Raw genomic sequence first — 57,108 nt, forward strand, 5'->3', positions numbered from 1 at the left:
CCGCTGCATCGACATGGAGAGCGCCTACAAGTCCATCCACTGGCCGACCCTGATCCTGATCGTCGGCATGCTGCCCTTCGCCCTGGCACTGCAGAAGACCGGTGGGGTGGATCTCATCGTCGGTGGCCTGATGGCCGCGGTGGGGGACATGGGCCCTAGGGTGATGCTGGCCAGCCTGTTCGTGCTCTGTGCGGTGATCGGGCTCTTCATCTCCAACACCGCCACCGCGGTGCTGATGGCGCCCATCGCGCTTGGCACGGCCCACCAGATGGGGATCTCGCCCTATCCCTTCGCCATGACCATCGCCATCGCCGCCTCGGCGGCCTTCATGACGCCGGTCTCGTCACCGGTCAACACCCTGGTGCTGGGCCCCGGCAACTACAGGTTCGTGGACTTCGTGCGAATAGGGGTGCCCTTCACCCTGCTGGTGATGGTGGTGAGCGTCATCGCCATTCCCTGGTTCTTCCCGTTCTGAGCGGGGAGAAGAGACAAGCGGCCTGCGGGCCGCTTTTTTGTGGCCAGCCATCCTGGCCTGGCGGGATGAGTCCGGATCAGACAAGATGGTGAGCAGGGAGAGAAGGCGGGCAAGAGAGGAGAAAGGGTAAATCGCGGGCACAAAAAAACCAGCCTGAGCTGGTCTGTTTGGTACTGCTATTAATGGTGCGGAAGGAGAGACTCGAACTCTCACGCCTAGGGCGCCAGAACCTAAATCTGGTGCGTCTACCAATTTCGCCACTTCCGCAATATTAATGGTGGCTATGACGGGATTCGAACCTGTGACCCTCGCATTATGAGTGCGATGCTCTAACCAACTGAGCTACATAGCCGTCTTGTATGCGACAGAGTCGTGTACAAGTAAAAATGGCTGGGGTACTAGGATTCGAACCTAGGGATGGCGAGATCAAAACCCGCTGCCTTACCGCTTGGCGATACCCCAACAGTGCCCTTCAACAACACGAGTGCTGGCAAAGAACGTTCAAAAATGGCTGGGGTACTAGGATTTGTACCTAGGCACATTGACGAGATCAAAATCTCTCAATGCTTTCCTCAGCTTGCTACCGACAGATGAACATCGATAACCAAAAATAATGGCTGGGGTACTAGGATTCGAACCTAGGGATGGCGAGATCAAAACCCGCTGCCTTACCGCTTGGCGATACCCCAACTGAACAATATATGGTGGCTATGACGGGATTCGAACCTGTGACCCTCGCATTATGAGTGCGATGCTCTAACCAACTGAGCTACATAGCCAACCTTGCTTCCAGTGAGTCGTTGCCTCGTCACTGTGCGGCCGGAATTATGCGTATCTGGCTCTGGGGCGTCAACCCTTTTTTTGCCAGAAAAACCGAATTTGGGTGCGTTTGGCGAGTTATTGGACGCTGTCGTGCAAAAGCCCAACAATCTGGTTTTTTTTACGACATTTGCCAGCAGATCTGCAACAGATACCCAGCAGAAAGAGGCCAGCAAATGCTGGCCTCTCATGGGGTTAGACGTTGAACAGGAAGTTCATGATATCGCCATCTTTGACGATGTAGTCTTTCCCTTCGGCGCGCATCTTGCCCGCTTCCTTGGCACCTTGCTCACCCTTGTAGGTGATAAAGTCATCGAAGGCGATGGTCTGTGCGCGAATAAAGCCTTTTTCGAAGTCGGTGTGGATCTTGCCGGCCGCCTGCGGGGCGGTGGCACCGACCGGAATGGTCCAGGCGCGCACTTCCTTCACCCCGGCGGTGAAGTAGGTCTGCAGGTTCAGCAGCTCGTAACCGGAGCGGATCACCCGGTTCAGGCCCGGCTCTTCGATGCCCAGATCGGCCATGAACTCGGCGCGGTCGGCGTCGTCCAGCTCGGCGATGTCCGCCTCGATGGCGCAGCAGACCACGACCACCACGGCGTTCTCGGCGGTGGCGATTTCACGCACCTTGTCGAGGAAGGGGTTGTTGTCGAAGCCGTCTTCCGCCACGTTGGCGATGTACATGGTGGGCTTGAGGGTCAGGAAGTTGAGGTGGGCCACGGCGGCCAGCTCTTCCTTGTCCAGCTTAATGCCGCGGATCATCTGACCCTCTTCCAGCACAACCCGAATTTTTTCCAGGGTCTCCACTTCCAGCTTGGCATCCTTGTCGCCGCCCTTGGCACGCTTGGACTGGCGGTGGATGGCGCGCTCGCAGGCGTCCAGATCCGACAGCGCCAGCTCGGTGTTGATCACCTCGATGTCGTCGGCCGGGGAGACCTTGCCCGCCACGTGGATGATGTTGTCATCCTCGAAGCAGCGCACCACGTGGCCGATGGCCTCGGTCTCGCGGATGTTGGCCAGGAACTGGTTGCCCAGGCCCTCACCCTTGGAGGCGCCTGCCACCAGGCCGGCGATGTCGACGAATTCCATGGTGGTCGGCACCACGCGCTGCGGATTGATGATGGCAGCGAGCTGGTCGAGACGCGGATCCGGCATGGGGACCACACCCGTGTTCGGCTCAATGGTGCAGAACGGGAAGTTGGCGGCTTCGATGCCGGCCTTGGTCAGCGCATTGAACAGGGTGGATTTGCCTACATTGGGCAGGCCCACGATACCGCATTTAAAACCCATGGATTGTTACCTTACTTGATGGATGCTGTGAGGGACGCCCTTGGGCGACCCATGTCATGCTTGCTCGGGCCCTGAGGCGGCAACACCGCTCATGACCCGGGTCATCTCTTGTGTGAGCCGGTGCCGACTGCGCACCGATGCTCTCTATACCTTCTCGGCCTTGAAGCTGTGCAAGCGGTTCATGGCCTTGGTCATGTCTTGCTTGAACAGGATGTCGGTGGCGCGCAGGGATTCATCCAATGCGGCCTCGATCAGGCACTGTTCACTGCTGGGCGCCTTGGTCAGCACGAAGCCGGCGACCAGCTCCTTGGCGCCGGGATGGCCGATGCCGAGGCGCAGCCGGAAGAAGTTATTGTTGTTGCCCATCCTGGCGATGATGTCCTTGAGGCCATTGTGACCACCGTGACCGCCGCCCTGCTTGAACTTGGCAATGCCGGGGGGCAGGTCCAGTTCGTCGTGGGCCACCAGCATCTCTTCCGGCGCTATCTGGTAAAACCGGGCGAGCGCCGCCACGGCCTTGCCGGAGAGGTTCATGTAGGTGTTCGGGATTAGCAGCCGCACATCCTGCCCCTCGACCAGGAAGCGGGCGGTGTGGCCGAAGAATTTGGGCTCTTCACGCAGGCTGACATTGTGCCAGCGGGCCAGTTGCTCCACATACCAGGCGCCCGCATTGTGACGGGTCTTGGCATATTCGGGGCCGGGATTACCCAGCCCGACAATCAGTTTGATTTGACTTGTCACGCTTGATGTCTTCACTCGCTGCTTGCCGTGGACAGATGGCCCAGGGCAATGGGACGCAATATTCTAGCCGCCGACTGGCGATCACTCAACCAAAGCTCGGCAACCGGAGGGAATAACCCGGTAACGGGTCGCCAACGGCCGCAAAAAACGGGCCTCGCCCCGGCCCGTTTTTGCCCTGTGTCGTGGCCGGTGCCTGCTTATTTGGCCCGCAGCAGGGTGACGACGGGCTCACTCAGGGCGGTCAGGGTCGGGCGCTGCTCCTTTATGTACTGCACGAAGGAGGCCGCATCTGTGCCGCAGTTGACGGTCTCGGCCTGGCAGTCGAGCGCTTGGCCCGGTGCGTAACGGGCGCTCAGCTGATTGCCCTGTTGCACCACCTGCAGGACCGGGAAGGCGGTCAGCTGGTCCGCCACCCAGGCGAGATCCACCCGCTCGGCCCGCAGCTGCTGGGCACGGGCCAGTGCCTGCCAGCCGTCGTTGCCGTTGGCGCTGTAGGCATTCATCACCACCCGGTAGCGCCGCTCATCGACCAGATCCTGCCACTGCCCCTCGGCCGTCTGCCATTGCAACCGGGTCAGGGAGCCGCTCTTGCCCGGCACTGTTTCGGTGAAGGTGTAACGCAGCTGGCCACCATAGGGGAACTTGCCGGCGTGGGCGCCGGCGGGCAGGGTGGCGGTGATGGTCTCGGTCAGCAGGGCACGCACCTCGGCGCCGCTCAGGGTCAGCACGGCGAGCTGATTCTTGAACGGCAGCAGGCTGAGGGCCGGCTCCCCTTCGCGCAGCTCACCGGCGGGCAGATCGGCGCGCACGCCTCCCACCGCCAGCAGGGCGAAGTCGACCGGGCCGCCGGTCAGGGCCTGCACCGCCGGGCGGTTGGCCCAATAGTACTGGCCCTCGGCCACCAGGGGGGCAACGGCGGAGCCGTGGCTGTCGCTGCCGTTGTCACCGGGGCGACGGGCATTTTGCAGCGGCGCCGGCAGGGTGGCGATGACGGGGCCGAACGCCTGCTCCAGCGCCGGTTTGAAGTGGCTGTCGATGATGCCGCGCAGCCGTGGATCTTCATCCACCGTCACCAGGTTGGGCTGGGCGTCGATGAACTTGCCCGCCTGCTGGCTGCGGGTCTTGTCCAGCCTCTGCTGGCGGGCCGGATCGGCGAAGAAGTCGCGGCTGGCCAGCAGCCGGTTCTGGCCGTTGCAGGCGATGACGCGGCCTTGCGCGTCGAAGCTGAGGCGGGCGAGGCCGATGGCCTGGGCGTAGGCGCCGGCCTGTACCACGCAGGTCAGGCCGACACCGTCCGGGTTGGTGACCAGCGCCGCGTATTCCCCGCCGTTGCCCCAGCCGATGTTGCCAAAGTCGCCGAGCAGGCTGTGGGAGTGGCCGCCGACGATGGCGTCCAGCCCGTTCACCTCGGCCGCCAGCGCCAGATCGCGCTGGTTGCCGATGTGGGTCAGGGCGATGATGTGGTTGATCCCTCTCTGCTGCAGCAGGTCGACCGTGGCCTGGGCCGCGTCGACCTCCTTGCGAAAGCGCAGCTTGCCGACGTTGGGGGAGATGTTGGCCATGTCTTCCAGCACCAGTCCCATGACGGCGACCAGCGGTTTGTCTGCGGGCAGGTGACTGAGATCGGTGAGCGGGATCTTCTGGTTGCCATCGAAGGCATAGACCACGAACGGCTTGAGGTTGCGGGCCTGGCTCAGATCCGGATCCGCACTGGCATCCAGGTTGGCGGCCAGCACCGGGAAGTTCACCCCCTCGATGAAGCGGGCCAGCTTCTGGCTGTCGAGATCGAACTCGTGATTGCCGAGCGCCATGGCATCGAAGCCGAACTGGCTCAGCAGCTCGGCGTTGGCCATCCCCTCGTTGAGCTTGAAGTAACCGCTGCCCTGCCAGGCGTCGCCCCCGTGCAGCAGCAACAGCGGCTGATTCTTGGTGAGCGCCTCCGCCTGGTAGGCCTTCGCCATGGTCAGCAACCGGGGGTAGCCGCCGAAGCGGCTGTAGAGGGTATCCGTACTCTCCTTGCCAAAGATGGCTCCCTTCAGCTCGGCATTGACCGGGTCGAATTGGGAGTGGGTGTCGTTCATGTGCGCCAGGGTCAGCGTGAAGGGGGCGCTCTCTTTGCCGGGCAGGCAGGCGGCGAGCAGAGTGCAGAGGGGGAGGAGTAGCAGGAGACGCGAGCACTTCATGGGGGATCCTTAACCTGTCGGGGCAGGGCAATACCGTACTGGGCTAGAAAAACAAAAACCGCCAGTCGGCGGTTTTTGTTACAACAGGGTCTATCAATGCTCAAACATGGCAGAGATGGACTCTTCGTTGCTGATCCGGCGGATGGCTTCGGCCAGCACGGTGGACAGGGTCAGCTGCTTGACCTTGCCGATCGCCTTCATCTCCGCGGTGAGCGGGATGGAGTCGGTGATGATCAGCTCGTCGATGACCGAGTTCTTGATGTTTTCCACGGCAGTGCCGGAGAAGACAGGGTGAGTCGCATAGGCGAACACACGCTTGGCGCCACGCTCTTTCAGCGCTTCGGCCGCCTTGCACAGGGTGCCGCCGGTATCGATCATGTCGTCGACGATGACGCAGTCACGGCCAGCCACGTCGCCGATCAGGTGCATGACCTGGGAGACGTTCGGGCGGGGACGACGCTTGTCGATGATGGCGATGTCGGTGTCGTCCAGCAGCTTGGCGATGGCACGGGCACGCACCACGCCGCCGATGTCCGGCGATACAACCACGGGGGATTCGAGGTTCTTGGACAGCATGTCTTCCAGCAGCACAGGGCTGCCGAACACGTTATCCACCGGAACGTCGAAGAAGCCCTGGATCTGCTCGGCATGCAGGTCAACGGTCAGCACACGGTCCACACCCACGCTGGAGAGGAAGTCGGCGACGACCTTGGCGGTGATGGGCACACGGGCGGAGCGGACGCGGCGGTCCTGACGGGCATAACCAAAGTAGGGGATAACGGCAGTAATACGGCCAGCTGAAGCACGACGCAGTGCATCCACCATGACGATCAATTCCATCAAATTGTCGTTGGTCGGGGCACAGGTGGATTGAATGATGAAGATATCGCCACCACGTACATTCTCATTGATCTGTACGCTGATCTCGCCGTCGCTAAAGCGACCTACGGCAGCATTGCCGAGTTTGATAAACAGGCGATCTGCGATCTTCTGGGCTAGTTCCGGCGTTGCGTTACCAGCAAACAGCTTCATGTCAGGCACGGTTTGAAACCTCGGGGTTGCATCCAGTATGTGGAGGGTCTGATTTAGACCCGTATCGTCTTTGGGCAAACGATTATCGCGTTGACGGGTCGGGCCACCCTAGGTTGCCACCGGCCAGGTGATGTCACAAGTCGACAGTTGCTGCATTTGCAGTTTCTTGTCTGTGGTGTCTTGCTGAGGTATCGAGGAATGAACCCGGACACAGGAATGAGATAGCCTCTTCACTGCTCCCCGGACCGTCATCGATATGCCCATCTCAATCACCAAGAGAATGGCTGGGGTACTAGGATTCGAACCTAGGAATGGCGAGATCAAAACCCGCTGCCTTACCGCTTGGCGATACCCCAATCACTGACTTGTTGCAATGTGACGAAGAGTGGTGATATGTTCTCGCCCTTGGCGATAAACCCATCCCAGCCTTCCGGCACCCTTGCCAACACCTTCCGAGCAGCCACTTCGTCTTCAAATTGAGCAAAGACGCAGGCTCCAGTGCCCGTCATTCTTGACGGCGCGTATTCTAGCAACCAGCCGAGCGCATTGGCAACCTCGGGGTGGCGCTTTTTCACCAGCAATTCGCAATCGTTTTTCCACTTCCCCTCCAGCAGCCACTTTTTATCCAGCAAATCGGGCAATGCCATCTTGGGCGTGGCTCTGGGCAGGTCCGGATCCTGGAACACGGCGGCCGTCGCCACGTGACAATCGGGCTTGAGCACCAGATACCAGGCGCTCGGCAGCTCGACCGGTTGCAGTCGCTCACCCACCCCCTCGGCGAAGGCGGCCCGCCCGCGCACGAACACCGGCACGTCGGCCCCGAGCTGCACCCCGAGATCCGCCAGTTCGTCTTCACTCAGACCCGCCTGCCAGAGGTGATTGAGCGCCACCAGGGTGGTGGCCGCATCCGAGGAGCCGCCGCCGATGCCGCCGCCCATGGGCAGGTTTTTTTCCAGCCGGATGTGGGCCCCCTGCGGGCTGGCCAATTTGTTTTGTAATAGCCGCGCTGCCCGGATGATGAGGTTCTGTTCATCGGGCACGCCGGGGATGGCCGGGCTCAGGGTGAGCAAGTCGGTGTCCGGCAGGGGATCGAACTCCAGCCAGTCGCCGTGACTGAGGAAGATGAACAGGGTCTGCAGCTCGTGATAGCCGTCCGGGCGACGGCCATTGATGTGCAGGAACAGGTTGAGCTTGGCCGGCGCGGGCCAGCGGATCGCCGTCATCGACGGGCGCTTGTCAGCGGCGGCCATCAGGGGGTCAGGGTCCATTGGTTGATCTGCAACTTGAGGCGACTGCCCTGGCCCGTCATGGTCAGCAGATGGGGCAGGCGATAGCCGGCCTGATCCCGGTAGTCGCCATAGACGATCTGCCACTGGCCATCCCGCACCGAGGCCAGGCTAGCGTCGGGATTGAGCTCGAACTCGGCCTTGCCCGGCAGCCCCTTGATCCATTCGGGCAGCCCCTGCACCGGGATGTTCCAGCCGGTGAGTTGATAGATGAGCGCCTCGGCGTCCTGGCTCTGGTGCTGCTTGCCGTCGTTGTCTATCAGGGTCACCTCGCCCTTGCTGCGGGAGAGCTCCAGGATGTGGGTGCCGACTATGCTGCTCAGATTGAGGCGATAGTCGTCGCCATCCTGTTGCCAGTTGAGGCGGGCGCTGCCCTTCTGTTGGGCGGTGATGATGGCCATCTTGCCCGACAGCTGCCAGTGAGTCAGCTGCTCGAGACGGGCGCGTTCCTGCTGCCAGTTGACCTGATCCCGCTGGGGTGAGGTGGTGGTACAGCCGGCCAGCAACAGCAGGCAGGCGAGGGAGAAAATACGCAAGAACAAGGTCGTGCTCCGGATAAGAGGTTTGCCACAGTATAAGGGGCGGCCGTATCGCTTTTAAAGACTTACCCTTTCTCGTACAATTGACGGCCTTTACACCCTGTGCACGAAATGATCACCACCCACTCATGAGTCTGCTTGCCCTCGGAATCAACCACAACACCGCCAGTGTCGCCTTGCGGGAACGGGTCGCGTTTGGCCCGGACTGCATCGATCGCGCCTTGCGTGAGCTGGTGGAGCAGCCCGGTGTCAGCGAGGCGGTGATCGTCTCCACCTGCAACCGTACCGAGCTGTACTGCAGCCTGGAGCGCGGCGAGGGGGAGCAGGTGCTGCACTGGCTGCAGGCCTTCCACAAGCTGGATGCGGCCGAGGTGGTCTCCGCCATTTATCAGCATCGGGACGAAGAGGCGGTGCGCCACCTGATGCGGGTCGCCTGCGGCCTCGACTCCCTGGTGTTGGGGGAGCCGCAAATCCTGGGGCAGATCAAGCAGTCCTACGCCCATGCCCAGCAATCCGAGGCGCTGAAGGGATCCCTCGAGCGCCTGTTCCAGAAATCCTTCTCGGTGGCGAAACGGGTGCGTACCGATACCGAGATCGGCGCCAGTGCCGTGTCGGTGGCCTTCGCCGCCGTGAGCCTGGCCCGCCGCATCTTCTCCGATCTCTCCCAGACCAAGGTGCTGCTGATCGGCGCCGGCGAGACCATAGAGCTGGTGGCCCGTCACCTGCGCGAGCAGAACGTCACCCGGATGATGGTGGCCAACCGCACCCTGCAGCGGGCCCAGCTGCTGGCCGAGGAGTTCGGTGCCCAGGTGATGACCCTGGAAGAGATCCCGGACTACCTGCATGAGGCGGACATCGTCATCAGCTCGACCGCCAGCCCCCTGCCCATCCTCGGCAAGGGCATGGTGGAGCGCGCCCTCAAGGCCCGCCGCAGCCGACCCATGTTCCTGGTGGACATCGCCGTGCCGCGGGACATTGAGGCCGAGGTGGATGAGCTGTCCGATGCCTATCTCTACACGGTGGACGATCTGCAGGGCATCATCGAGCAGAACCTCGAGACCCGCAAGAAGGCCGCGGCCGAGGCGGAGCTCATAGTGCAGGAAGAGCGCGACGACTTCATGGGCTGGTATCGCAGCCAGCACTCGGTGGATCTCATTCGCGATTACCGGCACCAATCCCAGCAGGTCGCCGACGAGGAGCTGCAGCGCGCCTTGCTGGCCTTGCAGCAGGGCGAGAGCGCCGAGCAGGCGCTCAAGGCCATGGCCCATCGCCTCACCAACAAGTTGATCCACGCACCGACCCAGGCCTTGCGCCAGGCGGCAGCTCAGGGCGATGCCCACAAGCTGTCACAACTGCGGCAGGTGCTGGGGTTGTCACAAGAGTCATAGTGCCGGGGTGGCCAGCCGGCCGTCCCTACCTCCATCGAGAACACAAGATTTATGAATCCGTCACTGATCAGAAAGCTGGAAGGCCTCATCGAGCGCCACGAAGAAGTTCAGGCCCTGCTCGGCGAGCCCGGCGTGGCCTCGGATCAGGATCGCTACCGCGCCCTGACCCGGGAATATGCCCAGCTGGAAGATATCGTTCACGCCTTCCAGCGCTTCCGCCAGGCCGAAGACGATCTGGAGACCACCAAGCTGATGCTGGAGGACGCCGACAGCGACTTGCGCGAGATGGCGCAGGAGGAGCTGCCGCTGGTCAAGGCCGCGCTGGAGGAGCAGGAGCAGGCGCTGCAGGTGATGCTGCTGCCGCGCGACCCCAAGGATGACAACAACTGCTACCTGGAGATCCGCGCCGGGGCCGGCGGTGACGAGGCGGCGATCTTCGCCGGCGATCTGTTCCGCATGTATTCCCGTTACGCCGAGCGCCAGGGCTGGCGCGTCTCCATCGTCAGCTGCAACGACGGCGAGCACGGTGGCTACAAGGAGGTGATCGCCAAGGTGGACGGCGAGCGCGTCTACGGTCGCCTCAAGTTCGAGTCCGGCGGCCATCGCGTGCAGCGGGTGCCGGAGACCGAATCCCAGGGCCGGGTGCACACCTCCGCCTGCACCGTGGCCGTGCTGCCGGAAGTGCCGGAAGCCGAGCAGATCGAGATCAATACGAACGACCTGAAGATAGACACCTTCCGCGCCTCCGGGGCCGGTGGTCAGCACGTCAACAAGACGGATTCCGCCATCCGCATCACCCACCTGCCGACCGGGCTGGTGGTGGAGTGCCAGGATGAGCGCTCTCAGCACAAGAACCGCGCCAAGGCGATGTCGGTGCTCTCCGCCCGCCTGCAGGCGGCCGAGGACGAGCGCCACCGCGCCGCCGAGCAGAGCACCCGCCGTAACCTGGTGGGCTCTGGCGATCGCTCCGAGCGCATCCGCACCTACAACTACCCCCAGGGGCGCCTGTCCGAGCACCGAATCAACCTCACCCTCTACCGGCTGGGGGAGATCCTGGAAGGGGATCTCGACTGCGTGATCACCCCGCTGGTGCAGGAATACCAGGCCGATCAGCTCGCCTCCCTGGCGGAAAACAGCTAGTGCTGAACCGACGGCCGTGCGCTCCTGGCACGATAGCCCTGGCGGAGAACGGTTGATGCAGATCCAACAGGCCCGCGCGCACATCATGGCGACCCTGGCCTCCGGGGAATCCCCCCGTGCCGACGCCGATGCGCTGCTCTGCCATCTGCTGGGCTGCCGGCGCAGCTACCTGATGACCTGGCCGGAGCGCGAGCTCGATGGCGCCCAGCAGGCGACCCTGGCCGGCTGGCTCGTCCGCCGGCTGGCCGGCGAGCCCATCGCTCACCTGGTGGGGGAGCGTGAATTCTGGTCGCTGCCCCTCAAGGTGAGCCCGGCCACCCTGATCCCGCGCCCCGACACCGAGGTGCTGGTGGAGCAGGCGCTGGCCCGACTCCCAGCCGGCCCCTGCAGCCTGCTGGATCTCGGCACCGGCACCGGCGCCATCGCGCTCGCGCTCAAATCCGAACGGCCCGATGCGACTGTGTGGGCGGTGGACAGAATGCCCGAGGCGGCCGCCCTGGCCCGCCACAACAGCGCGGCGCTGGCGCTGCCCATAGAGGTGCGGGACGGCAGCTGGTTCGAGCCACTGGCGCAGGCCCCGCGCTTTGATCTGATCGTCTCCAATCCGCCCTATATCGACGGGGCTGATCCCCATCTGGATGAGGGTGACGTGCGCTTCGAGCCCCGCTCCGCCCTGGTGGCGGACGAGCAGGGGCTGGCGGATATCCGCCTCATAGTGGCGCAGGCGCCGGCCCATCTGGTGCCCGGCGGCTGGCTGCTGCTGGAGCACGGCTGGGATCAAGGGGAAGCGGTGCGTCAACTTCTGCTGCAGCATGGCTACCAGCAGGTGGCAACCGTGCGCGATTATGGCGATAACGAGCGGGTGACCCTGGGGTGCCTGGCTCAATCCTGAGTGAGGGCAGGCCCGGGCCTGCCCTATTTGTGCAAGGACAGGTTATGTATGTTGTTCTCAAGCATCTGCATCTGATGCTGATAGCATCGGCGGTGCTGATGTTTATACTGCGCTTTTACTGGGTTCAGACCAGCGGCACCGGCCGCGCTTACAGCCGCGGGGTCATGCAGCTGAGCGGCTGGCTCAACGGGCTGGTGGTGCTCTCCGGCGTGCTGCTGTGCATGGTGCTGGATCTTAACCCGCTCAACAACGGCACCCCCTGGCTCAGCGAGAAGCTGACCGCCATCCTGGTGGTGGCATTCTTAGGCATGATGGCGCTGCGCTTGGCTCGCAGCAATACCATCCGCTGGTTTGCCTTCCTGGGAGCCCTGGGGTGGCTGTTCTTTATTGCCAAGCTCGCGGTGCTGAAGCAGGCCAGTCTGTTCGGTTAGGAATGATGACGATGATACGTGTGGACGAATGGACCGACTTCGAGGCCCATGATCTGGCCGAGCTGGCGCTCTCCGTCAGCGACGAGATCCTGGGTCGAACCGGCTCTGGCGAGGCCGAGCTGGCCCACCTCGATAGCTGGCTGGACGAGACGATTACCGAGGGCAACTGTGACGAGGTGCGCCGCCAGCTGCTGCAGGGCTTCTACCAGTCCCTGGGCTTTCGGGGCGACTGGCAGGATTACTTCTCGGCCGTCAACTGCGATCTGGCCCAGGTGCTGGCGCGCAGGCAGGGCATCCCGGTGAGCCTCGGCATTCTCATCATCCAGCTGGGCCGCAAGATAGGCCTGGATGTGGAGGGGATCTGCTTCCCCGGCCACTTCCTGGTGAGCTTCGCCGGCAGCGAGGGGGAGGTCTATGTGGACCCCTTCAACGGCGATGAGCTGAGCCGGCACCACATCGAGCTGCTGCTGCGCGGCGCCCTCGGCAATCTGGCGACCCTGAGCGATGACCATCTGCAGCCCTGCGGGCAGTGGGAGATCATCGAGCGGCTGCTCAATGTCAGCAAGGGAGCCCTGCTGCGGGAGGATCGCATGACAGAGGCGCTGCGCTGCAGCGAGCTGCTGCTGCGCATGAAGCCAGGCGATCCGCTGGAGACGCGGGATCGGGGCTTCATCTACGAGCAGCTCGACTGCCCCCGCTTCGCCGCCGACGACTTTGAATACTTCATTGAACAATGCCCGGACGATCCGGTGGCCGACGTGCTGAAGACTCAGCTGGCCGCGCTGGATCTTAGCCCCAAGCCCCTCCATTAAGGATGCCTGAGATGGAACAGAAAAATATCAAGATCAACGACATCGATGTGGCCAACGACAAGCCGTTCGTGCTGTTTGGCGGCATGAACGTGCTGGAATCCCGCGACATGGCGATGGCGGTGTGCGAGAAGTACGTGGAAGTGACCAGCAAGCTTGGCATCCCGTTCGTGTTCAAGGCGAGCTGGGACAAGGCCAACCGCTCCTCCATCCACTCCTACCGGGGCCCGGGTCTGGAAGAGGGGATGAAGATCTTCCAGGAGCTCAAGGCGACCTTCGGCATGCCGGTCATCTCGGATCTGCATGAGGTGCATCAGGCCAAGCCGGTCGCCGAGGTGGTGGACGTGATCCAGCTGCCCGCCTTCCTGGCGCGCCAGACCGATCTGGTGGAGGCCATGGCCCGCACCGGCAACGTCATCAACATCAAGAAGCCGCAGTTCCTGAGCCCGAGCCAGATGAAGAACATCACCGACAAGTTCGAGGAGTGCGGCAACGATCGCCTGATCCTGTGCGAACGCGGCGCCAACTTCGGTTATGACAACCTGGTGGTGGACATGCTGGGCCTGGGCGTGATGAAGAAGAGCACCGGCGGTTATCCGGTGATCTTCGATGTGACCCACTCCCTGCAGTGCCGCGATCCGCTGGGGGCCGCCTCCGGTGGCCGCCGCGAGCAGGTGGCCGAGCTGGCCCGCGCCGGCATGGCGGTTGGCCTGGCCGGCCTGTTTATCGAATCTCATCCCGATCCGAAAGTGGCCCGCTGCGATGGCCCGAGCGCCCTGCCGCTGGACAAGCTGGAAGGTTTCTTGAAGCAGATGAAGGCGATCGACGACCTCATCAAGGGCTTCGAGCCCCTCGATACCTCCATCTGATCCACGGCTCAGCTTCCGTGATGAAAAATGCCCCGCCATGCGGGGCATTTTTATATCCAGAATGTTTTCATTAAGGTCCAAAATAAATCACCGATCAAATATATCATGGTTGCTGTGGTGTTAATGATGTTAAATATGTTGTGTGATTAATGTCTCTTAATTGCTTTTTATAACGTGTGAAAGTGGCGCCGTTACGATGACGAAATAGCATGAAGCAGGCGAGAGAATGGTGATATCTCGTTACGGGCTCCTGCATGCTTATTTCTGCCATATCGCTGTCAATTAATTAACAGGACGTTAATCATGCACAAGAAAATATTCAGCAGCCTTTATTTTCAGGTGTTGCTCGCGATCACCCTGGGGGTGTGTCTGGGGCATATCTATCCCGATCTCGGCGCGGATATGAAGCCACTGGGCGATGGCTTCGTGAAATTAATCAAGATGATCATTGCCCCCGTCATCTTCTGTACCGTGGTGACCGGCATCGCCGGCATGGAGAGCATGAAGGCGGTGGGGAAAACCGGTGCCATCGCGCTGCTCTACTTTGAAGTGGTGAGCACCATCGCCCTGGTCATCGGCCTGTGTGTGGTCAACCTGCTGCAGCCCGGGGTCGGCATGAACGTGGATCCCGCCACGCTGGATGCCAGCTCCATTTCGGCCTATGCCGAGCAAGCCAAGTCGCAGGGCACCATCGCCTTCCTGCTGGACGTGATCCCGGGCAGCGTGATCGGCGCCTTTGCCAGTGGCAATATTCTTCAGGTATTGCTGTTTGCGGTGCTGTTCGGTTTTTCCCTGCACCATATCGGCGAGAAGGGGAAATTAATCTTCAATGTCATCGACAGCTTCTCCCAGGTTATTTTCGGCATCATCAACATGATCATGAAATTGGCACCGATTGGGGCCTTTGGTGCCATGGCGTTTACCATAGGGAAATACGGTATCGGCTCACTGGTTCAGCTCGGCCAGTTAATTGCCTGCTTCTATGTGACCTGCCTGCTGTTTATCTTCATGGTGCTGGGCAGTATTGCCAGGGCCAATGGTTTCAGCATCCTGCGCTTTATTGCCTATATCAAGGAAGAGCTGCTGATCGTGCTGGGGACCTCCTCTTCCGAATCCGTATTGCCCCGCATGCTGGTCAAGATGGAGGCGCTCGGCTGTAAGAAGTCGGTGGTGGGTCTGGTGATCCCGACCGGCTACTCCTTCAACCTGGACGGTACCTCCATCTATCTGACCATGGCGGCTATCTTCATCGCCCAGGCGACCAACACGCCGCTGGACCTGTTCCAGCAGATCACCCTGCTGGTGGTGCTGCTCATCTCCTCTAAGGGGGCGGCCGGGGTAACCGGCAGTGGCTTCATCGTGCTGGCGGCCACCATCTCGGCGGTGGGGCACCTGCCGCTCGCCGGGTTGGCGCTGATCCTGGGAATAGATCGCTTCATGTCGGAGGCGCGCGCCCTGACCAACCTCATCGGCAACGGCGTCGCCACCCTGGTGGTGGCCCGTTACTGCGATCAACTCGATGAGCAGCAGATGCAGGAGGTGCTCGCCAATGGGCCTGCCGTGAAGGTCGAGCAGCATTGAGGGGGCAGGGGGAGCGGGGCGGCCATCCGGCAGCGCCGCATCTGGCCTGCGTCAGACGGGGCTTTGACCCCTCTGCCATCGAGCCTGGGTCTGCTAGGAATAGTCATGCATAAAAAAACGGCCCGAGAGGGCCGTTTTTCGTGGAAGCTGTTATCGCCGGGCGAATTACAGGCTCTTGGTGAAGGTGCGGGTGATCACGTCACGCTGCTGTTCCGGGGTCAGGGCGTTGAAACGCACGGCGTAGCCGGAGACACGGATGGTGAGCTGCGGATACTTCTCCGGATTGGCGATGGCCTCTTCCAGGGTCTCACGGCTCAGCACGTTGACGTTCAGGTGTTGGCCACCCTCGACCATCGGCTCGGTCTGTACCGGCAGCTCGCGATATTCGAACTGGCCCAGGTCGGACAGTGCGACTTCCTGATCGGCGGCGAAGCTGTCGCCCTTGGCGCAGATGCAACGAGCCTGTTGCTTCTCTTCGTCCAGCAGCCAGAAAGAGTTCAGCAGTGCGGCGTTGGCGGACTGGGTGATTTGGATGCCCTTGATCATGGTATGACTCCTCATAGGAAAGCGGATTCAACGGTAAGAACATTACCCTGATGTTTTTAAACCACCTTGATGACAGGATGATTTAATGGGCCTTGCCTTACACCTTTACTTCGTTGGGGTCATATATACCACGATGGTAATAATACGAAAATTGATCCAAATCAAAAAATACGCAGATAGCGCCGGATGCATAGGGTTAAATCATTGAGCTTAATCAAAATTGAATCATTTTCATGATTTATTAAGATGCATCAATTATGCATTTTTTATTTATCAAATCTAGTAATTTAACTACATCTTATTGCGTCGATGACCGCTAAAACCGGGGTAGGTTAGTCGCAGTTGGGCCTCTTCTCCTGTCAGGCACTCAGGGGGCAACAGCAACCTAAGCAGAAGGGGGAGTTCCGGCGGTGGTGTGCACGAAGCGCGGATAGCGCTCCATAGCGACGGGGAGGGCAGCGTCACTGGCAGCCGCAGCCAACGGCTCGGCTTGAGGGGACGTCTGTGGTGCGCGCGAGGTCTAGATAGCATAGAGAGGGGCTGTTCGCGCCAAGGCTCATCAACCCAGAGCAGGGAGGGTGTCCGATCGTCCCCGACCCGCCGGCAGGCCGAGTCGCGGTTGCGTCTTGTGGCCTTGGCCCCTATCCTGAGCCCCTTGCCGTTTCATTGAGGAGACCGGGGTGCTGACCTGGAAAGATGTGATTGGTTCTGAGAAAGAGCAGGACTATTTCAAGACGACGCTGGCGACCGTCAGGAGCGAGCGGGAGGCGGGTAAGGTGATCTATCCCCCCGCCACCGAAGTGTTCAATGCCTTCAAGCTGACCGAGCTGGACGAGGTCAAGGTGGTGATCCTGGGACAAGATCCCTATCACGGGCCGGATCAGGCCCATGGCCTCTGCTTCTCCGTGCTGCCCGGCGTGCGCACGCCCCCCTCGCTGGTCAACATCTACAAGGAGATGCAGCGGGATCTGCCGGGCTTCGTCACCCCCAGCCACGGTTTCCTGGAGTCCTGGGCCAGCCAGGGGGTGTTGCTGCTCAATACGGTGCTGACGGTGCAGGCGGGCATGGCCCACTCCCACGCCCACCTGGGCTGGGAGACCTTCACCGATAGGGTCATCGAGCAGGTCAACGCCAGCCGCCAGGGCGTGGTCTTCCTGCTGTGGGGCGCCCACGCCCAGAAGAAGGGCCGCATCATAGATCGAACGCGCCACCATGTGCTGAGCGCGCCCCATCCTAGCCCGCTCTCCGCCCATCGCGGCTTCATCGGCTGCGGTCACTTCTCCGAAACCAACCGCCTGCTGACCCAGCAGGGCATGAGCCCGATCAACTGGCTCTCGGTCTGCGAATAACCGAAAATTTCCCACGAGACTGTCCCTGTTTGCACGCCAACATCGGTGTGGAAACAGGGATGCCGTGGGCGTAAATTGGCGATGGATGTGGTCAAAGCACTAGGGTGTACGAGAAGGGATTGTCTGCGTCAGATTTGATTGAGTGCAAAGTTGGCGCAATAAATGACCGTATACTCGAAGCAGGATCTATTCATTTCAGTGCCAAGGAGTGCCCATGTTATCCAGTCTGCATAAGGATCACCTCAACATCGCCAAGCTGCTGCAACTGCTGAAATACAAGCTTGCCGCGATACGCAGCGAACAGCAGATCAGCTACTTCCTGATCCGGGACGTGGTGGATTATTTGCGGGAGGTGTCCGACACCTATCACCATCCCAAGGAGGATCTGATCTATGACTACTACCTGAAATACCGGGTAGTGGAAGGGGAGGTGGCGAACCGGTTGCAGGAGGAGCACGCCCGCCTGCTGGAGGCCGGTACCGAGCTCAAGGAGATGGTGGAGATGATCCTGATGGATGCCGTCATCCCGCTGGATCAGTTCACGACCCGGCTGGAGCAGTTCATCGACCAGCAGGAGGCGCACATGCACTACGAGGAGGGGGTGATCTTCCCCCATCTGCGCGATTCCCTGACCGAAGATGACTGGCGTCAGCTCGAGCAGGTCTGGCAGAACCGGGCCATCAATGATCCCCTGTTCGGGGCCGAGGTGAGCCAGCACTTCCAGGCGCTGTCCAAACAGCTGTCCTTGCCGCTCTCGCCCTGATCGCCAGGGGTCAAAAACAACGCCCCGGCTTGGCCGGGGCGTTATTTTTACAGTTCCAGCTCGTCCGAGCCTTGGTCGGCGATGCCGGTGGGATACAACATCTTCTGCATTTCAACGCCTCGTGCTTAGCCCGGGACGCTGTTTTTTACAGCTCCAGCTCTTCCGAGCCTTCGTAGGCGATATCGATGGATTGCAGCTCCTTCTGCAGGCGGTGCTTGTCTTTCAACGCCTCGATCTCACGCCATTTACGTTTCTTTCCCGTTGTCCCGCGGCTACGCGAACCCAGTTCAACTACCTCGTCAAAATCGAAGCTGAACATTTCCATGGCGCCCTCCTTGGTTTTATCGTTTTCACCACTCGTATAACATAACGCCATTAAAAATAAAACGTTTTCGTGACGCTCTCGTGACAATCGGAGGGCGCGCATAAAAAAACCGGGCCCCCTCGCGGGAGCCCGGTTTTTATCGGGGTGAGCCCCCTATCAGAGGCGACCGGCCAGCATGGTTTCCAGCTTGCCCTGGTCGACGGCGAACATGCGGATGCCTTCGGCCAGCTTCTCGACGGCCATGGCGTCCTGGTTCAGCTCCCAGCGGAATTCGGCTTCGCTCAGCGGAGCCGGTTTAGCCTTGCGCTCGCCGGTGTAGTTCAGCTTGCGCACCACGGCGCCTTCGCTCTTGCTCAGCTCTTCCAGCAGGGCAGGGCCAATGGTCAGGCGGTCACAGCCGGCCAGTTCCAGGATCTCGCCGGTGTTGCGGAAGCTGGCACCCATGACCACGGTCTGGTAGTCGTGCTGCTTGTAGTAGTCGTAGATGGCGGTGACGGAGACCACGCCCGGATCTTCGCTCGCGCTGTAGTCACGGTTGTGCTTGGCCTTGTACCAGTCGAGGATGCGGCCCACGAAGGGGGAGATCAGGAAGGCGCCGGCCTCGGCACAGGCACGGGCCTGGGCGAAGGAGAACAGCAGGGTCAGGTTGCACTGGATACCCTCTTTCTCCAGCACCTCGGCGGCACGGATCCCTTCCCAGGTGGAGGCCAGCTTGATCAGGATGCGATCGTTGGTGATGCCGGCTTCGTTGTAGAGGCGGATCAGCTTGCGCGCCTTGGCGATGCTGGCGTCGGTATCGAAGGAGAGACGGGCATCCACCTCGGTGGAGATGCGGCCCGGGACGATTTTCAGCACTTCCAGACCGATGTTGACCGCCAGCTTGTCGCCCGCGTCGATGATTTGCTGTGCCTTGTCCTGGCTCTGGGCCTTGGCCCAGTGGATGGCGTCTTCGATCAGTGCCGCGTATTCGGGGATCTCGGATGCCTTCAACACCAGGGAGGGGTTGGTGGTGGCATCGATGGGCTGGTAGCGCTTGATGGCTTCGATATCGCCGGTATCGGCAACAACAGTGGTCAGGGCTTTCAGCTGGGTTAATTTATCGGCCATAGCAAATATCATCTCTATATGAGGGAGCAATCCCAGGGGTTGCGGGCGTGAGACGACTGTTCTGAAATAAAATTACAAAACCCCGGCGACTCAGGCTCAGAAAAGCACGATGGGGGCGACCCATCGCCATTGCCTGCCTAATTAATACGGATGTGGCGCATCCTGCAATAGGGGGCCTTGTATGCGAATCGTCCAGGCGCCGGCAATGGTGGGGAAGGGTAGGCAAAAGTGTTTGATAAAAAACAACTTTTATTGATTCCCCTGGACGTGGCCCGGGGCCGAATAAAAGCAACTTTTTTAGTTGATTATCCATTCTGTGAATAGGGTCACATAAATAGTGTTATCAGCTACTTGAAATTTAATTACGTGTAAAACGTTTGGCGCCGCCACGGCCTCAGGCGCGGGATCCCGGGGCAAACGCTTGCCTCTCTCTCGTCTGGGTTTAATCCTCATTTGCTGCCATGGCATCCCGTGGGTGATTGGTTCTCTTTTGAGGCTAATTTGTCGCGCGATTGATATGGCGCTAAAAATTGTTGAATATTTGCGTGATAAATGAAGCATTTTTGCATCTAAGCGCTCGTTTTTTGCTTTGTCAGTGAGCTGAATCACTATTCTGAACTCCCTCCCTATGCTAGATTCCGCCCCTTTAGCGCAGCGCTAATTCGGAAACTGACAGAGAGCGGCCAGCGCAGACTGGCCATGGATGTGATAACAACGAGAGAATTATGGACACCTTGATCGCAATGATTAACGACCTGATGTGGGGAGCTGTGCTCATCTACCTGCTGATTGGGGTCGGTATCTTTTTCACCTTCCGCCTGGGGTTTATCCAGGTCCGTCACTTCGGCCACATGTTCTCGGTATTGCGCAATAGCCGCAAATCCGACAAGGCTGGCATCTCCTCCTTCCAGGCACTCTGTACCAGCCTTGCCGCCCGCGTGGGTACTGGCAACTTGGCCGGTGTGGCCGTCGCCATCTATCTGGGTGGCCCGGGCGCCATCTTCTGGATGTGGCTGATCGCCTTCATCGGTATGGCCACCGCCTTCGTGGAAAGCACCCTGGCCCAGCTCTACAAGGTCAAGGACGAGGACGGCAACTACCGTGGCGGCCCGGCCTATTACATGGAGCGCGGCCTCGGCATGCGCTGGATGGGGGTGGTGTTCTCCCTCTGTCTGCTGCTGGCATTCGGCCTGGTGTTCAACGCGGTGCAGGCCAACTCCATCAGCCTGGCCATGAACGTGGCCTTCGGTATCCCTGACTGGGCCACCGGTCTGGCGCTGGTGATGCTGTCCGGCCTCATCATCTTCGGCGGCATCCGTGGCATCGCCCGTTTCGCCGAGCTGGTGGTACCCTTCATGGCACTGGCCTACATCCTGATGGCGCTGTTCGTGGTGGCGATGAACATCAGCGAATTGCCAGGGGTGTTTGTGCTGATCATCAAGTCTGCCTTCGGCATCGAGCAGGCGGGTTCCGGCGCCATGGGTTATGCCATCTCCCAGGCGATGATCAACGGCATCAAGCGCGGCCTGTTCTCCAACGAGGCGGGCATGGGCTCTGCCCCCAACGCCGCCGCGACCGCGACCCCCTATCCGCCGCACCCGGCCTCACAAGGCTATGTGCAGATGCTGGGGGTGTTCCTGGACACCATCGTCATCTGTACCTGTACCGCCGCCATCATACTGATGTCCGGTCAGTTTGAGCCGGGCTCAGGGGTGACCGGGGTCGAGCTGACCCAGCGTGCGCTCTCCTCCCAGATCGGTGGCGGTGGCAACATCTTCATCGCGGCGGCGATCTTCTTCTTCGCCTTCACCTCCATAGTCGCGAATTACTCCTACGCCGAGACCAACCTGGTGTTCCTCGAGCACAACCACAAGGGCGGCCTGATGCTGTTCCGGATGTTCGTGCTGGGCATGGTGATGTTCGGCTCGGTGGGCGAGCTGCCGACCGTGTGGGCCCTGGCGGATGTCTCCATGGGGATGATGGCCATCGTCAACCTGGTGGCCATACTGCTGCTCTCCGGCGTCGCCATCAAGCTGGCCAAGGATTACAACGATCAGCTCAAGCTGGGTCGCGTCCCCACCTTCGATGCCAACAAGTACCCGGAGATCCGCAGCCAACTGGAAGCTGGGATCTGGGACAACCCGCCCAAGAGCAAGCAGGCCTGAGTCCTGGGTTGATCCGGTTGGGTAATGAAAGAGGGGAGCCATGGGCTCCCCTCTTCATATGGCTTCATGGGCCCTGCCCGGAGCGTGGGAAGCGGTGAGCCTGGGCCTGCCTGGTGTCGGCCGAGGAGGCGGGCGGCCTCCATTCGGTATCGGCACCGCCACTTCACGCGACTTCACATCCAACACACCTTGGTTGGCTATTCTGGTCACACCGCTCGTCGCGCGTGCGGCGATCCCGACAGATGAAAGGATAAAATAACCATGCAACAACACTTGCGGATGACATTGCTGACGGCGAGCACGCTGCTGTGGGCTGGCCAGACGCTGGCCGCCACGGCATCAAACCCGACCCAGGCCGACCCCCTGCGTCAGATGGTCGATACCACCATCCAACCCCTGCTGAAGGAGTACCGGATCCCGGGCATGGCGGTGGCCCTGCTCAAGGATGGCAAGGCCCACTACTTCAACTACGGTCTGGCCAATAGGGCGACGGGAGACAGGGTCAGCGAGCAGACCCTGTTCGAGATTGGCTCGGTCAGCAAGACCTTGACGGCCACGCTTGGGGCTTATGCCGTGGTAAAGGGGGGCTTCCAGCTGAATGACAAGGTGAGCCAGCACGCCCCCTGGCTCAAGGGCTCTGCCTTCGACGGCATCACTATGGCCGAGCTGGCCACCTACAGCGCGGGTGGCCTGCCGCTGCAATTCCCCGACGAGGTGGATTCGGCCGACAAGATGCAGGCTTACTACCGCCAGTGGACGCCAGCCTACCCGGCGGGCACCCATCGTCAGTACTCCAACCCCAGCATAGGGCTGTTCGGCCATCTCGCGGCGAGCAGCCTGGGGCAGCCCTTCGAGCAGCTGATGACGGGGACCTTGCTGCCCGGGCTCGGCCTGCACCACAGCTATCTCAGGGTGCCCGACACCGCCATGGCGGACTATGCCTATGGCTACGCCAAGGAAGACAAGCCCATCAGGGTCAATCCCGGGGTGCTGGCGGACGAGGCCTATGGCATCAAGACCAGCTCGGCGGATCTGCTGAAGTTTGTCGGCGCCAACCTGGCATTTGATGGTGATGAGGCGCTGCAAAAGGCGATAGCCATGACCCACACCGGCTTCTATGCGGTGGGTGAGATGACTCAGGGGCTGGGGTGGGAGAGCTATGCCTATCCCGTCACCGGGCAGGCGCTGTTGACGGGCAACTCACCGGCGATCAGCCTCGAGACCAATCCGGTCACGGGGTTTGCGACGCCAAGGGTGATGGGCGAACAGCGGCTCTATAACAAGACCGGCTCGACCAATGGCTTCGGTGCCTATGTGGCCTTCGTGCCCGCCAGGGGGATAGGCATCGTCATGCTGGCCAATCGGAACTACCCCAATGCGGCGCGGGTCGAGGCGGCCTATACCATCTTGCAGCAGCTGGATCTGTAATAAAAAAAGCGCCGGGGATGGGCCCCGGCGCTTTTGATTCCTATCCGACAGAGAGGGGGGCAGCCCCCCTCAGTACTGCTCTTCCATCCAGGCTTCGACGATCAGCTGGGCGGAGACGCCATCCACGCTGCCCTTGTCGAGGGCCTTGTAGCCGCCGCGTTCGAACAGCCGGGCACGGGCGTCTGTGGTGGTGAGCCGCTCATCCTTGAACTCCACCGGTTTGCCGAAGCGGCCATGCAGGCGGTTGCCGAACTTGCGGGCCCGCACCGTGATCTCCTGATCGGTGCCATCCATGTTCAACGGCAGGCCGACGACCAGCAGATCCGGTTGCCACTCCTTGATCACTTTCTCGATCTCGTCCCAGTTGGGAATACCGTCGTTGGCCTTGAGGGAACGAAGGGGTTGGGCCGTGCCCGTGAGCTCCTGGCCGATGGCGACGCCGATACTCTTGGTGCCGTAGTCAAAGCCCATGATGCTGCGTGATGACATGGAGTTCCTCAATACTGGGTAAATGAAAAGGGGCCTCTGGGGCCCGCTTGGCAAGAAATTAGCTATGCCCCACCTGACTGGACAGATGCAGGGGATTGACTCCAATGCTGGCTGCGGCCTGTTGCCAGCGCTGATGAATGGGGGTGTCGAACACCAGCTTGGGGTTGGGCGGGATCACCAGCCAGGAGCCGTCCACCAGCTCCTGCTCGAGCTGTCCCGCGCTCCAGCCGGCGTAGCCGAGGGCGACCAGCCAGTGATCCGGGGCCTGCTCGGTGCCGAGGGTCTCGAGGATGTCCTTGGAGGTGGTAACCATCATCTCGTCGCTCACCTGCAGGGTGGAGCTGAAGCCCGGCCGGAAGCTGTGCAGCACGAAGCCGCGATCCGCATGGACCGGACCTCCTTGCAGCACGGGCTGCTTCATTTCCGGGCTGGCGGGCGGGGTCAGCTTGAGCTTGGTCAGCATGGTATCCAGCGCCATGTCGACCGGAATGTTGACCACCAGCCCCATGGCGCCCTCGCTGCTGTGCTCGCACAGATAGACCAGGGAGCGTTCGAAGTAGGCGTCAGAGAGGCTCGGCATGGCGAGCAGAAAATGGTTTTGCAGTGTTTGCATAGTGGCCAAATAGTGCAAAGGTGTTTGGGATGATTATGGCAGTTGGGGGCGTCCGGCAAAACCGCTTTTTCGCGCCTAGGGCGTGAAGTTGGGCGCCGGCGCGCAAAAGATTGAACAGGGGCCGCGAGGGCCCCTGGGTGGCATCACTTGGCCAGACGGCGTTCGATGGCGTCCATCAGCATGCCGGTGATGGAGACGTCGAAGGCGGCCTCGATCTCGCGGATGCAGGTCGGGCTGGTGACGTTAATCTCGGTCAGCCGATCGCCGATGATGTCGAGCCCGACGAAGATGAGGCCCTTGGCCTTGAGGGTGGGGCCGACCGCACGGGCGATGGCCCAGTCCGCCTCGCTCAAGGGGCGCGCCTCACCGCGGCCACCGGCCGCCAGGTTGCCACGGGTCTCGCCCTGGGCCGGGATGCGGGCCAGGCAGTAAGGCACCGGTTCACCGTCCACCACCAGCACCCGCTTGTCACCCTGCTTGATGGCGGGCAGATAGGTCTGCGCCATGCAGTACTGACTCCCATGTTCTGTAAGAGTCTCGATGATCACCCCGACGTTGGCGTCGTCTTCCTTCATGCGGAAGATGGAGGCGCCGCCCATGCCGTCAAGGGGCTTGAGGATCACGTCCTTGTGCTCGGCGTGGAAGGCCCGCAGCTTGTCGGCACGACGGGTGACGAGGGTGGTCGGGGTGTGCTCGGCAAACCAGGCGGTGTAGAGCTTCTCGTTGGCGTCGCGCAGGCTCTGGGGCTTGTTGACGATGAGGGTGCCCTCATCCTCGGCCCGCTCCAGCATGTAGGTGGCATAGATGAATTCGGTGTCAAAGGGCGGATCCTTGCGCATCAGGATCACGTCCAGGCTGGAGAGGGGCTGATCGACCACCTCACCCAGCTCGTACCACTTAGCCGGGTTCTGCTCCACCGTGAGGGGACGCATGGTGCCAAAGGCGCGGCCCGCCTCCATGTAGAGATCTGCCATCTCCAGATAGAACAGCTCGTAGCCACGGCGCTGGGCTTCCAGCAGCATGGCGAAACTGGAGTCTTTCTTGATATTGATGGCCGAGATGGGGTCCATCACTATGCCGAGTTTAATGGTCATCCGAATATCCTTCTGGTAGCTCGATTGCGAGTGAGATTCTTAAAACTTGTTCAAGGTCTGTCACGAGAGGTCGTCAGCAAGGTAAAGAGCAGCGCAGGAACCGGAGCGTATAGATATACGTGATATCTCCTGGTTACAAACAAGCGAGCAGCGCATGAGCCTTGATCACGACCCGCAGTAAGACATTGGACTGGTTTCAGGCGAGATCGCCAAACCGGCACTGCAGCGCGGTAATGGCGGTCAGGGCGGCGGTTTCGGTGCGCAGCACCCGCGGTCCCAGCAGCATCTCTTTGAAATCTTCCTGCACAGTACGGGCGATCTCGTCGCTGGACAAGCCGCCTTCCGGGCCTATCAGCAGGCGCACGCCATGCTCGGGCACCGGCAGGGTGCTGATGCTGTAGGAGGCGCGCGGGTGCAGGTTGAGCTTGAGCTCCCGGGTCTCTTCCGCCAGCCAGGCATCCAGCTCCATCGGCATACGCACTTCTGGCACCACATTGCGGCCACACTGTTCGCAGGCGCTGATCACCACCTTCTGCCACTGTTCACGCTTCTTCTCCAGCCGATCGGCCGGCAGCTTGACGCCACAGCGTTCGGAAAACAGCGGGGTGATGCAGGTGACGCCGAGCTCCACGGATTTTTGGATGGTGAAGTCCATCTTATCGCCCCGGCTGATCACCTGACCCAGGTGGATGGCGAAGGGGGATTCCACCGATTGTGCCTCACAGCCATCGATGCTGACCTCCACCGACTTCTTGCCGACCAGGGCTATGGTGGCGGCGTATTGATTGCCGTCGCCGTTGAACAGCTCGAGCGGCTGGCCCGGCTGCATGCGCAGCACCCGGCCGATATGGTTGGCACCGTCTTCCGACAGGGCGAGGGACTGGCCTACCTGCAGGGCGGCCGGTTCATAGATACGTGGAATGCGCATGGCTGATCACAGTCTCTTGGCTTGCTCAAGGAGAGGGAAGTTTTCCCTCTCTCCGGTAGATTGGGTTACTGGCACTGCTTTTCAATGAAGGGGTTGGTATTGCCCTGCAGCTTGCCGATGCGACGGTTGCGTTCGCACTCCCAGCGGTCGGCCGGGTACTGCCTGTCCCAGGCTTCGAACAGCTTACGCTGTTGCGCGGCGAGGCGCAGCCCATACTGCTGGCCCATATAGAGGTAGGCGCGGGCGATCTGGCCGCGCACCGGCCCCTTGGGAGGCTGCACCTGGCGGGTCTTGAAATCCACCAGCATCTGGCATTTGCCGTACTGATCCGGCTTGCCGTTCCAGTCGGAGAAACGGTAGTTGGCGCGATCGCCGTTCACCTCGCCGATGGCGGGGAAGAGGTTGTGCATGTCCCCCTCCATCTGGTTGAACTCATCGCTCTTGCCGCAGTTCTTGCGCCCCCCCTCTTGCCAGCACTGCAGCTGGTGGCCGAACTCCCAGGCGGGTACCACGTGCTCCCACTCGATGCGGGCGGCGCGAGAGGCCTGCTTGCGCGGCAGGTAGCCGCAGCTCTCCCAGTCGGGCGCCATCTTCTTGCCGCTGAACTTGATGTTGCAGCCGCAGTAGAAGGTGGTGGGGTGGCTCTGGTAGAGGGTGTTCAGATCCTGCTTGGCGGCGCGAAAGGTCTGGGCCTGCAGTGGCGAGCTGAAAAACGGCAGACTGATGAGCAGGCCGAGGCTGAGAGAGAGCAGAGGGCGAAACATGAAGATCCTTGGCAATGAAACGGTTGATTGAAGAAGTGCGCACCCTAACACAGGGGCGCGACACAGGCTGGCTCAGTCCGTCACCGGCTCCCTCAGGGGAACCAATGGCTGGCGGCAGCGGCGGCAGTGGTAGCGGGCCTCGCCGCGCAGCACCTTGTTGTGGCGGCGGACGGAGAGCCGATGCTGCTGGCACGCGCAGGCGTAGGCATGGGTGCGCTGGCCCAGCACGGCGAGATCGAAGCTGTGGGTGGTTCTGGGTTCGAGGTTGAACACCTCCCGCATCACCGACTGCCACTGCCTGCCGTGGGGCAGCACTCGCGACTTGCCGCGGCCCTCGCCCCAGAGCGCGTGGACCAGCAGATGGGCCACCTCGTGGGGCACCACCTCGGTCAGGAAGGCGGCTGTATTGGCCTGATAGAGCGCGGGATTGAAGCGCAGCTCCCAGGTCTGCAGCCGTGCTGAGCCCGCCGCCCGGCCGCGCATGTTCAGATGGATGCGCGGGCGTGGGAAGCTGCGACCGAGGCGAGCCTCGGCCTGCACGAAGCAGGCTTCGACTCGCGCGCTGAGCTGGGCGTCCGGGTGGGGGAGGGAAGACATGGGCAGTCCTGTTGAGGGCCGAACAAATGGCAGACAAGCAAGAGGGGAGCCAGGCTCCCCTCTTGTCACAAGGTGCTTATCACCGCGCTGTTGAGAACAGAGGTCTTACAGACCGGCGACGTCGCGCAGCAGGGCAGCCTTGTCGGTCTTCTCCCAGGGGAACTCGTCGCGACCGAAGTGGCCGTAGGCGGCGGTAGCCTGGTAGATGGGACGCTTGAGATCCAGCATCTCGATGAGGCCGTAGGGGCGCAGCTCAAAGTGCTCGCGTACCAGCTTGACCAGCAGCTCCTCGGCGACCTTGCCGGTGCCGAAGGTCTCGACGCTGATGGAGGTCGGCTCGGCCACGCCGATGGCGTAGGAGATCTGAATTTCACAGCGATCCGCCAGACCGGCGGCAACGATGTTCTTGGCCACGTAGCGGGCGGCGTAGGCGGCGGAGCGATCCACCTTGGACGGATCCTTGCCGGAGAAGGCGCCACCACCGTGACGGGCCATGCCGCCGTAGGTGTCGACGATGATCTTGCGACCGGTCAGACCGCAGTCACCCATGGGGCCGCCGATGACGAAACGGCCGGTCGGGTTGATGAAGTACTTGGTGTCCTTGGTGATCCACTCGGTCGGCAGCACCGGCTTGATGATCTCCTCGCGCACCGCTTCCACCAGATCCTTGTGACTGATGGAGTCGCAATGCTGGGTGGAGAGCACCACCGCATCCACACCCAGGATCTTGCCTTCGTTGTCGTAGGCGAAGGTCAGCTGGCTCTTGGCATCCGGACGCAGCCACGGCAGGGTGCCGTTCTTGCGCACTTCGGCCTGGCGTTTGACCAGCAGATGGGAGTAGGTGATGGGTGCCGGCATCAGCACCTCGGTCTCGTTGGTGGCGTAGCCGAACATCAGGCCCTGGTCACCGGCGCCCTGCTCGTACGGATCGGTACGGTCGACGCCCTGGTTGATGTCGGGGGACTGCTTGCCGATGGCGTTCAGCACGGCGCAGGAGTCGGCATCGAAGCCCATGTCGGAGTGGGTGTAACCGATCTCGCGCACGGTGTCGCGCACGATCTGCTCGATGTCGACCCAGGCAGAGGTGGTCACTTCGCCGGCTACCATCACCATGCCGGTCTTGACCAGGGTCTCGCAGGCGACGCGAGCCTTGGTGTCTTGCACCAGGATGGCGTCCAGCACCGCATCGGAGATCTGGTCGGCGATTTTATCGGGATGGCCTTCGGAGACCGACTCGGAAGTAAACAGCTTTGCCATGATTGGTTCTCAATTCGTATGGGGTTATCGCCTTGGCCATAACCGGAAAATGACAGGATGACTGTAGAGGTATCTACATCTGGACGTCTATTTTAATTAGGCCAATGGGTGATTGCCAGCACTATTTTGGTTTGGACCCGCCCGGGCCAAGGCCGGCGGCTGAATCACCCCGTTTGGGGTAGAAGGGGGGCCTGAGTCAATCGTTTGCCGGGGCAAGAAAAGCGATTGTGCTCCCAAAGCCGCTTTATTCGCCCAGATAATATTTGCACCGCGCCCGCCCTGCTGGGACAATAACGCGCCTTAATCTTGGCCATCAAATGAAGCAATCGCAGGAGATACAGATGCCTTCTCGTAAAGAGCTTGCCAATGCCATTCGCGCATTGAGTATGGATGCCGTTCAAAAAGCCAACTCCGGTCACCCGGGCGCCCCCATGGGAATGGCAGATATCGCCGAAGTGCTGTGGCGTGGCCACCTCAAGCACAACCCGAACAACCCCAAGTGGGCCGACCGCGACCGTTTCGTGCTGTCCAACGGCCACGGCTCCATGCTGCTCTACTCCCTGCTGCACCTCTCCGGTTACGACCTCTCCATCGATGACCTGAAAAACTTCCGCCAGCTGCACTCTCGCACCCCGGGTCACCCGGAGTACGGTTATGCCCCCGGCATCGAGACCACCACTGGCCCGCTGGGTCAGGGCATCACCAATGCCGTGGGCATGGCGATCGCCGAGAAGGCCATGGCCGAGCAGTTCAACCAGCCGGGTCACGACATCGTTGACCATTACACCTACGCCTTCATGGGCGACGGCTGCCTGATGGAAGGCATCTCCCACGAGGCTTGCTCCCTGGCCGGTACCCTGCAACTGGGTAAATTGATTGCGTTCTGGGATGACAACGGCATCTCCATCGACGGTCACGTGGAAGGCTGGTTCACCGACGACACCCCCAAGCGTTTCGAAGCCTACGGCTGGCACGTCATCCCGGCCGTCGACGGTCACAGCCCGGAAGCCATCAACGCCGCCATCGAAGCCGCCAAGGCCGAGACCGGCAAGCCGACCCTGATCTGCTGCCGTACCATCATCGGCTACGGTTCACCGAACAAGTCCGGCTCCCACGATTGCCACGGCTCACCGCTGGGCAACGACGAGATCGCCGCCGCCCGTGCCTTCCTGAAATGGGATCACGCGCCGTTCGTCATTCCGTCCGAGATCGCTGCCGAGTGGAATGCCCAGGAGAAGGGCACCAAGCTCGAATCCGACTGGGCTGCCAAGTTTGCCGCCTATGAAGCCGCGCACCCGACCCTGGCCGCCGAATTCAAGCGCCGCACCGTCGGTGAGCTGCCGGCCAACTGGGCCGCCGAATCTGCCAAGATCATCGAGACCCTGCAGGCCAACCCGGCCAAGATCGCGACCCGTAAAGCCTCCCAGAATTCCCTGGAAGCCTTCGGCAAGCTGCTGCCCGAGTTCATGGGTGGCTCTGCGGATCTGGCCCCGTCCAACCTGACCATGTGGTCCGGCTCCAAATCCCTGACCAACGAAGATGCCTCCGGCAACTACATCCACTACGGTGTGCGTGAGTTCGCCATGTCCGCCATCATGAACGGCATCGCCCTGCACGGGGGTTTCATCCCCTACGGCGCCACCTTCCTGATGTTCATGGAGTACGCCCGCAACGCCCTGCGCATGGCCGCCCTGATGAAGCAGCGCGCCATCTTCGTCTACACCCACGACTCCATCGGTCTGGGTGAAGATGGCCCGACTCACCAGCCGGTGGAGCAGATCGCCTCTCTGCGTCTGACCCCGAACATGAGCACCTGGCGCCCCTGTGACCAGGTGGAATCCGCCATCGCCTGGAAGCACGCCATCGAGCGTATGGACGGCCCGACTGCGCTGATCTTCTCTCGTCAGAACCTGCCCCAGATGGACCGCAGCGCCCAGCAGCTGGCCGATGTGGCCAAGGGTGGCTATGTGCTGAAGGATTGCGCCGGCACGCCGGAGCTGATCCTGATCGCCACCGGTTCCGAAGTGGAGCTGGCCGTAGCCGCCTACGAGCAGCTGACCGCCAAGGGCCGTGCCGTGCGCGTGGTCTCCCTGCCGGCCACCGACGTGTTCGACGCCCAGTCTGCCGAGTACAAAGAGTCCGTCCTGCCGATGTCTGTCACCAAGCGTGTCGCCATCGAAGCGGGTATCGCCGACTACTGGTACAAGTACGTGGGCTTCGGCGGCAAGATCATCGGTATGCGCACCTTCGGTGAGTCCGCGCCGGCCGAGCTGCTGTTCAAGGAATTCGGCTTTACCGTGGAAAACGTGGTTGCGATCGCAGAGTCCCTGTAATCGCTGATTGCTTTGTATTGAGCTGAAAAGCGCCTCCCTTGGGAGGCGCTTTTTCATGGATGGTTTTTACTGAGGAAACTGTACATTGCAGGATACGGAATATTGACTCCCATAAAAATTGAGTTCCATTTCTTGAAGGAAATAAATTGTCTTATGAATGTTGAGCGGTGAAAAACAAAATAGTTTGCCATTTTCCAGAAACTACCCGAATACGATTTACAGATTTGGTAAAGTCTACTCGACTTGATAAAGCACCACTGAGAAATGACAAAAACCAAAAGGAGTCATCATGAGCAAAAAATGCATGTCACCGGATCCTTTTTTTTCGGTAAATGGGTTTAGCTTTGACCTAGAACAGCTTGCGGAGGGCATGACTAGAGACGATTGGCCTGATGGCGCCAAGATGACCAGATGTACCGATAAGGACGGTACGACTAGGGTTCTATCACCAAAAGATGCTCTGATTGATGCTTTTTTCGGTCACGAATTTTTCGATGAACACTCCTTAAAGGTAAGTCTCGCCTTAACGCGCTACTTCCTTCAAACGGACCGCCCGTTATTGCCTGGAATGGCTGAGCTATTGGTAGCTGGAATCACGGAACACCTGAAAGATGGAAAGCCATGGGGCAGGCAAAACAGAAAACGGAAAAAAGACCCCGAGCATCTTATGGCGGTTCTAGCTATAGATAATAAATTTAAGGGGAAACGCCATGAAATTGGCGCAGAACTAGATATTACCGCTGATGGTGTTAAATATATTGTCAGGCGAGCTAGAGAGTCGGTTTACCCCTCTTTGTTGTATTTATTTGAAGGCCATATGCCACTCAAATTTGAGGAGGCAGTGAAAATTTTGGACCCTGCATATAGAGATGATTTTATTCGTACAAATGGCGTTAAACTAAATGGCCCTATAGTCGAAGGGGCGTCTGATGATTAGGAGCAGTGAATTATAGGATGAAACAGAATTCTCATTCCCACACTTCTCTCTTATTAAATAATCATGGTTTGACGTGCACGAAACTAAATTTAATGTAATACCATGTTAAACATTCAAAAATAATTGTTTCAAATAAAGCTTCTTTATGTTGTGTAAAAATACACCGGCCTAAGCCGGTGTATTTTTATTACTAGAGCAATGCTTTAAACCAGAGGCTGGGTACTTTCCGCATTGGACATCACGGCATCCATCTGCACCAGGGCGCCGGCGGGCAGCTCGGCGACACCAATCACGGTGCGGGCTGGCAGATAGTCCGGGAAGTATTGGGTATAGATGGCGTTGACCGCCTCCAGACCCTCGATGTTCTTCACCTGAATATTGACCTTGACGATATCGTCCATCACATGGCCGATGCTCTCCACAATCGCCTTGATATGACCGAGGCACTGGGCAGTCTGTTCCTTGTGATGGCCGAATGGCAGATTTGGGAAACGATCCTCTGCTCGCCCTTTCTGGATTTTGTGGCCAGTGACACCTTTGCCACGGCTGACTATCCCGGTTCTTTCATGCACTATGAGGTCCTGTGTTCCGATCTCGTCATTGACGTGGCTGCCGAGCAGTTGCCCAGGATGTGCGGTCTGGAACGTTATTCTCTTATTTAATTGCAGCGGTGGTCACACATTAATGCAGGGAACAATAACCAGTTATTTGCCAGAAAAGCGCTATGGCTTTATCAAGGGTAAGGATGGCAAAGATTATTTCTTTCATGACAGCAGCTTCAAGAATGACGCACAAATAGCCCTGCTGGCGGAAGAGGCCATGGTCACATTCGAACAGCAGGCGACGCCCAAGGGATATAAGGCGACCCACTGCTCATTGCTTCATCCTACTGAGGCCCCGGGTTATATCACCCCGGATGAATTTATGACCTCGGGCTCGGAGAGCGTGAGGGGTTGGGACATTGTCGATCTGGGTGACTGGATCGTACATGGTGCCTCCAGAGAGTCACCGAATGAGGCCAGGCGACAGGCTATTGAACATGCTCGGGGATTGGGCGCCAATGCGTTGCTCAAGCTGGAGTATTACAAGACGACAGGTGCCGAGGCTGGCACTGGCCGGGGCACACATCGCTTCACCATTCACAACTTTCGGGGCAGGGTTGCAACCTTGGCAAAACGTCATGCCAACGGGGACCATGAGTGGGATGAGTTGACTGGTTTGAATCAGCGCGCCAGGGCCGCAGAGCAAACGCAACAACTCCTTGCCCAGAAAAAGCGAAATGTCACTTGGAAGGTGGTATTGCTCTGTTCTCTGATTGCCTTATTTATTCATCCCTTGTTCATTATTATGTTGGTGGGGATGGGCTTTTTGTATAACCGAAAAAAACACAGTGATACGTGGCTTGAGCCAATATTAAAATAGTCTGAATATTCAGTTTGTTTCGATGGTAATAATTATTATTAAATATGTTTTTAATGTCGTAAGTGGGAGGTGGCGTGCGGTTAAAATAAATGATTCCTTCTATGATGGTGGTGTTGCCAGGGAGACCGGCGGTTTGATGTCATGAGGACAATAAGTGCATACCGTTTGATGTTCTTCTGGAGGTAACGATCGGCGATCGCAGGGTGATCATCACTATCTGAAAGCGGAGGAACTATGTTGGGTTTTGTATTGGGTGATATGTATTGTCGATCCGGTTCACTCCGGCCTCCTCCCCGGCTGGGGAAGCATTTCCCGCCCCCTCCCGATTACCAGCTGCGTGGCCGGGTCTCGGCCGCCATCATGACGATGGAGACCCTGCTCGATACCCCCTATCCGCAGAAGAAGTTCAGAGACCTGGTCTATGGCGCGCTCATCGACCGGCAGCGCCGTCTGTTTGCCGAGCATGTCGTCATCGCCCAACTGGAGAGCGACCAGGATCTTGAGCTGTCGGTGGATCTCTCGTTTATAAGCACGGCGGTGCCGATCGGCCTGCTCGCCATCTCGGAGGAGATGGCGCTGTTGACGGCGCCTCGCCCCAGCAAGACACACCCTCACCATGATGTGCTCTGCCAGGTGCTCGACTGCACCGCGATGCTGATGTTCTATGCCAGGGTCATTCGCCAGCGCAATGCGGTGCTGGAAAACATCGGCCACCAGTTTGGCTATCGGCCAGAGGCCGAGTTGAGGGCCAGAGTCGGAGCCGGAGGTCATGATGACTATGTGGCCTTCATGGTCAATGTCATGACCTGCATCGCCCACTCCCACTCGTTCAAGGAGGCGCTGGAAAACGGGGTGAGGATGGGGCTGCGGGAGCCCGCCTTCTTCTGCATCGTCGGGGCCCTCGCCAGCACCCTCTGGGGGATCCCCAAGCCTTGGGCTTATCAGGCGTCCCGGTTCATCCATCGACAGGATCCTCACTACATCCAGATCCTGTTGCGCGGCGAGACCCGCACCGGCCGTGGCCAGATCAACCTGGTGCCGCCCAAGCCCCCGCTCTGTGCCCCGGTGCGGCGCCAGGTCATCCGGCTGTTCAGGAGTGCGTTCTAGGCGGCAGAGCCCGGCCACTCCTGATGATCCTGCATTGCAAGGCGCCTCCCCCGGGAGGCGCTTTTTGATGGGCGGCGTTGATTGGTTGGCAAGGGGGAACCGACGAGCGAGCCTCGAGTCAGGGCTCCCCAGGATAATAAGTTGCGCCGCCTCGCTTTTTCTCTTCAATTAGCTTTGCTATTTGGTGTCATCCGGTACCATACCCAGTCTGCGACTCGTCTGGATAGTAGCTGCCTGCCTGGCGGTCATTCGGCGATGGCGCCTCCCTGTGCCGGCCGGTGTCGATGCAGGGCATGCTAATTATAAAAATATCAGGTGATAAATAAGATTATTAATACAACGGAGGGTGCCAATGCCTTGTTCTATCTCCATTCAACCATCGACTGGAAAATTGCAGGTGAATGCCGACAGCTATGAGCTGGATAAAATTGCTGATGTGCAAGTGAGAGTGCTCAGCTGGAAAAATCACTTGCTGAATATGGTTCTGCTTGGGGTGCTCACATCGAGCATTTTGTTTGTCTTTATACCGACGGAAGAGCAGGGGAAGGGCGTTACCCTGCTGCTCCCCGCGATGGGGTTTGTGGTGGGCGCCATCATGGCGCTGGCTGCGAGCGCCAAATATGAGTTCAGACTGGAGTTCAAGCATGGGGATGAAACCGGGGTGCAATGGATTACCGCCGCCAAGAGTCGATCGTCCAGCGATTATGCGGTGTTTAAAGAGCGGAAAATTGAGCTTAAACGCACTATAAGCTGACGAAGGGTGCCCGCGAAACAGCAGGCTGTATAGTATTCCGCTCACGGATTTCTAATGGATTGGAAAGATGAATGCTTGCGAAGCGATAGTTCAGAGGCAGATAGTTCAGAGGCAGCTGGATGCCCATAACAGGAAGGATATGGCAGCCTGGCTGGCGACCTATTCAGAGGGGGCGGCCCAGTATTCCATCGAGGGGGAATTCATCGCACGGGATAAAGCCCATATGAGGGCCAATATCGCCTCGCGCTTCATGGAGCCGGATCTCTATGCCGAGCTGCTGTCCCGCCACAGCGACGATAATGTCGTTATCGACCACGAGCGGGTCAGGCGCAACTTCCCGGAGGGGGCCGGCACCATAGAGATGCTGTGCATTTACCTCATCGAGCATGATCTGATCCAGAGCCACCTTCAAGCTGTTCAACCAGCGGCTGACCAGGCCGTCATAGGGTATGGACACCGGGCGAGCTGGCCGCCCGCCAGCAAGCCGTGAACCAGTGCCGCCCCGGGGCGGCACTGGCTTAAGTGGGATCCCATGTTCGGATCAGATCCTCTGATATTTCAGGCATAAAAAGACACCGGCCTCAGCCGGTGTCTTTTTTCGTTAGAACAATACCTTATGCCTGCGGCGGGGTGCTTTCCGCATTGGAGACTACGGCATCGATCTGCACCAGGGCACCGGCGGGCAGTTCGCTAACGCCAATGACGGTGCGGGCTGGCAGATAGTCTGGGAAGTATTGGGTATAGATGGCGTTGACCGCTTCCATATCCTCGATGTGTTTCAGCTGGATATTGATCTTGACGATATCGTCCATCACATGGCTGATGCTCTCCACAATCGCCTTGATATTGCTGAGGCACTGAGCGGTCTGCTCCTTGACACAACCGGCCAGGATCTTGCCGGTGGCAACATCCAGTGGCAGTTGGCCGGCAATATGGTTGTAGTGGGAGAAGGCGACGGTCTGTGAATGCAGCGGACTCTTAGGTGCCTTGTCCGTATTGCGGGCCCGGATCACCAGATTGTGTCTGTCTTCCACCAGTTGCGGCGGCGTGCCGTCACCGTGGGAGATCACCGCATCCATCTGCACCAGGGCATCCATGGGCAGGGCAGAGGCGCAAATCACGGAGCGGGCCGGCACATAGGCGACGGCGCGGGCGATGGCCGAGTCCGGGAAGAAGGTGGTATAGACGGCGTTGACGGCGTCCATATCGGCGAGGTTTTTCAGGTAGACATTCACCTTGACGATGTCGTCAAACGGCACATCGATGCTTTCCAGGATGGCCTTGATATTTTTCAGGCACTGAGCCGCCTGCTCCTGGATGCCACCGGCGACCAACTTGCCCGATGCCGCCTCGATCGGCAGTTGCGCGCCGATATTGTTGTAGTGAGAGAAGGCGACGGTATGGGTCGAGAGTGGGTCTTGCGGCGCTTTGTCGCTATTGCGGGCCAGCTTGATGAGGGCGCAGGGTGCCTGCGGGAAGGTGCCTTCGCCATTGGAGATGATGGCTTCGATTTGGACCTGGGCATCCATCGGCAGGGCGGCCACCGCCAGGGTGGTGCGGGTCGGCACATAGTGCGGGAAGAATTCGCGATAAACCGCGTTGACCGCCTCCAGATCCGCCATGTCTTGCAGGAAGATGGTGACTTTCACCACATCGTCCATCACATGGCCGATGCTTTCGACGATGGCCTTGATGTTATTCAGGCACTGTTTGGCCTGCACCTTGACATCGCCTGCGATCATTTTGCCTGTTTTGGGATCGACAGGTAGTTGGGCGGAAATATTATTGTAATGGGAGAAAGCCACAGTTTGAGTATATGGGCCTAAATGCTGGGGGGCCTGTTCAGTATTTCTTGCAGCCTTGATGATAGTGCCACTCATATCGATACTCCTCGTTAATGCAAAGTACAGTTTGCCCCTCTCTGATCGCGCTCCTCGCTGACCCTGGTAGCGACAAAGTCGTCGCTTCGGGTTCTGGGCATTGGGTATGCCGCAGGGAGCGGGATCCAGCTTCCCGATTATTATTTTCAAGCCACTCGCAAGAGGGATTGGATAAGGGAGGCAGAGATTGGGTTGATTATTTCAGACACAGCGATTCTATGAGTGGATTCCGGTGGGATGCAAACCGGGATCTCATTTATATGAGATGGCTCAATGGACTGAAATATCGCTTTTCTGCTATTCAATTCATGCTGCATAGGCTCTTAGCGTGAAAGGCTCCGCTCTTTTACCGTGGGCAAGTCCGCGGGTTAAGGGTTCTTACCTTTGTGAGGGCTGGCCAATACTGTGAATAAAGCGTTAATAACATGCACCATCTTGCAGTTAATCAAATTTATTGTGCATGGATATGCGCTTTTAGGATTTTAAGGGATCTATCTCGGCGCTTTAAAATATGCTAGCTGAAGCTAATGGATGAGTTAATAAAGATGTGGCGGGAATATAATTCAATATATCTGCATGAGTGATTCATTACGGCACCCTGTGAATGGCGCCTTGTGCACGGATCCTGATCAGTTCTTGCTTGCCAAAGCGTCAGAAATATATGCCATGAAATTGCAGCCGTACTGTGAGGAGTGATTTGAAGAGTGGCGTGAAGGGCCGCGAGATGGTCCTGTGCCCGCCTGACCATCGTCAGACGCAGGCAGGTGCACGAGAGGAGGGAGGCTTGAATCTGTGCCCTGAATCAGCCTCAAGCGTTAGCACCTGAGGCTGATTCCCGACCGGCAAGCGCCCTTATCCGGCGGGATAGAGGGCGCCCAGGATCGCCGGGCGGCTGGCGCCGGTGACGGCAGGCAGGTTGCCCGGTTGACGCTGGATGAAGCGCATCGCGAGCCAGGCGAAGGCGGCGCCCTCCACCCAGTCGGGGGCCAGCCCCAGCTCGGCGGTGCTGGCCAGGCGCCAGCGGGGTAGCAGGGCGGCGAGTTCCGCCAGCAGCGGGCCGTTATGGGCACCGCCGCCGCAGACAAACAGCTCGGCCTGGCCCTGAGCCTCGTCCAGCACGGGCAGCTGGCGGGCGATGCTGTGGCAGCTCAGCGCCTGCAGGGTGCGCTGCACATCCACCGGGGTGTAGGCCGCGCCTGCCAGCTCGCCGTCGAGCCAGTCGAGGGTAAACATCTCCCGCCCCGTGCTCTTGGGCCAGGGGGCGGCGAAGTAGGGGTGGGCCAGCAGCCTTGCCAGCAGCGCCGGGAGCAACCGGCCGCTGGCGGCCCAACGGCCATTCGCATCGTAGTCGCCGCCTTGCGGGTGATGGCGGCGATACCAGCCGTCGAGCAGGGTGTTGGCGGGGCCGGTATCGAAGCCATATACCTGAGCGTTGCCGTCGCCGTCCGGATTACCCGGCAACACGGAGATGTTGGCGATGCCGCCGAGGTTCAGCACCACCCGCAGGGCGCCGGGGCTGGCGAAGATAGCCTGATGGAAGGCGGGCACCAGAGGCGCCCCCTGGCCGCCGAGGGCCATGTCCAGGGTGCGAAAGTCGGCGATGACGTCGATGCCGGTCAGGGCGGCCAGCAGGGCGGCGTTGCCGATCTGCAGGGTGAAGCCGAGCTGGGGGCGGTGGCGTATGGTCTGGCCGTGGGAGCCGATGGCGCGGATCTCCCCGGGCTCAAGCCCCGCCTTGGCCAGCAAGGCGTGGGTCGCGGCGGCAAATTCCCGCGCCACCCGATTGTCGGCCACCCCCATGCGGTCTATCTCGTTGTCGCCCGGGGTGCAGAGGGCATGCAGCTCGCGGGCGGTCTCAGCCGGCCAGGGGTGGCAGAGCGCCGCCTCGACCCGCAGCGTCTCGCCGTCGAGCGCGATCAGCACGGCATCTATGCCATCCATGCTGGTGCCTGACATCAATCCGATATAGCGCTCACTCATGGCCTCTCCTTATGATCTCTCTGCATTCAAGCCGTCACCGGGTGCGAACCCGTGCGGTGGATGGGTTGCCAACGCGTCAGCTGCCGCCATTATCCCGCTTGTTCTGGGCCAGCTGCAGCTCGGGGCTGCCGAGTTTCGCCAGCTGGGGCATGGCCTGGGCCTTGAAGCTGGCCAGCTCCCGCCCGGTGAGTGTCTCGGCCTGGGGCAGGCTGAGGGTGCGCGGGTTCTTGTGCACGCCGCCCACCACGAATTCATAGTGCAGGTGCGGGCCCGTGACCCGGCCTGTGCCCCCCAGATTGCCGATGGTCTGTCCCTGTTTCACCCGCTGCCCCTTGTTGACGGTGCGTTTGGAGAGGTGCAGGTACTTGGTCACATAGTTGCCGGCATGCTTGATGAACACATAGTTGCCGTTGAACTGGTTGTAACCGGCCGCCACCACGCTGCCGGAGCCCGCCGCCATGATGGGGGTGCCCACCGGCGCCACATAGTCGATGCCGTTGTGGGGGCGGATCTTGCCGGTGACCGGGTGCAGGCGGCGCGGATTGAAGTTGGAGCTGATGTATTTGAAGTTGACCGGCGCGCGCAGGAAGCTCTTGCGCATCGCCTTGCCTTCCGGCGTGTAGTAGTTGCCATCCTCGTTCAGCACGGCGCGATAGGCGGCGCCCTGGTTGACGAACTCGGCTGCCAGGATATCGCCGGAGGCGACCCGCTCGTCGTCCTGGTATTTCTCCTGATAGACCACCCGGAAGCTGTCCCCCGGTTGCAAGTCCTGGGCAAAGTCGATGTCCCAGCCGAAGATGGCGGCCAAGTCCATGATCTGATCCTCGTTCATGCCCGCCTCGACGGCGGCCCCCCAGAAGCTGGAGCGGATCTCGCCCCTGGCGACCTGCTCGCGGGTGTCGAGCTCCAGCTTGACCGCTCTGGCGACGAAACCTTCGGCCTTGCGGCTGACCTTGAGCGCCTGCTCCAGGCTGTGGGGATAGTAGAGGCTGTGCAGATCGCCGTTCCTGGTGAGCTTGAAGGTGAGCTCCTGACCGGGTTGCAGGGCGCGCAAGGGGTTGGTCGCATCGAGCTGGGCGATGAGGTAGAGATCGCCGGCGCTGAGGCCGAGGCGCTGGAAGATGACCTGCATGTTGTCACCGGCGCGCACCTTCACCTGCTTGGTGATGTAGCTCGGCTTGGCACGCCGCTCGGCCAGCGCCTGCGGCTGTGCCTCACCCTCATCGAGGGGTGAGGCATCGGCGAGTTGCTCGTCACCGTTGACCCGGGTGGCCACCGCCTGCTCGCTCGGCCAGGCCGCCAGCATCATCACCATGATGCTCAGGATCAGCACCATCTTGCGGTGCCAGGTGGGAAGAGAGTTGAAGGCGTTCCAAATAATCATTGAGGCGGACGAAGTTGAGCAGAAAAGAAGGTCGGATTTTACAGCCTTTCCAATTGGCCCGCCATTCCAGTAAGATGTTTGGCCCTGTGGAATCGTGATTGGAGAGTCAAAAAATGTCCCAGCTCGAGGTGGCGCTAGCCGAGATCAAGCGCGGAGCGGAAGAAATTCTGGTGGAAGAAGAACTTGTCGCCAAGTTGAAGGAAGGACGCCCGCTGCGCATCAAGCTGGGCATGGACCCGACGGCTCCCGACATTCACCTCGGTCACACCGTGATCCTCAACAAGCTGAAGACCTTCCAGGACCTGGGCCACGAGATCATCCTGCTGATCGGCGACTTCACCGCCATGGTGGGTGATCCGTCCGGCAAGAACAGCACCCGTCCGCCGCTCTCCGAAGACGCGATCAAGCACAACGCCCTCACCTATGCCGAGCAGGCGTTCAAGATTTTAGATCCCGCCAAGACCCGCATCGAGTACAACTCCACTTGGCTGGGTGAGCTGGGCGCGACCGGCATGATCAAGCTGGCGGCCAAGCAGACCGTGGCCCGCATGATGGAGCGCGACGACTTCAAGAAGCGCTACACCGGCGGCCAGTCCATCGCCATTCACGAATTCCTCTACCCGCTGCTGCAAGGCTATGACTCGGTCGCGCTGAAGGCGGATGTGGAGCTCGGCGGTACCGATCAGAAGTTCAACCTGCTGATGGGCCGCGAGCTGCAAAAAGATGCCGGCATGGCCGCCCAGTGCGTGCTGATGATGCCGCTGCTGGTGGGCCTGGATGGCGTCAAGAAGATGTCCAAATCTGCCGCCAACTACATAGGCGTGCACGATGCCCCGGGGGAGATGTTCGGCAAGATCATGTCCATCACCGACGATCTGATGTGGAACTACTACGAGCTGCTCTCCTCCCGCCCGCTGGCGGACATCGAAGGCTTCAAGGCCGGCATCGCCGCGAACACCCTGAACCCGCGCGACGTGAAGATCTGGCTGGCCAAGGAGATCATCACCCGCTACCACGATGAGGCGGCGGCCGAGGCGGCCCACGAAGACTTCACTCAGCGTTTCTCCAAGAACGCCATCCCGGACGAGATGCCGGAAGTGGAGCTGGCATTGGAAGGGGAAGGCCTGCCCATCGCCAACCTGCTCAAAGACGCCGATCTGGTGGCCACCACCTCGGAGGCGCTGCGCATGATCAAGCAGGGCGCGGTCAAGGTTGATGGCGAGAAGCTGGACGATGGCAAGACACTGGTCGGTGCCGGCACCGCCGTCTATCAGGTCGGCAAGCGCAAGTTTGCCCGGGTGACGGTCAAGTAAGCCAAACCCTCATGATAAAAAAGGCCTCCATCATGGAGGCCTTTTTGTTGGCTCATTTCCGCCAGTCGGGCATCAGCCCTCTGTTTTCAGGAAGTTGCGATAGAGCATATAGAGGTGGGCCGAGCTCCAGCTGAAGTTGCTGGCCCCCTGCATGGCGCCGGTCTCCGGGTTGTAGTTCTCGCGGATGGGGCCGCTGCCCGCCAGCCCTTCGGCGTTGCTGAACAGCTTGTTGACCAGCATCTGGGCATCGTCGCGATAGCCGTAGTTCTCCAGCCCCTTCACCCCGAAGTAGAACTGATCCAGCCAGACCCGGCCGCGCCAGTAGATGTTGGGGTCATAGGCCGGGTTGGTCAGCGCCGCCGTGCCGAGCGGCACCTTGGTGTTGAACTCTTGGGCGTTGAGCATCACCTCGCGCACCCTGGCGGCCTTCTCCTTGTCGGCGACCTCCGCCCAGAGCGGGCTCCAGCCTTCCGGCCCACGGCCACGGGCGGTCAGCAGCTTGCCGACGCAGCCGTTGCCGTCCGCCACATCGCCTTGGGCGATCTGGCGATCGTAATAGAAGCCGGAGGCCTCATCGAACAGACAGCCGTTGATGTAGCCGGCGAGCTGGCTTGCCCCCTCGCGGTAGCGGCTCGCCTCGTCCGCCTTGCCGAGCAGCTCGGCCATGTCCGCCAGGATGCGCTTCTCCTTGGCGAGGAAGGCGTTGAGCTCCACCGATTCCTGATCGATGGAGAAGCCGATGAGGCTGCCGTCGTCTTCGTGGTTCTCGAAGAAGGCGACGTTCCAGTCCTGGCGGGCCTTGGCGAGGTCGCCGCCATAGGTTTTGTCGGCATAGCGCTGCAGTTGGTCTTGCTCGATGAAGCCGAAGCGGGCGGCGTTGTCCATGCCGGACTCCCAGCCGGCGCCATGCTGGGCACCTATGTCCATCTCGCTGTAACCGCCGACGCTCAGCACCTGCTGATAGAGCGGCATGCCGGCGCAGGCGTACCAGCCATCTCCCTCGCTGGTGCAGCTCGCGAGATCCAGCCCGGCGGGCACGCCGTTGGCGTACTGCACCTTGAAGGTGATGTTGCCGAACTCGTCATTGTGCTCGACGTGCTTGGTGGCGCCGTATTCGATGATGCCGTTGTGGTTGTTGTCCCGCGCGCGGTACCACCAGTCGTGATAGGCCTGTAGCTTGGGATACATCTCGGCGATGAAGGCCTTGTCCTGGGTCGCGCTGTAGATCTCCCAGATGGCCCAGGCGGAGAGCGGCGGCTTGGTGTCGCGCTCGTTCCAGTTGCCGCCATCGCCGCCCCGATCGGAGAGCTTGTTGTAAAAGACGGCGTCGATCACCATGCCCGCGTCTTGCGGCCGCACCGGATCGTTCGGCTGGACCTGATAGTCATACATGGCGCGCACGTTGTTCTTGGCCACCTCTGGGTTGAAGTGAGCCATGGCGTAGGCGTGCTTCCAGCTGTCCCAGGCCCAGACACCGTCGAACCAGCGGGCGGTGTTGGAGGGGGTCACCCCGTCGTGCAGTATGGCGCCGGCCGGGGAGCGCCAGTTGCCGTTGAGGGTCTCCATCGCCTTGACCGCGATGCGACGCTCCGACTCGGCGATGCCCTGGTTGGAGAGGCCGCGCTCGAGGTAGCCCTCCCAGCGGCGGATGGAGGCATCGAAGTAGTCGGCCGGATTGGCCAGCAGGGCCTGGCGGCTCTGCTGGTAGTGGCTCGCCTCATCGCTGGAGTGGACATAGCTCTGCAGGGTGTAGACGTCCTCGCTGCCCTTGGCGGCCAGGGTGAGGCTGGCCTCGCTGCGGTAGCCGAGCCCCTTCTCGTCCAGGGTGGTGCGGCTGGCCAGGGTGCGATCGATGCGATAGCTGGCGCTGCCGCTCTGCATGATGTTCCAGGTGCTGCGCAGTTCGCCGAACTGGAACTCGACCCCCTGTTCGCTCTGGCTGATTGTGCGGGTCCAGTTCGGGTATTGCTCGGCGATGGTCTTCTTGGCATCCCACTGGTTGAGCAACTCACCCTGCCAGTCGAGGCTCAGGGTGAGGGGCGCATCGGTGTGGTTGCTCAGCCGCGTGCGGATAAGCGCGGTGCGGGCATCGCCGTAGCGCAGCTCCAGCTCCAGGCTGAAAGTGTCGAACTCGTAGCGCTGGATCAGCGCCCCCGGGATGGCATAGATCTCGTGCTTGCTGGCGGCGGTGAGCGGGTACTGGCGGCCGCTCTCGTCGCTCAGGGTCAGCTTGTCCAATTCGCTTGCGAAGAACAGGCTGTACTCCTCGGCGATCACCATGGGGCCGGTGAAGCCGCCCCATTCGTTTTCACTGGCGGGCAGCAGGAAGCCGTGCCAGGCCCCCAGATCGAGCAGCGGGTTGTACTTGAGGTTGGAGTAGCTGTCGAAGTCTCGGAACTGGAGCGGGGTGCCGCTGCGATCGATCACATTCTTGTACTGGCTCGCCAGGGTCGGGCTGGGCGGGGTCGGGGCGCTGGAGTCATTGCCGTTGCAGGCGGCCAGTCCAAACAGGGCGACGCCCAGGGCGATGGAAAGTAAACTTTTACGAAACATGTCTCGCTCCAATTACTGATTTGTAGGTTGAGGTAGGTGTTTTTTTATCTGTTTTTTAGTGAAAGCGTTTGCGATTGTCATTGTAGAGCAATTTTCCGGCACTTTTTGGCGCTTCATCACAGGGTCAGGCGAGGGAGTGTGAGCGGGATCACCGGGTTACAAGAGGTTACACAGATGTGTGTTTTAGTAACTATTTACTTATCGTGTGGCCACAACCGGCGGGCAGGTGTGTAGAGGGGGATAAGGCGCAGCCGAACTCCTGCCTGAAACGGGGGTTGAGCGGGAGGGGAGTCGTCGCCGCAGGTGAGGGGAACGGGGTGAGCGACTGTGGCGGCTGGGTGAGGGCAGATGGCGCAGGCGGACAGGGGCGCCATGCAGCAGGGGGTACTGGGCGGCCTGCCCGTTCGCCGGGCGGCAGCCATAAAAAAACCGGCCTCATGGAGACCGGTTTTTATCTGCCTTGTCGACAGCGATGCGAGCGGCTTAGCGCAGGATCATCTGCTCACGGCCCGGGCCGACGGAAACCATGGGCACCGGCACCCCCAGCAGGGCTTCGATGCGCAGCACATAGTGCTGGGCAGCCTTGGGCAGGTCTTCGAACTTGCGGATGTGAGAGATGTCTTCGCTCCAGGCTTCCATGGACTCGTACACCGGCTTCAGACCGGCGGTCTGCGGCCAGATCGGGTTCTCGGTGTTGGCACCTTCGTAGGCCACGCAGATCTTCAGATCCGGCATGCCGGAGAGGCAGTCCAGCTTGGTCAGGGCGATCTCGTTGGCGGCCTGGATCTCCAGACCCTGCTTGGTGGCGACCGCATCGAAGTAGCCGATGTCACGGGGACGGCCGGTAGTGGCGCCGAACTCGTTGGCGAACTTGCGGAACTCTTCCTGGTTCTCCATGGCGGTGATCAGGGTGCCGGTACCCACAGAGGTACTGAACGCCTTGGCCACGGCAATCACGCGCTCGGGGCGCAGGGCCGGCAGGCCGCCACCGATACCGGCGTAGGCGCCGGAGACGTGGGAGGAGGTCACCCAGGGGTACTCACCGTAGATCAGGTCACGGCCGGCGCCCAGCTGGGCTTCGAACAGCAGGGTGCCGTTCTGGGCCTGGATGGCCTTGAGCGGCTCGCTGACGTTGCAGACGGCGTCGATCCAGGGCGCGGACACTTCCAGCAGCCAGTCGGCCATTTCCTGGGCGGTCTGGCTGAACTCGAAGCTCGGGTAGAGCGCCTTGAGCTGCGGCAGTTTCCAGTCGAGGAAGAATTGAATACGCTCGACCAGCACTTCCGGCTGTTTCAGCCAGCCCACCAGGATCGCTTTTTTCATGACCCGATCACCGTAAGCCGGGGCAATGCCCTGACGGGTGGAGCCGTAGGCGCCGTCACCCAGACGCACTTCTTCCAGGGTGTCTTCCAGCGCGTGGATCGGCAGGCAGAAGGTGGCGCGATCGGAGATGGCGAGCTTCGGAGTCACGCCGGCGGCCTTCACTTCGGCCAGCTCTTTGGTCAGGGGCTCGGGGCTGATCACCATGCCAGGGCCGAGGACAACCAGGCAATTCGGGTTGAAGACACCGCTCGGCAGCTGGTGCAGCTTGAAGGTGCCGAGATCGTTGACCACGGTGTGGCCGGCGTTGTTGCCGCCCTGGAAGCGGATGCTGGCGGCGGATTCACCTGCCAGATAATCGACGATGCGGCCCTTGCCTTCATCACCCCAGTTAGCACCTACGACTACGATAGACGACATGACTCTTTCTCCTAAGACGTTAGGCGTTCATCCTAGGAGCCTGGGGTGGATTAGAAAAATTAATTATCTTTATAATTCTGATAAGGAAGTCATATAATTGTGGCCAATTTATCGGCAAAGCCCCCGCCATGACGCGCCATCCCGCGCCAGCCGTGGGTGAGAGTTACCTCATGTTGGATATTCACTGGTTAAACACCTTCGTCACCCTGGCCCGCCTGCAGCACTTCGGCCAGACCGCCACCGAACTGCACATGACCCAGCCCAATGTCAGCCTGCACCTCAAGAACCTGGAGCAGGCCACCCGGGTCAAGCTGATAGAGCGCAGCCCGTTTCGCCTCACCCAGGCCGGTGAGCGGCTGCTGCAAAGCGCCGAGCGCGCCATCGCCGAGCTGCAGCTGTGCCAATCCGATCTCAATGCCCTCAACCAGCTGAGCCAGGGCACCCTGGCCATCGCCGCCAGCGATATCCTCTCGCGGCTGCTGCTGATCCAGCCGTTCCAGCGCTTCAAGCAGGCCTTCCCGGGCATCGATCTCACCCTGTTCAACACCACCTCGGATCAGGCGGCCGAGCTGGTCAAGACGGGACGGGCGGATCTCGGCTTCGTGATGGCGCAGAAGCGCAGCGAACCACTCTCCTACACCGAGCTGCAGCAGGTGACCTGGTGCACCCTGGGGCACGGGCTGGCGCGCTGGCAGGCTCGTCATAAGGCGGGGCAGAGTGATCCCCTGGATGAGCCGACCCTCATCTTGCTGGGCCATGACACCCGCACCCGGGCGCTGATCGACCCCTCCCTGCCGCTGCTGGGGCTGCCGCCCTGCCGCATCATGGAGGTGGGCAGCGTGGACGCCCAGCTCGACTGGGCCGAGGCGGGGTTCGGGGTGGCCATAGTGCCGGACTTCTCCCTCCATCCCCGGCTCAAGCTCAGCGCCCCTGTGACCCGGTTGACCGATTTCCCCGCCACCAGCCTGGGGTATGTGGTGCGCCAGAATCAGGTGTTGTCGCGGGCCATCAAGCAGTTGCTGCACTGGGTGGAGGAGGAGATCCAGGGCCCCGGGATGTCGTCGGGATCCCTGACCTCGGCCGCCAAGTCGCGAGAGTGACGAAGCGGTGCCAGAGGCGCTGACAACGAGAGAGGCCACCCCGGGGTGGCCTCTCTCGTTACTGATCGTCGCCGGCGCTCACTGGCCGGCTGGCTGGGGTTGCGCCGTGGGGGCGGCGCCGCTCGGCTGGGTCGGCACCCGATCGGGCTCCGCCGCCGGTGTGGCCGGGAGCAGGAGCTCCTGCTCGGGCGCGGCTGAGGGAGCCCCTGGCATCGCGGTGCCGCCCTGGGGCACCACCTGTCCCTCGAGTGCCGGGGTCGCGGCGTCGGTCGCCACGGCGCCAGAGCCCGCCGGCAGTACGGCACCGGTGCCTTGCTCTGGTCGGGCGGGGGAACCTTCTGGCGAGGGGGCTGCATCGCTGGCCGGGGTGGCAGCCGTGCCCTCCGCGGCCGAGGGGCTGAGCGACTCGGGGGCGAGGAGCGGCGCCTGGGCCGGGGCATCCTGCATGCCCGGATGGGGCGGGACTATGTTGTCGCTCTGCATGGATTCCGGGGTGAGGGTGGTCAGCGCCGGGTGCAGGCGGGTGAACTGCTTGAGGCGGCTGCTCAGCACATCACGAACGGTGCGCACCTCCTCCTGAGGCAGGCTGTCCAGCGCCACCAGCTCGGCGGTCACGGCAAAGGTGCTGATGCCGCTGGTCTGGCCCGGATAGAGGTTGGCCCCGATGCGGCTGCGCTGGTAGTAGGGGTGGTTCTTGAGCAGGCGATCGATCTGCTCCCCCTCGATGGGGATGAGGCGAGCCTTGCAGCGGCCGGTCAGATCGCCGATCCCCTGATTGGGATGGCCAGCCACCACGAAGGCGGCGTCCAGGCTGCCGTTGCAGAGGCCCTCGAGGGGATTGCTGGCCGAGGCGGCGGGTGCCGCCGCGAAGCTGCTCGCCTGCCAGCCCATGGCATCGAGCAGCGCCTGGCTGGTGACGCGATCCCCCGAATCGGAGTTACCGAGATCGACCCGCTTGCCCTCGATATCGGCCAGGGTGGTGATGTTGCTGGTGGCGCTGGCGAGCAGGGTCAGCGACTCCTGATGGAGCCTAAACAGGCTGCGCAGCTTGTCGTTTGGCGCCTCGCCCGTGAAGGGGCCGCTGCCATGGGCCGCATGGTACAAGACATCCGACTGCACCAGCGCCAGCTGGATGTCGCCCTTGGCCAGGGCGACCAGATTGGCGAGGGAGCCCGAGGTGTTCTGCACCGTGCAGTGCAACCCATGCTGGCTGCTCTCTTCGTTGAGCAGACGGCAGATGGCGCCGCCGGTAGGATAGTAGACGCCGTTGAGTGCCCCCGTGCCTATGGTGATGTAGGCAGGGGCGGCAGAGAGGGGCAGCGCCAGCAGCGCCGCCAGCCAGGGCAGGGCGAAGCGGGACAGGGGCGAGCGGTGGCGCAGGACTCGTGGGTGCATAGTGAACCGGATCAATGGCGGATAAAAAGGGATGGGGCAAGCCCATCCCGGCATGGGTCACATCTTATCTATACCAGATGCAAACCAGAATGGCTTTCGCCATTCGCGTCAATCAGTGGAGGCGGCCGGCCGGCAGCCGCCTCCGGTGCCCGCGTCATCAGCGGCGGATCTGGAGGATGGCCTTCTCCATGCGCGCCAGCGCCTCGACGAGACGCGCCCTGGTGCAGCCGAAGTTGAGCCGCACGAACTGGCCATCGCCGAATTGGGCGCCGGGGGAGAGCCCCACCCCGGCCTGCTCGAAGAAGGCGACGGGATCGTCCAGCCCGAGCGCGCTGACATCGATCCAGGCGAGGTAGGTGGCCTGGTTATTGGCCAGCTTGACGCCGGGCCAGCGGGCGACCGCCTGCTCGATCAACGCCAGATTGGCTGACAGATAGTCGAGCTGCTCGGTGAGCCACTGCTCGCCGCCCTCGTAGGCCGCCTCCGCCGCCACGAAGCCCAGCAGGTTGACGTCGGCGCTGATGCCGCGCATCGCCTGTTGCAACTTGAGTCGCAGACGCGCGTTGGGCACCACGGCGAAGGAGCAGCACAGGCCGGCGATGTTGAAGGTCTTGCTCGGGGCCATCATCACGGCGCAGCGCTCGGCCGCGGCCGGGCTCAGGGCGCCATAGGGAATGTGGCGGGCATCTTTATCCAGCAGCAGATCGCAGTGGATCTCGTCCGAGCAGACAACCAGATTGTGGCGCTCGGCGATGGCGTCAATGGCCTCCAGCTCCTCGCGGGTGAACACTGTGCCACCCGGGTTGTGCGGGTTGCACAGCAGCAGCAGGTCGGCGGAGGGGGCCTGGCGCTCGAGCTCGATCAGATCCAGCACCCAGCGCCCGGCCTCCTCGATCATGGGGACTGTGAGCAGGGGGCGATCGTTGAAGCCCGGCGCCAGCAGGAAGGGGTAATAGACCGGCTTGGGGGTGATGATGCCACGGCCATGCTGGCTCCAGGCCTTGCAGGCCAGGTTCAGGCCAGGCACCACGCCGGGCAGGAAGACCAGCCACTCCGGCTGGATGGCCCAGTCATAGCGCTGCTGCATGCGGATCACTATGAGTTCGATCAGGCGGGGCGAGGGGCGGGAGTAGCCGAAGATGCCGTGGGCAACCCTCTGGGTGAGCGCCTCGATCACCGCAGGGGGGGAGCGAAAATCGGTGTCGGCCACCCACATGGGCAGCACGTCCTGAGTCTTGTACTTGTCCCATTTCAGGCTCATGGTATGGCGGCGATCTATCTCCCGATCAAAATCAAACATGTGAAATCCTTGTGCTGGCCAGAGGGTTTACCAATGTACGGACTTGGACGTGGCCTCGCAAGCCTTGAGGTGGCTCTTGATAGTGACATAAAATGAGCGCCGTCATTCTATACAGCTGCCGGTTCCTGGCTCCTTTTTCTCTCCCTTATCGATGGTATCTCTATGAGTTTATTGACCGCAGCCCGCAAGAGGCCGGATCCCGTTTCCCTCTCTTTCCTGGCCGTGACCTTCATGACCGGGGTGGCGGTGGCGCTGCAGGTGCCGACCCTGAGCCTGTTCCTGGCCGAGGAGGTGCAGGTGCGCCCCTTCCTGGTGGGCCTGTTCTACACCGTCAATGCGGTGATAGGCATCCTCATCAGCCAGTGGCTCGGCCACCGCTCCGACAGCAAGGGGGATCGCAAACAGCTGATCCTGCGCTGCTGCTTCGCCGGCATAGTGCTCTCCCTGCTGTTTGCCTGGAACCGGCAGTACTGGTTGCTGGTGAGCCTGGGGGTGGTGCTGGCGAGCCTGACCGCCACAGCCAGCCCCCAGCTGTTCGCCCTGGCGCGGGAATATGCCGACAGCCGCAACAAGCGCGCCGACATGTTCAGCTCGGTGCTGCGGGCCCAGTTCTCCCTGGCCTGGGTGATAGGGCCGCCGGCCGCCTTCGCGCTCGCCATCGGCTACGGCTTCGAGGTGATGTACCTGGCCTCGGCCTTCGCCTACCTCATCTGCGCCTTCGTGGTCTGGCGCTGGCTGCCCTCCCTGCCGCTGCCCAAGTCCAATGGCGAGACGGAGCGGGTCAGCAGCTGGCGGGACCCTTCGGTGCGGGCGCTGTTCATCGCCTCCACCCTGATGTGGACCTGCAACAGCATGTACCTCATCAACATGCCGCTCTACATCACCCGTGAGCTGGGGCTGGAGGAGAAGCTCGCCGGGATCCTGATGGGCACGGCGGCGGCGCTCGAGATCCCCTTCATGCTGCTGGCGGGCTACTACACCCGTCGCTTCGGCAAGCGACCCATGATGCTGCTGGCGGTGCTGGCCGGCTTCGGCTTCTACGTGGGGCTGGTGACCCTGTCGAGCCAGACGGCGCTGATTGGCTTGCAACTGCTCAACGCCATCTTCATCGGCATAGTGGCCGGGATCGGCATGTCCTACTTCCAGGATCTGATGCCGGGCCGGGCCGGGGTGGCGACCACCCTGTTTGCCAACAGCATCCGCACCGGCTCCATCATGGCGGGCGCGATCGCGGGGACTGTGGCCGAGATCTGGAGTTTCCACGGGGTCTTCATGGTGGCCACCGGATTGGCGCTGGCGGCGCTGGCGGCCTGCTGGCGGGTACCCAATGTGTGAGGCTGGAAGGGCTGGCACCGAGATCCGATAGGCAGGGGTAAGCAGGGGGCAAACAGGGAGTAATCTGGCTGATGGCTCGGCTGCCTCTGTGCCCCGCCTAAAGGTGTGCGCAGGGGCTGACAGCCGGGCTTACTTGACGCTCTCGGCCTGGTATTCGTTGCGCAGGCAGCGCAGCAGCAACTCGGCCGCCGGCCCCAGCGCATCGGTCGAGGGGGTGAGCAGGTAGGTGTAGAGGTAGCGCTCGCTGCCCCCTTCCAGGTTGAGCTGCACCAGGCTGCCACTGGCGAGCTCCTCCTGCACCAGGTGGCGTGGCAACCAGGCGTAGCCGAGGCCGAGCCGCAGCATGGCGAGCACCTCGTGATAGTGGGTTGCCTTCCAGCCGGTGTCGTCCGCATCGTTCCAGTCCACCGAGCGATGGATGGGCGGGTGCAGGCTTATCTGGTTATGGGCGCCGAGATGCTCGGCCTTGACGGGATCGGTCAGGCTGGCGAGGGGATGCTCGGCCGCGCACAGCGGCAGCAGGCAGACCTCATCCAGCGGCAGGCCGGTGCGATCGTGTGGCAGGTGCTCGGAGAGCATCAGATCCCCCACCTGCAGCGCATTGAAGTGGCAGTGGATCCGCTCGTGCAGGTTGATGCGGCAGCCCCGGCTGCGGGGATAGAAGTGGGCCAGCGCCCGATAGAGCCGCTCCCTTGGCTGCAGCACCGAGACATACAGGTTGATCTGCGGCTCCCACTGCCGCTCCAGGTTGTTGGCCAGGTTCTCCAGCTCCTCCACCTGCTGGCTGAGCTGGCGGGCCCGCTTGAGGAAGATCTCCCCCGCCGGCGTCAGCACCGCCTTGCGTCCCCGCACCTCCAGCAGGGCCAGCCCCAGACTCTGTTGCAGCTTGGCCACCGCATGATTGAGGGACGACTGGCTCTTGTTCAGCGCCTCGGCCGCCTGGGCGTAACCACCACAGTCGACCACGGCCTGAAAGATCCTCCATTGCTCAAACGTGCTCTTGGGACGAAACATAGCTCAACCTGTCAGGGGCGGATGGGATTCAACAGGGCGCCACTGGCACCCCCTCTTCAATTTAACCCTATCTGGTTATTTTGTTGACTTATTTGGGCTGGGCCGCTTTCGGTTGGGCAACAAAGGTCTGGCCGGTCTGGCCGTGGCTGTCGGCCCCCATCAGATAGAGGTAGAGCGGCATCAGATCGGCGGGGGTCTTCAGCAGCTGCGGATCTTCCGCCGGGAAGGCGCTGGCCCGCATCTTGGTGCGGGTGCCGCCCGGGTTGAGGGTGTTGACCCGCACCGCGGTGTTTTCCAGCTCGTCGGCCAGCACCTCCATCATCCCCTCAATGGCGAACTTGGAGATGGCATAGGTGCCCCAGTAGGCGCGCCCCTTGCGACCGACGCTGGAGGAGGTGTAGACGATGGAGGCATCGCCGTGCGCCTTGGCGGTCTGGCGAATGAGCGGCAGCAGCGCCTGGGTCAGCAGGAACTCGGACTTGACGTTGACCTGCATCACCTCGTCCCACTCCTGCTCCTGGATGTGTTCGAACGGTGACAGGGTGCCGAGCAGGCCGGCGTTGAACAGCACGCCGTCGAGGCGGCCGAACTGCTGGGCGAAGGTCTCGGCCATGCCGCGATAGTGGCTGGCAGTGGCGCCTTTCAGATCCACCGGCACTATGGCGGGCAGGGGGTAGCCGGCGGCCTCGATCTGGTCGTAGACCGCCTCGAGCTTGCTGCTGGTGCGACCGAGCAGTATCACGGTGGCGCCGTGGGCGGCGTAGTTGAGCGCCGCCTCGCGACCTATGCCGTCACCGGCGCCCGTCACCAGAATGACCTTGTCCTTGAGCAGATCCCGGGGGGCCTGATAGTCGAGCATGTTGACTCCTGTATAACCAGTTCGTGGCAGATGGGCGCGGCAATGAGGGGCAAGTGTACTGATCCGGGACTGCCCTTGACCAGTATGAGACGGCAAAAATGTGAAGAAAACAGCGGGGTAGGGCTGGCCGCCGGCGTTATGCGGGGGTCAGTGGCAGAGTTTTTGCACCATCTCACCAAACTCCTTACTATGTGAAAAAACCGACTCATCTTGGAGCATCAAGTGGCATTTTTGACCGAATACGGCCTGTTTTTGGCCAAGACCCTCACCTTACTGCTGGCCATAGGCGCCATCATACTGATGCTGGTCAGCAGCCGTCAGCCCAAGGCGCGCAAGGGGGAGCTGGTGGTGACCGATCTCTCCAACGAGCTGGAGCAGGGGCAGCATAAGCTGCAGCTGGCCCTGGCCGGCAAGGCGCAGCGCAAGCAACTGGAGAAGCAGCACAAGGAGCTGCACAAGCAGCGTGCCAAGGCGACCGATGAGCGCAGCCACCTGTTCGTCATCGACTTCCACGGCAGCATGGATGCCAAGGAAGTTGCCTCCCTGCGGGAAGAGGTGAGCGCGGTGATCGGGGTGGCCCAGCCCGGCGATGAGGTGCTGCTGCGCCTCGAATCCGGCGGCGGCGTGGTGCACGGCTACGGCCTCGCGGCCTCCCAGCTGCAGCGCCTTCGCGACAGAGACATCAAGCTCACCGTGGCCATCGACAAGGTGGCGGCCAGCGGCGGCTACATGATGGCCTGCGTAGGGGATCAGATCCTGGCAGCCCCCTTCGCCATCGTCGGCTCCATCGGGGTGATAGCCCAGTTGCCAAACTTCAACAAGCTGTTGAAAAAACACGACATCGAATTTGAGATGCACACCGCAGGCCAGTACAAGCGCACCATCACCATGTTCGGTGAGAACGACGATCTGGGGCGGGAGAAGTTCCGTGAGGAGCTGGGTGCCATCCACGATCGCTTCAAGGCGTTCGTGGCCGAGCACAGACCGAACCTCGACATCGACAAGGTCACCACGGGCGAGCACTGGCTGGCGAGCCAGGCCAAGGGCCTGGGGCTGGTGGACACCCTCTGCACCAGCGATGACTACCTGCTGGCACAGTCCAGCCAGCACAAGGTGGTGGGCATCAGCTACCGCAAGCCGAGGAGCCTGACCCAGAGGCTGGGCCAGCAGGGCGCCCAGGCGCTGGAGGCGGGTCTGGGCCGGTTGTGGCAGCAGAGCCCCTGGCGCTGACGCCTTGCTTGCACCACAGGCATGAAAAAGCCGGGCATTTGCCCGGCTTTTTCTATCCAGCGCTCAGCGCTGGAAGGGATAGACGGAGCCAAGTTTCAGGATCTGGGTCAGCTCGTCCAGCGCGGTGCGGGTCTCCAGCACCAGGGATGGGTCGCGCAGGTCATCGAGCGCCAGGCTGTCGCGGTAGTGGCGATCCACCCACTGATCCAGGCGGGCAAACTGGCCGTCGTTGATGAGGCAGGCCGGGTTGACCGCGGCCAGCTCCGCATCGTTCATGGCGACCCGCAGCCGCAGACAGGCGGGGCCACCGCCGTTGCGCATGCTCTGCTTCACGTCCATGAAGTGCACGCCCGTGATCGGCGTGCCGAGCGTGAGCAGCTTGTTCAGATAGGCGGACACCGCCGGGTTGCCCTGGCACTCGGTGGGGGCGATGATCGCCATCTTGCCGGACGGCAGGGTCAGGATCTGGGTGTTGAACAGGTAGGACTTCACCGCATCCTGCACCGACACCTCGGCGGTCGGCACCTCGATGAAGTGCAGCTCGCCGTCACCGAACTTGGCGCGTACCTCGGCCAGGGCCCCGGCGGTATTGAGAAACGCCTGCTGGTGGAAGAACAGCACATTCTGGTTGCCCACCGCGATCACGTCGTTGTGGAACACCCCCTGATCGATCACCTCCGGGTTCTGCTGGATGAAGACGGCGCTCTCTTCCCCCAGGCCGTGCAGGCGGGCGATGGCCTGGCTGGCCTCCAGAGTCTGGCGGGCCGGGTAGCGCTTGGGGGCGGGCTGGGAGACGTCGAAGGCGCTGCGGCCATAGACGAACAGCTCGATCCCGGCCTCGCCGTAGGCGCGGCACAGCCGGGTGTGGTTGGCGGCGCCCTCGTCACCGAAGTGATCGTTTTCCGGCAGATGCTGGTGGTGGCTGAAGTGGCGATCGTTGTTGAACACGGCGCGCAGTATGCGGCCGGTCACCTCCGGCTCGAGGGAGCGGTGGAACTTGTTGGTCAGGTTGGCGGGGGTGAAGTGAATGCGGCCATCCTGGGTGTCGGCGCTCGGCGAGACGGTGGCGGCGTTGGCGGTCCACATGCTGGAGGCCGAGTAGCAGGCGGCCAGCACGGCGGGAGCCTGTTTCGCGGCCTGGGCCAGCACGCTGGCATCCGAACCGCTGAAGCCGAGGCGGCGCAGGGTGGCGAGATCGGGTCGCTCCTGGGGCGCCAGCACCCCCTGGGTCATGCCGAGCTCGGTCAGCGCCTTCATCTTGCGTAGCCCCTGCTTGGCCGCCTCCTTCGGGTTGGAAGCCTCCTTGGCGTTGCTCTGGGAAGCCACGTTGCCATAGGACAAGCCGGCGTAGTTGTGGGTGGGGCCGACCAGACCGTCGAAGTTGACCTCGAAGTGCTTCATGACTACATCCTTTCGATTTTTATATGGGGAGCGGTTCCTTCCGCGCACAAAGCTGCGGCGTATGGCCATTATAAAGAGATTTTGTCTTTTGTAACAAGCTGATAACCAAGGTGGTTTTTTATGTTTCAGGAGCGGTTGGATATGTCGTTTCAAATATAAAAAGGGGGGAGATATAGCATAAAAACAAAAAAGCGGTTGCTTCCCGCGCGCAGGCTTCGCATTAATAAATAAAGAGACAAGGCGGTGTGGGCTGGTCAAGCAAATTTGTCTCCAAGATTGCTTTTTCGCGTCAAATCTCTTATACAGCCCCACAAAACCGCACACCAACCCCGACGGGTGCAATGAGGATAATAGTTACAGCATGGGCAAATCACTGGTCATAGTGGAGTCTCCGGCCAAGGCCAAGACCATCAACAAATATTTGGGCAAGGACTACGTGGTGAAATCCAGCGTCGGTCATGTGCGCGATCTGCCGACCAGCGGCAGCGCCAGCAATGAGCCCAAAAAACCTGTCATTCGCGGCATCAAGCTGAGCGAATCAGAGAAGGCTGCCAAGGATCGCAATGCCCTGTTCTCCAGGATGGGGATCAATCCGACCGCAGGCTGGCAGGCCAACTACCAGATTTTGCCCGGCAAGGAAAAAGTGGTTAACGAGTTGCAGAGTCTGGCCGCCAAGGCCGACACCATCTATCTCGCAACCGACTTGGACAGAGAGGGAGAGGCGATCGCCTGGCATCTGCGCGAGATCATCGGCGGTGACGACAGTCGCTACAAGCGGGTGGTGTTCAACGAGATCACCAAGACCGCGATCCAGGAGGCGTTTGCCCAGCCGTCCGAGCTGAACATCCATCGCGTCAACGCCCAGCAGGCCCGTCGCTTCCTCGATCGGGTGGTGGGCTACATGGTCTCCCCGCTGCTGTGGAAGAAGCTGGCTCGCGGTCTCTCCGCCGGTCGGGTGCAGTCCGTCGCGGTGCGGCTCATCGTCGACAAAGAGCGCGAGATCAAGGCGTTCGTGCCGGTCGAGTTCTGGGATCTCAACGCCGATCTGCTGACCGCCGAGCAGTCCGCCCTGCGCATGGAAGTGGTCAGCCGCAACGGCGTCGACTTCAAGCCGGTCACCCAGGCCGAGACCTTCGCCGCCGTCGCCGCCCTGGAAGGGGTCGACTACAAGGTG

The 57,108-nt window shown here is 61.2% G+C and carries 50 protein-coding genes, 6 tRNA genes and 1 pseudogene (2 of these 57 only partly in view); 24 read left to right on the top strand and 33 right to left on the bottom strand.

All coding sequences use genetic code 11. From position 1 onward, the window contains the following. Nucleotides 1-475: the 3' portion of an SLC13 family permease gene (locus KW821_RS04925; protein ID WP_218290630.1), read on the top strand. The gene continues 1,358 nt to the left of window position 1, outside the view; 475 of the gene's 1,833 nt are visible here — the last part of the coding sequence; its start codon lies off the left edge, out of view; it ends in the stop codon at nt 473-475. Nucleotides 476-658: 183 nt separating this feature from the next. Here the strand turns inward: KW821_RS04925 and KW821_RS04930 are convergent. The 12 genes from KW821_RS04930 to lolB form a co-directional block, all read right to left on the bottom strand. Beyond that, a tRNA-Leu gene (locus KW821_RS04930) sits at nt 659-742 on the bottom strand. An 8-nt stretch (nt 743-750) separates the two neighbouring features. Next, nucleotides 751-827: transfer RNA gene (locus KW821_RS04935), tRNA-Met, on the bottom strand. 35 nt (nt 828-862) lie between these two features. Continuing rightward, nucleotides 863-937 (bottom strand) — tRNA-Gln (locus tag KW821_RS04940). A gap of 152 nt (nt 938-1,089) precedes the next feature. Then, nucleotides 1,090-1,164: transfer RNA gene (locus KW821_RS04945), tRNA-Gln, on the bottom strand. Between the two features lie 13 nt (nt 1,165-1,177). Then, nucleotides 1,178-1,254 (bottom strand) — tRNA-Met (locus tag KW821_RS04950). A 235-nt stretch (nt 1,255-1,489) separates the two neighbouring features. Next, entirely contained in the window at nt 1,490-2,581 is a 1,092-nt protein-coding gene (gene ychF / locus KW821_RS04955; protein WP_218290631.1) for a redox-regulated ATPase YchF, read from the bottom strand. 144 nt (nt 2,582-2,725) lie between these two features. After that, nucleotides 2,726-3,322 (bottom strand): aminoacyl-tRNA hydrolase, encoded by a 597-nt coding sequence (pth, locus tag KW821_RS04960; RefSeq protein WP_218290632.1) that lies wholly within the window; start codon nt 3,320-3,322, stop codon nt 2,726-2,728. Between the two features lie 197 nt (nt 3,323-3,519). After that, complete coding sequence (locus KW821_RS04965; protein WP_218290633.1) at nt 3,520-5,505, bottom strand: bifunctional UDP-sugar hydrolase/5'-nucleotidase; 1,986 nt, start codon at nt 5,503-5,505, stop codon at nt 3,520-3,522. Nucleotides 5,506-5,598: 93 nt separating this feature from the next. After that, a complete protein-coding gene (locus KW821_RS04970) occupies nt 5,599-6,546 on the bottom strand; it encodes a ribose-phosphate pyrophosphokinase (RefSeq protein WP_042652671.1) in 948 nt (315 codons plus the stop codon). A gap of 272 nt (nt 6,547-6,818) precedes the next feature. Continuing rightward, nucleotides 6,819-6,893 (bottom strand) — tRNA-Gln (locus KW821_RS04975). Next, nucleotides 6,873-7,760 (bottom strand): 4-(cytidine 5'-diphospho)-2-C-methyl-D-erythritol kinase, encoded by an 888-nt coding sequence (gene ispE, locus KW821_RS04980; protein WP_218290823.1) that lies wholly within the window; start codon nt 7,758-7,760, stop codon nt 6,873-6,875. Before ispE ends, KW821_RS04975 begins: the two co-directional genes overlap by 21 nt. A 26-nt stretch (nt 7,761-7,786) precedes the next feature. Continuing rightward, nucleotides 7,787-8,365, bottom strand: coding sequence for a lipoprotein insertase outer membrane protein LolB (gene lolB / locus KW821_RS04985; RefSeq protein WP_042652668.1), 579 nt, complete (start codon nt 8,363-8,365; stop codon nt 7,787-7,789). A gap of 125 nt (nt 8,366-8,490) precedes the next feature. Here lolB and hemA point away from each other — a divergent pair, with 125 nt between their 5' ends. From hemA to KW821_RS05020, 7 genes are all read left to right on the top strand, one after another. Further along, nucleotides 8,491-9,750, top strand: a complete 1,260-nt coding sequence (gene hemA, locus KW821_RS04990) for a glutamyl-tRNA reductase (protein WP_042652667.1) — start codon at nt 8,491-8,493, stop codon at nt 9,748-9,750. 51 nt (nt 9,751-9,801) lie between these two features. Continuing rightward, on the top strand, nt 9,802-10,890 hold the full coding sequence (gene prfA, locus KW821_RS04995; RefSeq protein WP_218290634.1) for a peptide chain release factor 1: 1,089 nt from the start codon (nt 9,802-9,804) through the stop codon (nt 10,888-10,890). A 55-nt stretch (nt 10,891-10,945) separates the two neighbouring features. After that, nucleotides 10,946-11,782 carry a peptide chain release factor N(5)-glutamine methyltransferase gene (gene prmC, locus KW821_RS05000; RefSeq protein ID WP_218290635.1) on the top strand — a complete coding sequence of 279 codons (837 nt, stop codon included), beginning with the start codon at nt 10,946-10,948 and terminating at the stop codon, nt 11,780-11,782. 44 nt (nt 11,783-11,826) lie between these two features. Further along, nucleotides 11,827-12,213: a SirB2 family protein gene (locus KW821_RS05005; RefSeq protein ID WP_218290636.1), complete on the top strand. Its 387-nt coding sequence runs from the start codon at nt 11,827-11,829 to the stop codon at nt 12,211-12,213. A gap of 11 nt (nt 12,214-12,224) precedes the next feature. Continuing rightward, on the top strand, nt 12,225-13,025 hold the full coding sequence (locus KW821_RS05010; RefSeq protein WP_042652663.1) for a SirB1 family protein: 801 nt from the start codon (nt 12,225-12,227) through the stop codon (nt 13,023-13,025). A gap of 11 nt (nt 13,026-13,036) precedes the next feature. After that, entirely contained in the window at nt 13,037-13,891 is an 855-nt protein-coding gene (kdsA, locus tag KW821_RS05015) for a 3-deoxy-8-phosphooctulonate synthase (RefSeq protein ID WP_042652662.1), read from the top strand. A 303-nt stretch (nt 13,892-14,194) separates the two neighbouring features. Further along, a complete protein-coding gene (locus KW821_RS05020; RefSeq protein ID WP_218290637.1) occupies nt 14,195-15,472 on the top strand; it encodes a dicarboxylate/amino acid:cation symporter in 1,278 nt (425 codons plus the stop codon). Nucleotides 15,473-15,637: 165 nt separating this feature from the next. Here the strand turns inward: KW821_RS05020 and grcA are convergent, their stop codons facing one another. After that, nucleotides 15,638-16,018 carry an autonomous glycyl radical cofactor GrcA gene (grcA, locus tag KW821_RS05025; protein ID WP_042652660.1) on the bottom strand — a complete coding sequence of 127 codons (381 nt, stop codon included), beginning with the start codon at nt 16,016-16,018 and terminating at the stop codon, nt 15,638-15,640. A gap of 680 nt (nt 16,019-16,698) precedes the next feature. On the opposite strand from grcA, the gene ung reads away from it, so the two are divergent. Together ung and KW821_RS05035 are read left to right on the top strand one after the other, a co-directional pair. Then, nucleotides 16,699-17,367: a uracil-DNA glycosylase gene (ung, locus tag KW821_RS05030; protein ID WP_042652659.1), complete on the top strand. Its 669-nt coding sequence runs from the start codon at nt 16,699-16,701 to the stop codon at nt 17,365-17,367. A 214-nt stretch (nt 17,368-17,581) separates the two neighbouring features. After that, nucleotides 17,582-18,130, top strand: a complete 549-nt coding sequence (locus tag KW821_RS05035) for a hemerythrin domain-containing protein (protein ID WP_042652658.1) — start codon at nt 17,582-17,584, stop codon at nt 18,128-18,130. Between the two features lie 145 nt (nt 18,131-18,275). Here the strand turns inward: KW821_RS05035 and KW821_RS05040 are convergent, their stop codons facing one another. After that, entirely contained in the window at nt 18,276-18,455 is a 180-nt protein-coding gene (locus tag KW821_RS05040; RefSeq protein WP_042652657.1) for a DUF3545 family protein, read from the bottom strand. 156 nt (nt 18,456-18,611) lie between these two features. Further along, nucleotides 18,612-19,562: a transaldolase gene (gene tal, locus KW821_RS05045; RefSeq protein ID WP_218290638.1), complete on the bottom strand. Its 951-nt coding sequence runs from the start codon at nt 19,560-19,562 to the stop codon at nt 18,612-18,614. A 725-nt stretch (nt 19,563-20,287) separates the two neighbouring features. On the opposite strand from tal, the gene KW821_RS05050 reads away from it, so the two are divergent. Both KW821_RS05050 and ampC read left to right on the top strand, forming a co-directional pair. Then, the gene (locus KW821_RS05050; RefSeq protein ID WP_042652655.1) at nt 20,288-21,727 is read left to right on the top strand and encodes a sodium:alanine symporter family protein; all 1,440 of its coding nucleotides are present in this window, start codon (nt 20,288-20,290) and stop codon (nt 21,725-21,727) included. Between the two features lie 261 nt (nt 21,728-21,988). Further along, on the top strand, nt 21,989-23,155 hold the full coding sequence (ampC, locus tag KW821_RS05055; RefSeq protein ID WP_218290639.1) for an FOX/MOX family class C beta-lactamase: 1,167 nt from the start codon (nt 21,989-21,991) through the stop codon (nt 23,153-23,155). A gap of 69 nt (nt 23,156-23,224) precedes the next feature. Here the strand turns inward: ampC and ruvX are convergent, their stop codons facing one another. From ruvX to metK, 7 genes are all read right to left on the bottom strand, one after another. Further along, nucleotides 23,225-23,644 carry a Holliday junction resolvase RuvX gene (gene ruvX, locus KW821_RS05060; RefSeq protein ID WP_218290640.1) on the bottom strand — a complete coding sequence of 140 codons (420 nt, stop codon included), beginning with the start codon at nt 23,642-23,644 and terminating at the stop codon, nt 23,225-23,227. A 58-nt stretch (nt 23,645-23,702) separates the two neighbouring features. Next, nucleotides 23,703-24,257 (bottom strand): YqgE/AlgH family protein, encoded by a 555-nt coding sequence (locus tag KW821_RS05065; RefSeq protein ID WP_042652651.1) that lies wholly within the window; start codon nt 24,255-24,257, stop codon nt 23,703-23,705. A gap of 143 nt (nt 24,258-24,400) precedes the next feature. Continuing rightward, nucleotides 24,401-25,351, bottom strand: a complete 951-nt coding sequence (gene gshB, locus KW821_RS05070; protein WP_042652650.1) for a glutathione synthase — start codon at nt 25,349-25,351, stop codon at nt 24,401-24,403. Nucleotides 25,352-25,547: 196 nt separating this feature from the next. Next, nucleotides 25,548-26,279, bottom strand: a complete 732-nt coding sequence (rsmE, locus tag KW821_RS05075) for a 16S rRNA (uracil(1498)-N(3))-methyltransferase (protein WP_218290641.1) — start codon at nt 26,277-26,279, stop codon at nt 25,548-25,550. A 65-nt stretch (nt 26,280-26,344) separates the two neighbouring features. Further along, nucleotides 26,345-27,043, bottom strand: coding sequence for an endonuclease (locus tag KW821_RS05080; protein ID WP_218290642.1), 699 nt, complete (start codon nt 27,041-27,043; stop codon nt 26,345-26,347). 72 nt (nt 27,044-27,115) lie between these two features. Next, nucleotides 27,116-27,640, bottom strand: coding sequence for a SprT family zinc-dependent metalloprotease (locus KW821_RS05085; protein WP_218290643.1), 525 nt, complete (start codon nt 27,638-27,640; stop codon nt 27,116-27,118). A gap of 105 nt (nt 27,641-27,745) precedes the next feature. Further along, nucleotides 27,746-28,897: a methionine adenosyltransferase gene (gene metK, locus KW821_RS05090; protein WP_042652646.1), complete on the bottom strand. Its 1,152-nt coding sequence runs from the start codon at nt 28,895-28,897 to the stop codon at nt 27,746-27,748. Nucleotides 28,898-29,238: 341 nt separating this feature from the next. Here metK and tkt point away from each other — a divergent pair, with 341 nt between their 5' ends. Next, nucleotides 29,239-31,230 (top strand): transketolase, encoded by a 1,992-nt coding sequence (gene tkt, locus KW821_RS05095; protein WP_218290644.1) that lies wholly within the window; start codon nt 29,239-29,241, stop codon nt 31,228-31,230. 289 nt (nt 31,231-31,519) lie between these two features. Next, a complete protein-coding gene (locus KW821_RS05100; RefSeq protein WP_218290645.1) occupies nt 31,520-32,167 on the top strand; it encodes a hypothetical protein in 648 nt (215 codons plus the stop codon). Nucleotides 32,168-32,370: 203 nt separating this feature from the next. Here the strand turns inward: KW821_RS05100 and KW821_RS05105 are convergent. Continuing rightward, a pseudogene (locus tag KW821_RS05105) lies at nt 32,371-32,631 on the bottom strand (RidA family protein); the annotation flags it as partial. Between KW821_RS05105 and KW821_RS05110 the strand changes: the two are divergent. From KW821_RS05110 to KW821_RS05130, 5 genes are all read left to right on the top strand, one after another. Continuing rightward, nucleotides 32,572-32,829, top strand: coding sequence for a hypothetical protein (locus tag KW821_RS05110; protein WP_218290828.1), 258 nt, complete (start codon nt 32,572-32,574; stop codon nt 32,827-32,829). The pseudogene KW821_RS05105 and the gene KW821_RS05110 overlap by 60 nt on opposite strands. 22 nt (nt 32,830-32,851) lie before the next feature. Then, nucleotides 32,852-33,589, top strand: a complete 738-nt coding sequence (locus KW821_RS05115; protein ID WP_218290646.1) for a cold-shock protein — start codon at nt 32,852-32,854, stop codon at nt 33,587-33,589. Between the two features lie 360 nt (nt 33,590-33,949). Then, a complete protein-coding gene (locus KW821_RS05120; RefSeq protein WP_256353328.1) occupies nt 33,950-34,696 on the top strand; it encodes a hypothetical protein in 747 nt (248 codons plus the stop codon). A 352-nt stretch (nt 34,697-35,048) separates the two neighbouring features. After that, a complete protein-coding gene (locus KW821_RS05125) occupies nt 35,049-35,450 on the top strand; it encodes a DUF6232 family protein (protein ID WP_218290648.1) in 402 nt (133 codons plus the stop codon). A 67-nt stretch (nt 35,451-35,517) separates the two neighbouring features. After that, nucleotides 35,518-35,940, top strand: coding sequence for a nuclear transport factor 2 family protein (locus KW821_RS05130; protein ID WP_371317594.1), 423 nt, complete (start codon nt 35,518-35,520; stop codon nt 35,938-35,940). Nucleotides 35,941-36,064: 124 nt separating this feature from the next. On the opposite strand, the gene KW821_RS05135 is transcribed toward KW821_RS05130, so the two are convergent. From KW821_RS05135 to KW821_RS05145, 3 genes are all read right to left on the bottom strand, one after another. Beyond that, a complete protein-coding gene (locus KW821_RS05135; protein ID WP_218290650.1) occupies nt 36,065-37,330 on the bottom strand; it encodes a RidA family protein in 1,266 nt (421 codons plus the stop codon). 852 nt (nt 37,331-38,182) lie between these two features. Further along, nucleotides 38,183-39,310 (bottom strand): anhydro-N-acetylmuramic acid kinase, encoded by a 1,128-nt coding sequence (locus tag KW821_RS05140; RefSeq protein WP_218290651.1) that lies wholly within the window; start codon nt 39,308-39,310, stop codon nt 38,183-38,185. A gap of 76 nt (nt 39,311-39,386) precedes the next feature. Further along, nucleotides 39,387-40,694 carry a peptidoglycan DD-metalloendopeptidase family protein gene (locus KW821_RS05145; protein ID WP_218290652.1) on the bottom strand — a complete coding sequence of 436 codons (1,308 nt, stop codon included), beginning with the start codon at nt 40,692-40,694 and terminating at the stop codon, nt 39,387-39,389. Between the two features lie 113 nt (nt 40,695-40,807). On the opposite strand from KW821_RS05145, the gene tyrS reads away from it, so the two are divergent. Beyond that, nucleotides 40,808-42,007, top strand: coding sequence for a tyrosine--tRNA ligase (gene tyrS, locus KW821_RS05150; RefSeq protein WP_218290653.1), 1,200 nt, complete (start codon nt 40,808-40,810; stop codon nt 42,005-42,007). Nucleotides 42,008-42,079: 72 nt separating this feature from the next. On the opposite strand, the gene ygjK is transcribed toward tyrS, so the two are convergent. Beyond that, entirely contained in the window at nt 42,080-44,560 is a 2,481-nt protein-coding gene (gene ygjK, locus KW821_RS05155) for an alpha-glucosidase (RefSeq protein WP_218290654.1), read from the bottom strand. 483 nt (nt 44,561-45,043) lie between these two features. Then, nucleotides 45,044-46,300 carry an adenylosuccinate synthetase gene (locus KW821_RS05160; protein ID WP_218290655.1) on the bottom strand — a complete coding sequence of 419 codons (1,257 nt, stop codon included), beginning with the start codon at nt 46,298-46,300 and terminating at the stop codon, nt 45,044-45,046. 170 nt (nt 46,301-46,470) lie between these two features. Between KW821_RS05160 and KW821_RS05165 the strand changes: the two genes are divergently transcribed. Next, the gene (locus tag KW821_RS05165) at nt 46,471-47,400 is read left to right on the top strand and encodes a LysR family transcriptional regulator (protein ID WP_218290656.1); all 930 of its coding nucleotides are present in this window, start codon (nt 46,471-46,473) and stop codon (nt 47,398-47,400) included. A gap of 78 nt (nt 47,401-47,478) precedes the next feature. Here KW821_RS05165 and KW821_RS05170 read toward each other — a convergent pair whose 3' ends face one another. Further along, a complete protein-coding gene (locus KW821_RS05170) occupies nt 47,479-48,795 on the bottom strand; it encodes a TAXI family TRAP transporter solute-binding subunit (RefSeq protein WP_218290657.1) in 1,317 nt (438 codons plus the stop codon). Between the two features lie 157 nt (nt 48,796-48,952). Next, nucleotides 48,953-50,095, bottom strand: coding sequence for a MalY/PatB family protein (locus tag KW821_RS05175; RefSeq protein ID WP_218290658.1), 1,143 nt, complete (start codon nt 50,093-50,095; stop codon nt 48,953-48,955). 162 nt (nt 50,096-50,257) lie between these two features. Here KW821_RS05175 and KW821_RS05180 point away from each other — a divergent pair, with 162 nt between their 5' ends. Further along, complete coding sequence (locus tag KW821_RS05180; RefSeq protein WP_042652631.1) at nt 50,258-51,430, top strand: MFS transporter; 1,173 nt, start codon at nt 50,258-50,260, stop codon at nt 51,428-51,430. 129 nt (nt 51,431-51,559) lie between these two features. On the opposite strand, the gene KW821_RS05185 is transcribed toward KW821_RS05180, so the two are convergent. Continuing rightward, the gene (locus tag KW821_RS05185) at nt 51,560-52,444 is read right to left on the bottom strand and encodes a LysR family transcriptional regulator (protein WP_218290659.1); all 885 of its coding nucleotides are present in this window, start codon (nt 52,442-52,444) and stop codon (nt 51,560-51,562) included. A gap of 88 nt (nt 52,445-52,532) precedes the next feature. Then, a complete protein-coding gene (locus KW821_RS05190; RefSeq protein WP_218290660.1) occupies nt 52,533-53,303 on the bottom strand; it encodes a YciK family oxidoreductase in 771 nt (256 codons plus the stop codon). A 222-nt stretch (nt 53,304-53,525) separates the two neighbouring features. Between KW821_RS05190 and sohB the strand changes: the two genes are divergently transcribed. Then, complete coding sequence (sohB, locus tag KW821_RS05195) at nt 53,526-54,533, top strand: protease SohB (protein WP_218290661.1); 1,008 nt, start codon at nt 53,526-53,528, stop codon at nt 54,531-54,533. A gap of 63 nt (nt 54,534-54,596) precedes the next feature. On the opposite strand, the gene astB is transcribed toward sohB, so the two are convergent. Further along, nucleotides 54,597-55,934: an N-succinylarginine dihydrolase gene (gene astB / locus KW821_RS05200; RefSeq protein WP_042652627.1), complete on the bottom strand. Its 1,338-nt coding sequence runs from the start codon at nt 55,932-55,934 to the stop codon at nt 54,597-54,599. 361 nt (nt 55,935-56,295) lie between these two features. On the opposite strand from astB, the gene topA reads away from it, so the two are divergent. Next, nucleotides 56,296-57,108 carry the 5' end (the start) of a type I DNA topoisomerase gene (gene topA / locus KW821_RS05205; protein WP_218290662.1) on the top strand. It continues 1,809 nt past the right edge of the window, so 813 of the gene's 2,622 nt are visible here — the first part of the coding sequence; the start codon lies at nt 56,296-56,298; its stop codon lies off the right edge, out of view.

It is taken from the genome of Aeromonas sp. sif2416, assembly GCF_019218665.1.
Classification (GTDB): domain Bacteria; phylum Pseudomonadota; class Gammaproteobacteria; order Enterobacterales; family Aeromonadaceae; genus Aeromonas; species Aeromonas encheleia.

What these genes read in the sequence shown, in the direction of transcription:
- tyrS (WP_218290653.1), top strand. Translation starts at nt 40,808, where the DNA reads ATGTCCCAGCTCGAGGTGGCGCTAGCCGAGATCAAGCGCGGAGCGGAA.
- grcA (WP_042652660.1), bottom strand. Translation starts at nt 16,018, where the DNA reads ATGATCAAGGGCATCCAAATCACCCAGTCCGCCAACGCCGCACTGCTG.
- KW821_RS05145 (WP_218290652.1), bottom strand. Translation starts at nt 40,694, where the DNA reads ATGATTATTTGGAACGCCTTCAACTCTCTTCCCACCTGGCACCGCAAG.
- astB (WP_042652627.1), bottom strand. Translation starts at nt 55,934, where the DNA reads ATGAAGCACTTCGAGGTCAACTTCGACGGTCTGGTCGGCCCCACCCAC.
- KW821_RS05165 (WP_218290656.1), top strand. Translation starts at nt 46,471, where the DNA reads ATGTTGGATATTCACTGGTTAAACACCTTCGTCACCCTGGCCCGCCTG.
- KW821_RS05100 (WP_218290645.1), top strand. Translation starts at nt 31,520, where the DNA reads ATGAGCAAAAAATGCATGTCACCGGATCCTTTTTTTTCGGTAAATGGG.
- ychF (WP_218290631.1), bottom strand. Translation starts at nt 2,581, where the DNA reads ATGGGTTTTAAATGCGGTATCGTGGGCCTGCCCAATGTAGGCAAATCC.
- KW821_RS05170 (WP_218290657.1), bottom strand. Translation starts at nt 48,795, where the DNA reads ATGCACCCACGAGTCCTGCGCCACCGCTCGCCCCTGTCCCGCTTCGCC.
- gshB (WP_042652650.1), bottom strand. Translation starts at nt 25,351, where the DNA reads ATGACCATTAAACTCGGCATAGTGATGGACCCCATCTCGGCCATCAAT.
- kdsA (WP_042652662.1), top strand. Translation starts at nt 13,037, where the DNA reads ATGGAACAGAAAAATATCAAGATCAACGACATCGATGTGGCCAACGAC.
- KW821_RS05125 (WP_218290648.1), top strand. Translation starts at nt 35,049, where the DNA reads ATGCCTTGTTCTATCTCCATTCAACCATCGACTGGAAAATTGCAGGTG.
- KW821_RS05110 (WP_218290828.1), top strand. Translation starts at nt 32,572, where the DNA reads ATGGCCGATGCTCTCCACAATCGCCTTGATATGACCGAGGCACTGGGC.
- KW821_RS05160 (WP_218290655.1), bottom strand. Translation starts at nt 46,300, where the DNA reads ATGTCGTCTATCGTAGTCGTAGGTGCTAACTGGGGTGATGAAGGCAAG.
- KW821_RS05085 (WP_218290643.1), bottom strand. Translation starts at nt 27,640, where the DNA reads ATGTCTTCCCTCCCCCACCCGGACGCCCAGCTCAGCGCGCGAGTCGAA.
- prfA (WP_218290634.1), top strand. Translation starts at nt 9,802, where the DNA reads ATGAATCCGTCACTGATCAGAAAGCTGGAAGGCCTCATCGAGCGCCAC.
- metK (WP_042652646.1), bottom strand. Translation starts at nt 28,897, where the DNA reads ATGGCAAAGCTGTTTACTTCCGAGTCGGTCTCCGAAGGCCATCCCGAT.
- KW821_RS05120 (WP_256353328.1), top strand. Translation starts at nt 33,950, where the DNA reads ATGACGATGGAGACCCTGCTCGATACCCCCTATCCGCAGAAGAAGTTC.
- KW821_RS05180 (WP_042652631.1), top strand. Translation starts at nt 50,258, where the DNA reads ATGAGTTTATTGACCGCAGCCCGCAAGAGGCCGGATCCCGTTTCCCTC.
- ygjK (WP_218290654.1), bottom strand. Translation starts at nt 44,560, where the DNA reads ATGTTTCGTAAAAGTTTACTTTCCATCGCCCTGGGCGTCGCCCTGTTT.
- ampC (WP_218290639.1), top strand. Translation starts at nt 21,989, where the DNA reads ATGCAACAACACTTGCGGATGACATTGCTGACGGCGAGCACGCTGCTG.
- ispE (WP_218290823.1), bottom strand. Translation starts at nt 7,760, where the DNA reads ATGACGGCGATCCGCTGGCCCGCGCCGGCCAAGCTCAACCTGTTCCTG.
- KW821_RS05140 (WP_218290651.1), bottom strand. Translation starts at nt 39,310, where the DNA reads ATGAGTGAGCGCTATATCGGATTGATGTCAGGCACCAGCATGGATGGC.
- KW821_RS05080 (WP_218290642.1), bottom strand. Translation starts at nt 27,043, where the DNA reads ATGTTTCGCCCTCTGCTCTCTCTCAGCCTCGGCCTGCTCATCAGTCTG.
- KW821_RS05065 (WP_042652651.1), bottom strand. Translation starts at nt 24,257, where the DNA reads ATGCAAACACTGCAAAACCATTTTCTGCTCGCCATGCCGAGCCTCTCT.
- KW821_RS05050 (WP_042652655.1), top strand. Translation starts at nt 20,288, where the DNA reads ATGGACACCTTGATCGCAATGATTAACGACCTGATGTGGGGAGCTGTG.
- KW821_RS05035 (WP_042652658.1), top strand. Translation starts at nt 17,582, where the DNA reads ATGTTATCCAGTCTGCATAAGGATCACCTCAACATCGCCAAGCTGCTG.
- KW821_RS05135 (WP_218290650.1), bottom strand. Translation starts at nt 37,330, where the DNA reads ATGAGTGGCACTATCATCAAGGCTGCAAGAAATACTGAACAGGCCCCC.
- tal (WP_218290638.1), bottom strand. Translation starts at nt 19,562, where the DNA reads ATGGCCGATAAATTAACCCAGCTGAAAGCCCTGACCACTGTTGTTGCC.
- tkt (WP_218290644.1), top strand. Translation starts at nt 29,239, where the DNA reads ATGCCTTCTCGTAAAGAGCTTGCCAATGCCATTCGCGCATTGAGTATG.
- KW821_RS05190 (WP_218290660.1), bottom strand. Translation starts at nt 53,303, where the DNA reads ATGCTCGACTATCAGGCCCCCCGGGATCTGCTCAAGGACAAGGTCATT.
- KW821_RS05185 (WP_218290659.1), bottom strand. Translation starts at nt 52,444, where the DNA reads ATGTTTCGTCCCAAGAGCACGTTTGAGCAATGGAGGATCTTTCAGGCC.
- KW821_RS05115 (WP_218290646.1), top strand. Translation starts at nt 32,852, where the DNA reads ATGCAGGGAACAATAACCAGTTATTTGCCAGAAAAGCGCTATGGCTTT.
- ruvX (WP_218290640.1), bottom strand. Translation starts at nt 23,644, where the DNA reads ATGTCATCACGCAGCATCATGGGCTTTGACTACGGCACCAAGAGTATC.
- prmC (WP_218290635.1), top strand. Translation starts at nt 10,946, where the DNA reads ATGCAGATCCAACAGGCCCGCGCGCACATCATGGCGACCCTGGCCTCC.
- hemA (WP_042652667.1), top strand. Translation starts at nt 8,491, where the DNA reads ATGAGTCTGCTTGCCCTCGGAATCAACCACAACACCGCCAGTGTCGCC.
- KW821_RS05020 (WP_218290637.1), top strand. Translation starts at nt 14,195, where the DNA reads ATGCACAAGAAAATATTCAGCAGCCTTTATTTTCAGGTGTTGCTCGCG.
- KW821_RS05040 (WP_042652657.1), bottom strand. Translation starts at nt 18,455, where the DNA reads ATGGAAATGTTCAGCTTCGATTTTGACGAGGTAGTTGAACTGGGTTCG.
- KW821_RS04965 (WP_218290633.1), bottom strand. Translation starts at nt 5,505, where the DNA reads ATGAAGTGCTCGCGTCTCCTGCTACTCCTCCCCCTCTGCACTCTGCTC.
- KW821_RS05130 (WP_371317594.1), top strand. Translation starts at nt 35,518, where the DNA reads ATGAATGCTTGCGAAGCGATAGTTCAGAGGCAGATAGTTCAGAGGCAG.
- KW821_RS05005 (WP_218290636.1), top strand. Translation starts at nt 11,827, where the DNA reads ATGTATGTTGTTCTCAAGCATCTGCATCTGATGCTGATAGCATCGGCG.
- rsmE (WP_218290641.1), bottom strand. Translation starts at nt 26,279, where the DNA reads ATGCGCATTCCACGTATCTATGAACCGGCCGCCCTGCAGGTAGGCCAG.
- KW821_RS05175 (WP_218290658.1), bottom strand. Translation starts at nt 50,095, where the DNA reads ATGTTTGATTTTGATCGGGAGATAGATCGCCGCCATACCATGAGCCTG.
- KW821_RS05010 (WP_042652663.1), top strand. Translation starts at nt 12,225, where the DNA reads ATGATACGTGTGGACGAATGGACCGACTTCGAGGCCCATGATCTGGCC.